The 57,671-nt window shown below is 68.3% G+C and carries 46 protein-coding genes and 1 pseudogene (1 of these 47 running past the window's edge); 14 read left to right on the top strand and 33 right to left on the bottom strand.

Going from position 1 to position 57,671, the window contains the following annotated elements; translation table 11 throughout:
• The 5 genes from gcvT to KY49_RS22900 form a co-directional block, all read left to right on the top strand.
• A protein-coding gene (gcvT, locus tag KY49_RS22920) for a glycine cleavage system aminomethyltransferase GcvT (RefSeq protein WP_042586736.1) crosses the window boundary here: on the top strand, nt 1-140 show its 3' portion. Its footprint begins 979 nt before the window's first position; only the last 140 of its 1,119 coding nucleotides appear in the window; its start codon lies beyond the left edge, outside the window; its stop codon occupies nt 138-140.
• A gap of 104 nt (nt 141-244) precedes the next feature.
• A complete protein-coding gene (gene gcvH, locus KY49_RS22915) occupies nt 245-625 on the top strand; it encodes a glycine cleavage system protein GcvH (RefSeq protein WP_042586735.1) in 381 nt (126 codons plus the stop codon).
• Between the two features lie 72 nt (nt 626-697).
• Nucleotides 698-3,625: an aminomethyl-transferring glycine dehydrogenase gene (gene gcvP / locus KY49_RS22910; protein WP_042586734.1), complete on the top strand. Its 2,928-nt coding sequence runs from the start codon at nt 698-700 to the stop codon at nt 3,623-3,625.
• A 149-nt stretch (nt 3,626-3,774) separates the two neighbouring features.
• Nucleotides 3,775-4,917 (top strand): alginate lyase family protein, encoded by a 1,143-nt coding sequence (locus KY49_RS22905; protein ID WP_042586931.1) that lies wholly within the window; start codon nt 3,775-3,777, stop codon nt 4,915-4,917.
• 28 nt (nt 4,918-4,945) lie between these two features.
• Complete coding sequence (locus KY49_RS22900; RefSeq protein ID WP_042586733.1) at nt 4,946-6,334, top strand: L-serine ammonia-lyase; 1,389 nt, start codon at nt 4,946-4,948, stop codon at nt 6,332-6,334.
• Between the two features lie 33 nt (nt 6,335-6,367).
• Here the strand turns inward: KY49_RS22900 and vapB are convergent, their stop codons facing one another.
• On the bottom strand, nt 6,368-6,604 hold the full coding sequence (vapB, locus tag KY49_RS22895; protein WP_042586732.1) for a type II toxin-antitoxin system VapB family antitoxin: 237 nt from the start codon (nt 6,602-6,604) through the stop codon (nt 6,368-6,370).
• 151 nt (nt 6,605-6,755) lie between these two features.
• On the opposite strand from vapB, the gene KY49_RS22890 reads away from it, so the two are divergent.
• Both KY49_RS22890 and KY49_RS22885 read left to right on the top strand, forming a co-directional pair.
• Nucleotides 6,756-8,459, top strand: coding sequence for a thiamine pyrophosphate-binding protein (locus KY49_RS22890; protein WP_042586731.1), 1,704 nt, complete (start codon nt 6,756-6,758; stop codon nt 8,457-8,459).
• A 16-nt stretch (nt 8,460-8,475) separates the two neighbouring features.
• Nucleotides 8,476-9,525, top strand: coding sequence for an ADP-heptose--LPS heptosyltransferase (locus KY49_RS22885; RefSeq protein ID WP_042586730.1), 1,050 nt, complete (start codon nt 8,476-8,478; stop codon nt 9,523-9,525).
• Between the two features lie 46 nt (nt 9,526-9,571).
• Here KY49_RS22885 and KY49_RS22880 read toward each other — a convergent pair whose 3' ends face one another.
• The 5 genes and pseudogenes from KY49_RS22880 to KY49_RS22860 all read right to left on the bottom strand — a co-directional run bounded on the left by KY49_RS22880 (nt 9,572) and on the right by KY49_RS22860 (nt 15,015).
• Nucleotides 9,572-10,603, bottom strand: a complete 1,032-nt coding sequence (locus tag KY49_RS22880; RefSeq protein WP_042586729.1) for a helix-turn-helix domain-containing protein — start codon at nt 10,601-10,603, stop codon at nt 9,572-9,574.
• Nucleotides 10,604-10,744: 141 nt separating this feature from the next.
• Nucleotides 10,745-10,960, bottom strand: a pseudogene (locus KY49_RS22875) (hypothetical protein); the annotation flags it as partial.
• An 84-nt stretch (nt 10,961-11,044) separates the two neighbouring features.
• Nucleotides 11,045-12,571: an acetaldehyde dehydrogenase ExaC gene (gene exaC, locus KY49_RS22870; protein WP_042586728.1), complete on the bottom strand. Its 1,527-nt coding sequence runs from the start codon at nt 12,569-12,571 to the stop codon at nt 11,045-11,047.
• Nucleotides 12,572-12,785: 214 nt separating this feature from the next.
• On the bottom strand, nt 12,786-13,253 hold the full coding sequence (locus KY49_RS22865) for a hypothetical protein (protein ID WP_042586727.1): 468 nt from the start codon (nt 13,251-13,253) through the stop codon (nt 12,786-12,788).
• 211 nt (nt 13,254-13,464) lie between these two features.
• Complete coding sequence (locus KY49_RS22860; protein WP_042586726.1) at nt 13,465-15,015, bottom strand: MFS transporter; 1,551 nt, start codon at nt 15,013-15,015, stop codon at nt 13,465-13,467.
• A gap of 148 nt (nt 15,016-15,163) precedes the next feature.
• Between KY49_RS22860 and KY49_RS22855 the strand changes: the two genes are divergently transcribed.
• A complete protein-coding gene (locus KY49_RS22855; RefSeq protein ID WP_042586725.1) occupies nt 15,164-16,048 on the top strand; it encodes a LysR family transcriptional regulator in 885 nt (294 codons plus the stop codon).
• A 10-nt stretch (nt 16,049-16,058) separates the two neighbouring features.
• Here the strand turns inward: KY49_RS22855 and eutC are convergent, their stop codons facing one another.
• The 4 genes from eutC to KY49_RS22835 all read right to left on the bottom strand — a co-directional run bounded on the left by eutC (nt 16,059) and on the right by KY49_RS22835 (nt 21,404).
• On the bottom strand, nt 16,059-16,850 hold the full coding sequence (eutC, locus tag KY49_RS22850) for an ethanolamine ammonia-lyase subunit EutC (protein WP_042586724.1): 792 nt from the start codon (nt 16,848-16,850) through the stop codon (nt 16,059-16,061).
• Entirely contained in the window at nt 16,847-18,244 is a 1,398-nt protein-coding gene (locus KY49_RS22845; protein ID WP_010093071.1) for an ethanolamine ammonia-lyase subunit EutB, read from the bottom strand. Before KY49_RS22845 ends, eutC begins: the two co-directional genes overlap by 4 nt.
• 80 nt (nt 18,245-18,324) lie before the next feature.
• Nucleotides 18,325-19,737, bottom strand: coding sequence for an ethanolamine permease (eat, locus tag KY49_RS22840; protein ID WP_042586723.1), 1,413 nt, complete (start codon nt 19,735-19,737; stop codon nt 18,325-18,327).
• Nucleotides 19,738-19,943: 206 nt separating this feature from the next.
• Nucleotides 19,944-21,404 (bottom strand): mechanosensitive ion channel, encoded by a 1,461-nt coding sequence (locus KY49_RS22835; protein ID WP_042586722.1) that lies wholly within the window; start codon nt 21,402-21,404, stop codon nt 19,944-19,946.
• 284 nt (nt 21,405-21,688) lie between these two features.
• On the opposite strand from KY49_RS22835, the gene KY49_RS22830 reads away from it, so the two are divergent.
• On the top strand, nt 21,689-22,555 hold the full coding sequence (locus tag KY49_RS22830; RefSeq protein WP_042586721.1) for an AraC family transcriptional regulator: 867 nt from the start codon (nt 21,689-21,691) through the stop codon (nt 22,553-22,555).
• 20 nt (nt 22,556-22,575) lie between these two features.
• Here the strand turns inward: KY49_RS22830 and KY49_RS22825 are convergent, their stop codons facing one another.
• The 3 genes from KY49_RS22825 to KY49_RS22815 are packed head-to-tail and all read right to left on the bottom strand — an operon-like array spanning nt 22,576 to nt 26,179.
• A complete protein-coding gene (locus KY49_RS22825; protein ID WP_042584131.1) occupies nt 22,576-23,385 on the bottom strand; it encodes an IS5 family transposase in 810 nt (269 codons plus the stop codon).
• Between the two features lie 42 nt (nt 23,386-23,427).
• The gene (locus tag KY49_RS22820; RefSeq protein ID WP_042586720.1) at nt 23,428-23,730 is read right to left on the bottom strand and encodes a zinc ribbon domain-containing protein; all 303 of its coding nucleotides are present in this window, start codon (nt 23,728-23,730) and stop codon (nt 23,428-23,430) included.
• A 31-nt stretch (nt 23,731-23,761) separates the two neighbouring features.
• Entirely contained in the window at nt 23,762-26,179 is a 2,418-nt protein-coding gene (locus tag KY49_RS22815) for a heavy metal translocating P-type ATPase (RefSeq protein WP_042586719.1), read from the bottom strand.
• A gap of 81 nt (nt 26,180-26,260) precedes the next feature.
• Between KY49_RS22815 and cadR the strand changes: the two genes are divergently transcribed.
• Together cadR and KY49_RS22805 are read left to right on the top strand one after the other, a co-directional pair.
• Nucleotides 26,261-26,692, top strand: coding sequence for a Cd(II)/Pb(II)-responsive transcriptional regulator (gene cadR / locus KY49_RS22810; protein ID WP_042586718.1), 432 nt, complete (start codon nt 26,261-26,263; stop codon nt 26,690-26,692).
• A 75-nt stretch (nt 26,693-26,767) separates the two neighbouring features.
• On the top strand, nt 26,768-27,334 hold the full coding sequence (locus KY49_RS22805) for a PadR family transcriptional regulator (RefSeq protein ID WP_042586717.1): 567 nt from the start codon (nt 26,768-26,770) through the stop codon (nt 27,332-27,334).
• A gap of 40 nt (nt 27,335-27,374) precedes the next feature.
• Here the strand turns inward: KY49_RS22805 and KY49_RS22800 are convergent, their stop codons facing one another.
• The 4 genes from KY49_RS22800 to KY49_RS22785 form a co-directional block, all read right to left on the bottom strand.
• Nucleotides 27,375-28,775 carry an FAD-binding oxidoreductase gene (locus KY49_RS22800; RefSeq protein ID WP_042586716.1) on the bottom strand — a complete coding sequence of 467 codons (1,401 nt, stop codon included), beginning with the start codon at nt 28,773-28,775 and terminating at the stop codon, nt 27,375-27,377.
• A gap of 13 nt (nt 28,776-28,788) precedes the next feature.
• A complete protein-coding gene (locus KY49_RS22795) occupies nt 28,789-29,571 on the bottom strand; it encodes an ABC transporter substrate-binding protein (RefSeq protein ID WP_042586715.1) in 783 nt (260 codons plus the stop codon).
• Between the two features lie 28 nt (nt 29,572-29,599).
• A complete protein-coding gene (locus tag KY49_RS22790) occupies nt 29,600-30,754 on the bottom strand; it encodes a pyridoxal phosphate-dependent aminotransferase (protein ID WP_042586714.1) in 1,155 nt (384 codons plus the stop codon).
• 202 nt (nt 30,755-30,956) lie between these two features.
• Nucleotides 30,957-31,637, bottom strand: a complete 681-nt coding sequence (locus KY49_RS22785; RefSeq protein ID WP_042586713.1) for a TetR/AcrR family transcriptional regulator — start codon at nt 31,635-31,637, stop codon at nt 30,957-30,959.
• 54 nt (nt 31,638-31,691) lie between these two features.
• Here KY49_RS22785 and KY49_RS22780 point away from each other — a divergent pair, with 54 nt between their 5' ends.
• Both KY49_RS22780 and KY49_RS22775 read left to right on the top strand, forming a co-directional pair.
• Nucleotides 31,692-33,344: an isovaleryl-CoA dehydrogenase gene (locus KY49_RS22780; protein ID WP_042586712.1), complete on the top strand. Its 1,653-nt coding sequence runs from the start codon at nt 31,692-31,694 to the stop codon at nt 33,342-33,344.
• Between the two features lie 59 nt (nt 33,345-33,403).
• Complete coding sequence (locus KY49_RS22775; RefSeq protein WP_042586711.1) at nt 33,404-34,912, top strand: class I adenylate-forming enzyme family protein; 1,509 nt, start codon at nt 33,404-33,406, stop codon at nt 34,910-34,912.
• A gap of 105 nt (nt 34,913-35,017) precedes the next feature.
• On the opposite strand, the gene KY49_RS22770 is transcribed toward KY49_RS22775, so the two are convergent.
• From KY49_RS22770 to hemE, 4 genes are all read right to left on the bottom strand, one after another.
• Complete coding sequence (locus KY49_RS22770; protein ID WP_042586710.1) at nt 35,018-36,157, bottom strand: branched-chain amino acid ABC transporter substrate-binding protein; 1,140 nt, start codon at nt 36,155-36,157, stop codon at nt 35,018-35,020.
• A gap of 85 nt (nt 36,158-36,242) precedes the next feature.
• Nucleotides 36,243-40,175 carry a trifunctional transcriptional regulator/proline dehydrogenase/L-glutamate gamma-semialdehyde dehydrogenase gene (gene putA, locus KY49_RS22765; RefSeq protein ID WP_042586709.1) on the bottom strand — a complete coding sequence of 1,311 codons (3,933 nt, stop codon included), beginning with the start codon at nt 40,173-40,175 and terminating at the stop codon, nt 36,243-36,245.
• Between the two features lie 263 nt (nt 40,176-40,438).
• Entirely contained in the window at nt 40,439-42,715 is a 2,277-nt protein-coding gene (locus KY49_RS22760) for a primosomal protein N' (protein ID WP_042586708.1), read from the bottom strand.
• A 445-nt stretch (nt 42,716-43,160) separates the two neighbouring features.
• The gene (gene hemE / locus KY49_RS22755; protein WP_331456561.1) at nt 43,161-44,255 is read right to left on the bottom strand and encodes a uroporphyrinogen decarboxylase; all 1,095 of its coding nucleotides are present in this window, start codon (nt 44,253-44,255) and stop codon (nt 43,161-43,163) included.
• 153 nt (nt 44,256-44,408) lie between these two features.
• Between hemE and KY49_RS22750 the strand changes: the two genes are divergently transcribed.
• Nucleotides 44,409-45,206: a transporter substrate-binding domain-containing protein gene (locus KY49_RS22750; RefSeq protein ID WP_042586707.1), complete on the top strand. Its 798-nt coding sequence runs from the start codon at nt 44,409-44,411 to the stop codon at nt 45,204-45,206.
• A gap of 625 nt (nt 45,207-45,831) precedes the next feature.
• On the opposite strand, the gene KY49_RS22745 is transcribed toward KY49_RS22750, so the two are convergent.
• The 12 genes from KY49_RS22745 to KY49_RS22690 all read right to left on the bottom strand — a co-directional run bounded on the left by KY49_RS22745 (nt 45,832) and on the right by KY49_RS22690 (nt 57,658).
• Complete coding sequence (locus KY49_RS22745; protein ID WP_042586706.1) at nt 45,832-47,559, bottom strand: AMP-binding protein; 1,728 nt, start codon at nt 47,557-47,559, stop codon at nt 45,832-45,834.
• Nucleotides 47,560-47,738: 179 nt separating this feature from the next.
• Nucleotides 47,739-48,164 (bottom strand): F0F1 ATP synthase subunit epsilon, encoded by a 426-nt coding sequence (locus KY49_RS22740; protein WP_042586705.1) that lies wholly within the window; start codon nt 48,162-48,164, stop codon nt 47,739-47,741.
• Between the two features lie 104 nt (nt 48,165-48,268).
• The gene (gene atpD / locus KY49_RS22735) at nt 48,269-49,663 is read right to left on the bottom strand and encodes a F0F1 ATP synthase subunit beta (protein ID WP_029226648.1); all 1,395 of its coding nucleotides are present in this window, start codon (nt 49,661-49,663) and stop codon (nt 48,269-48,271) included.
• 71 nt (nt 49,664-49,734) lie between these two features.
• Nucleotides 49,735-50,610, bottom strand: coding sequence for a F0F1 ATP synthase subunit gamma (gene atpG, locus KY49_RS22730; RefSeq protein ID WP_010093096.1), 876 nt, complete (start codon nt 50,608-50,610; stop codon nt 49,735-49,737).
• A 70-nt stretch (nt 50,611-50,680) separates the two neighbouring features.
• Nucleotides 50,681-52,222, bottom strand: coding sequence for a F0F1 ATP synthase subunit alpha (gene atpA / locus KY49_RS22725; protein ID WP_042586704.1), 1,542 nt, complete (start codon nt 52,220-52,222; stop codon nt 50,681-50,683).
• A 44-nt stretch (nt 52,223-52,266) separates the two neighbouring features.
• Entirely contained in the window at nt 52,267-52,806 is a 540-nt protein-coding gene (locus KY49_RS22720; RefSeq protein ID WP_042586703.1) for a F0F1 ATP synthase subunit delta, read from the bottom strand.
• A 2-nt stretch (nt 52,807-52,808) separates the two neighbouring features.
• Complete coding sequence (locus KY49_RS22715; protein ID WP_010093101.1) at nt 52,809-53,279, bottom strand: F0F1 ATP synthase subunit B; 471 nt, start codon at nt 53,277-53,279, stop codon at nt 52,809-52,811.
• A 129-nt stretch (nt 53,280-53,408) separates the two neighbouring features.
• A complete protein-coding gene (gene atpE, locus KY49_RS22710) occupies nt 53,409-53,678 on the bottom strand; it encodes a F0F1 ATP synthase subunit C (protein WP_004195828.1) in 270 nt (89 codons plus the stop codon).
• 75 nt (nt 53,679-53,753) lie between these two features.
• Nucleotides 53,754-54,605, bottom strand: a complete 852-nt coding sequence (gene atpB, locus KY49_RS22705; RefSeq protein WP_042586702.1) for a F0F1 ATP synthase subunit A — start codon at nt 54,603-54,605, stop codon at nt 53,754-53,756.
• A gap of 109 nt (nt 54,606-54,714) precedes the next feature.
• On the bottom strand, nt 54,715-55,242 hold the full coding sequence (locus tag KY49_RS22700; protein WP_042586701.1) for an ATP synthase subunit I: 528 nt from the start codon (nt 55,240-55,242) through the stop codon (nt 54,715-54,717).
• 378 nt (nt 55,243-55,620) lie between these two features.
• Nucleotides 55,621-56,751, bottom strand: coding sequence for an SLC13 family permease (locus KY49_RS22695; RefSeq protein ID WP_042586700.1), 1,131 nt, complete (start codon nt 56,749-56,751; stop codon nt 55,621-55,623).
• A 13-nt stretch (nt 56,752-56,764) separates the two neighbouring features.
• A complete protein-coding gene (locus KY49_RS22690; protein WP_042586928.1) occupies nt 56,765-57,658 on the bottom strand; it encodes a ParB/RepB/Spo0J family partition protein in 894 nt (297 codons plus the stop codon).
• Nucleotides 57,659-57,671 lie beyond the last annotated feature (13 nt).

Raw genomic sequence — 57,671 nt, 5'->3', positions numbered from 1 at the left:
AGGAGTCGATCGCCTTTGCGCGCGTGCCCGCGGCCGTGCAGATCGGCGACACCGTGCAGGTGCAGATTCGCGACAAGCAACTTCCCGCGCGCGTGGTAAAACTGCCGTTCGTGCGCAACGGCAAGGTCCTCGCTGCGTAACGACCCGGAGGGCCGGGCGGCATGGCGCCCGGCGACCCGCACCCGGCGCGTCCGCGCGACGCGCCCGAACGACGAATCACACCCTTTCTATTCAGGAGCATCCGATGAGCAACGTCCCGGCCGAACTGAAGTACACCGACGAACACGAGTGGGTCCGCGCCGAAGCCGACGGCACGCTGACGATCGGCATCACCGATCACGCGCAGAGCACGCTCGGCGACATCGTCTTCCTCGAACTGCCGCAAGTCGGCAAGCAGGTGAAGGCAGGCGACGCCATCGGCGTCGTCGAGTCGGTGAAAGCCGCGTCGGACATCTACTCGCCCGTGTCGGGCGAGGTGGTCGCGATCAACGCGGAAGCCGTCGACTCGCCGGAAGAGGTGAACAGCGACGCGTACGACACGTGGCTCTTCAAGATCAAGCTCGCCGACGGCGCATCGACCGACAACCTGCTCGACGCAGCCGCCTACGCGAAGCTGGTCGGCTAACCCAACCATTCACGAATCGCGCGGCGCGCCGGCCCGGCAGCACGGGCCGCGCGCCGCGACCGCAGGATTGCCATGAAGCTCGAACACCCGGACCGCCTGATGAACCGCACGCCCCTCTCGCTCGCCGCGCTCGAAACGCACGACGCGTTCGCCGAACGCCATATCGGCCCCGACGCCGCCAGCCAGCAGGCAATGCTCGACACGCTCGGCTTCGCGACCCGCGCCGCCCTGATCGACGCCGTGATTCCCGCGTCGATCCGCCGTGCCGAAACGCTGCCGCTCGGCCCGTTCGCGCAACCGAAGAGCGAAGCCGAAGCGCTCGCCGCGCTGCGCGCGCTCGCGGACAAGAACCAGGTGTTCCGCTCGTACATCGGCCAGGGCTACTACGACACGCACACCCCGGCGGTGATCCTGCGCAACGTGCTCGAAAACCCGGCGTGGTACACGGCCTACACGCCGTACCAGCCTGAAATTTCCCAGGGCCGCCTCGAGGCGCTCCTGAACTACCAGCAGATGGTCGCCGACCTCACGGGCCTCGCGATCTCGAACGCGTCGCTGCTCGACGAGGCGACCGCCGCGGCCGAGGCGATGACGCTGCTGCAGCGCGTCGGCAAGCCTCGGTCGAACGTGTTCTACGTCGCAGACGACGTGCTGCCGCAGACGCTCGAAGTGATCCGCACCCGCGCGCTGCCGGTCGGCATCGAGGTCAAGACCGGCCCCGCCGCCGACGCCGCGCAGTCGAACGCGTTCGGCGTGCTGCTGCAATATCCGGGCGTCAACGGCGACGTGCGCGACTACCGCGCGCTCACCGAAGCCATCCACGCGGCCGGCGGCCACGTGGTCGTCGCGGCCGACCTGCTCGCGCTCACCGTACTGACGCCGCCCGGCGACTGGGGCGCGGACGTCGCGGTCGGCAGCGCGCAGCGCTTCGGCGTGCCGATGGGCTTCGGCGGCCCGCACGCCGCCTACATGGCCGTGCGCGACGAATTCAAGCGCCAGATGCCGGGCCGCCTCGTCGGCGTGACCGTCGACGCACAGGGCAAGCCCGCTCTGCGCCTCGCGCTGCAGACGCGCGAACAGCACATCCGCCGCGAGAAGGCGACGTCGAACGTGTGCACCGCGCAGGCGCTGCTCGCGATCATGGCGAGCATGTACGCGGTCTATCACGGCCCGCACGGCCTGAAGACGATCGCGCTGCGCGTGAACCGCATCGCGGCGCTCGTCGCCGCCGGCGTGAAGCAGCTCGGCTTCGCGACCGTCAACGACACCTTCTTCGACACGCTGACGATCGACACCGGCGCGCGCACCGCGCAGGTCCACGAACTGGCGAACGCGAAGCGCATCAACCTGCGCCGCGTGAGCGCCACGCAGGTCGGCGTGTCGGTCGACGAGACGACGACCCGCGGCGACCTCGCCGACCTGCTCGCGGTGTTCGCGCAGGCAGCCGGCGGCACCGCGCCGGACGTCGACGCGCTGGACGCGGGCCTCGCCGGCGTCGCCGCGCTGCCGGCCGGCCTCGAACGCACGAGCGCGTACCTGACGCACCCGGTGTTCAACCGCCACCATTCGGAGACGGAAATGCTGCGCTACCTGCGCAGCCTGTCGGACAAGGATCTCGCGCTCGACCGCTCGATGATCCCGCTCGGCTCGTGCACGATGAAGCTGAACGCGACGTCGGAGATGCTGCCCGTCACGTGGCCCGAATTCGGCCAGATCCACCCGTTCGCGCCGGCCGAGCAGACCGTCGGCTATCGCGAGATGATCGACCAGCTCGAGCAGATGCTGGTTGCCGCGACCGGCTACGCGGCCGTGTCGCTGCAGCCGAACGCGGGCTCGCAGGGCGAGTACGCGGGCCTGCTGATCATCCACGCGTACCACGCGTCGCGCGGCGAGAGCCACCGCGACGTCTGCCTGATCCCGGCGTCCGCGCACGGCACCAACCCGGCGTCCGCGCACATGGCCGGCATGAAGGTCGTGGTCGTTGCCTGCGACGCGCAGGGCAACGTCGACATCGCGGATCTCAAGGCGAAGGCCGACGAGCATGCGAAAGACCTCGCGGCGATCATGATCACGTATCCGTCGACGCACGGCGTGTTCGAGCAGAACGTGCGCGAGATCTGCGAGATCGTGCACGCGCACGGCGGCCAGGTGTACGTCGACGGCGCGAACATGAACGCGATGGTCGGCCTGACCGCGCCGGGCCAGTTCGGCGGCGACGTGTCGCACCTGAACCTGCACAAGACCTTCTGCATCCCGCACGGCGGCGGCGGCCCGGGCGTCGGCCCGGTCGCGGTCGGCGCGCACCTCGCGAAGTTCCTGCCGAACCAGCGCTCGACCGGCTACGCGCGCGGCGAGGAAGGCATCGGCGCGGTGTCGGCCGCGCCGTACGGCTCGGCGTCGATCCTGCCGATCTCGTGGATGTACATCGCGATGATGGGCGCGAAGAACCTGACCGCCGCGACCGAAACCGCGATCCTCAACGCGAACTACATTGCGAAGCGTCTCGCGCCGCACTACCCGGTGCTGTATTCGGGCCCGGGCGGGCTGGTCGCGCACGAGTGCATTCTCGACCTGCGTCCGATCAAGGACTCGAGCGGCATCACCGTCGACGACGTCGCGAAGCGCCTGATGGACTACGGCTTCCACGCGCCGACGATGAGCTTCCCGGTGCCGGGCACGCTGATGGTCGAGCCGACCGAATCGGAATCGCAGGAGGAACTCGACCGCTTCATCGCCGCGATGATCGCGATCCGCGAGGAAATCCGCGCGGTCGAGGAAGGCCGCGCCGATCGCGAGGACAACCCGCTGCGCCACGCGCCGCACACGGCCGCCGTCGTCACCGCGAACGAATGGCCGCACGCGTACTCGCGCGAGCAGGCCGCGTATCCGGTCGCATCGCTCGGCACGAACAAGTACTGGCCGCCCGTCGGCCGCGCGGACAACGCCTATGGCGACCGCAACCTGTTCTGCGCGTGCGTGCCGATGTCGGAATACGCGTAACGCGCGCGTTCGTTCCGGTTCGTTCGATGCTGCGCCGCACGCAATCCCCGGGGTTGCGTGCGGCTTTTGCGTTGGACGCCGATCCGCCTGACGTTCGTCCCCCAATCCGGCTAACATCACACGCGATCCAGCCAATGAAGGAGTTCCGCATGGTGCGTCCGATGTTCCCGGGCCGCGAATCACGGCACATGTGGCGGCGCGTGCGCGCCCGCGCGTTCGTGCCGGCGCTCGTCGCGTCGCTGTCGCTCGCCGCCGCCGGTCTCGGCGCGTCGGGCGCGGCGCGCGCGGCGATGAACTTCTGCGCGGCGCCCGCGCTGCAGTCGAGCGAGACGACCCAGGCCGAGCCGGGCGTGCAGGCGCTGATCCGCGGCGTCGACGCGCATCTCGGCGAGCAGCCGAAGGCGCTGCCGCGCGTGCACACCGAAGGCACGCTGCCGCACGAAGGCCTCTACGACCAGAGCGTCGCCGCGCTGAAGGACATGGACCTGATGCGCGACGCCGCGCTCGCGTGGCGCGTGACCAACGATCCGCGCTACCTGCAGCTCGTCGACCGCTTCCTGTCCGCGTGGGTCGCCACCTACCAGCCGAGCTTCAACCCGATCGACGAGACTCGCTTCGACAGCCTGATCCTGGCGTACGACATGACCGCGAGCGCGCTGCCGGTGAAGACCCGCAACGCCGCGTCGGCGTTCATCGCGAAGCTCGGCGCCGGCTACGTCGCGCAGATCGACGCGCAGAAGCGCCCGCTCGCCGGCACCTGGCGCAACAACTGGCAGAGCCACCGGATCAAGCTGATCGCGCTGTCCGCGTTCACGCTCGGCGACCGCCGGATGATGAACGCCGCGCAGCGCCTGTTCGTCGAGCATCTCGCCGACAACATCGCCGCGGACGGCACGACCTACGACTTCACGGAGCGTGATGCGCTGCACTACGCGGTGTACGACCTGCAGCCGCTCGTGACCGCCGCGCTCGCCGCGCGCCGCTTCAACCGCAACTGGCTGCGCGAAAAGGGCGCGAACGGCGCGACGCTCGCGGCGGCGCTCGACTGGCTCGTGCCGTACGCGCGCGGCGAGAAAACGCATGAGGAATTCGTGCATTCGCCGGTCGCGTTCGACGCGAAGCGGCGCGAGGCCGGCCTTCCCGGCTACACGGGGCAGTGGGACCCGAAAAACGCCACCGAACTCTTTCATCTGGCTGCGCGGCTCGACGGGCGCTACGCCCGCGTCGCGCAGCAGCTCTCCCCGACGCCGCCCGCATGGCTAGCCGCGTGCTTGCCGCTGCAGGCGCGCTAGACTACTTACAGCAAGACAGGAAACATAAATGGCAGTCAGCGTGTTTGACCTCTTCAAGATCGGCATCGGCCCGTCCAGCTCGCACACGGTCGGCCCGATGCGCGCCGCGCTGATGTTCGTCCAGGGCCTCGAGCGCGACGGGCAGCTCGACGCGACCGCCAGCGTGAAGGTCGAGCTGTACGGCTCGCTCGGCGCGACCGGCAAGGGCCACGGCACCGACCGCGGCGTAATGCTCGGCCTGCTCGGCGACGCGCCCGACACCGTCGATCCCGACACGATCGCCGCCCGTCTCGAAGCCGTGCGCACGTCGAAGACGCTCGCGCTGCTCGGCAAGCACCCGATTCCGTTCGTGCTGAAGGAGCACATCGCGTTCTACCGCCAGGCGCTGCCCGAGCATCCGAACGGGATGAAGCTGCGCGCGACCGACGCGAACGGCGCGGTGCTGGTCGAGCGCACCTACCTGTCGGTCGGCGGCGGCTTCGTCGTGACGGCCGGCGCGCCGAACACCAAGGTGCTGAGCGCCGCCGAGCAGATGACGCATCCGTTCACCAACGCGGCGGAGCTGCTCGCGCTGACCGAGTCGACCGGCAAGTCGATCGCGCAGCTGATGTGGGAAAACGAGCGCGCGTGGCACACCGAGGAAGAGACCCGCGACGGCCTACTGAAGATCTGGAGCGTGATGCAGTCGTGCGTGTCGCGCGGCTGCGGGATCGGCAACCCGGACGCGGACGGCAACCTGCCCGGCCCGTTCCAGGTCAAGCGCCGCGCGCCGCAGCTGTACCGCACGCTGACGGGCAGCCCGGAGCGCGCGCTGCAGGACCCGCTGTCGATGATCGACTGGATCAACCTGTACGCGATCGCGGTCAACGAGGAAAACGCGGCCGGCGGGCGCGTCGTCACCGCGCCGACCAACGGCGCGGCCGGCATCATCCCCGCGGTGCTGCATTACTACACGCGCTTCACGCCGGGCGCGAACGAGCAGGGCGTGATCGACTTCCTGCTGACGGCCGCCGCGATCGGCATCCTGTACAAGCTGAACGCGTCGATCTCCGGCGCGGAAGTCGGCTGCCAGGGTGAAGTCGGGGTCGCCTGCTCGATGGCGGCGGGCGCGCTCGCCGCGGTGCTCGGCGGCACGCCGCGCCAGGTCGAGAACGCGGCCGAGATCGGCATGGAGCACAACCTCGGCCTCACCTGCGATCCGGTCGGCGGGATGGTTCAGATCCCGTGCATCGAGCGCAACGCGATGGCGTCGGTGAAGGCGGTCAACGCGGCGCGCATGGCGCTGCGCGGCGACGGCACGCACTACGTGTCGCTCGATTCGGTGATCAAGACGATGCGCGAAACCGGCGCGGACATGAAGACGAAGTACAAGGAGACGTCGCGCGGCGGGCTGGCGGTGAATATCGTCGAGTGCTGATGGCGGTGTGCGAGAGCAGGAGCGGGCACGGCCTCACCGGCCGTCGCGTTGGGTGTGCTCCTGCTCGCCGCGGCCGTCGGCCATGAAATCCGGCCCGAATTTCGCGAACTTCTCCGGCACGCCGGCCAACCGACGCCGCGCCGGTCGAATGCGGATTTCATCACCCACGCGCTCGATTTCAAGTTCGATGTCGCTGCGTTCGTAGGCCAGATCGGCTGGAATCTGCATGGCCTGCGAATTGCCGCTCTTGAACGGTCTGGTGATATGCATGCGTTCTCCGTCAGTCGGGAATGTGCGATGGCTACTCTCCAGAATCGGCTTTGTGGCGGGCGTTCGTCAATGCACCCGCGTTCCGTCACTTTTCACCCGCCCCCGAACCGGCGTAAGCTGTACGTCCCGCTACCCAGGGAGACGGCATCTCATGTCGCATTCCGAGGATCTCGAGCCGCGCGGCGTCAATGGCGCGCGCCTGCTTGTCGATGCGTTGCTCGCCAATCACGTCGAACGCGTGTTCTGCGTGCCGGGCGAGAGCTTTCTGGCCGTGCTCGATGCGCTCGCGGACCACACCGCGCGCCTCCAGACGGTCGTCTGCCGCCACGAGGCGGCCGCCGCGAACATGGCGGAGGCGGTCGGCAAGCTGACCGGCCGCCCCGGCGTCGCGTTCGTCACGCGCGGGCCCGGCGCGACGCACGCGTCGATCGGCGTGCACACCGCGTTCCAGGATTCGACGCCGATGATCCTGTTCATCGGCCAGTGCGCGCGCGAACACCTCGACCGCGAGGCCTTCCAGGAAATCGACTACCGCCGCATGTTCGGCCAGATGGCGAAATGGGTCGCGCAGATCGACGACCCGCGCCGCATCCCTGAATACCTGAGCCACGCGTTCCACGTCGCGATGTCGGGCCGGCCGGGCCCGGTCGTGCTCGCGCTGCCGGAGGACGTGCTGTCCGAGCCGTGCGCTTCGCAGCCGGCCGCGCCGCCCGCGAAGCGCGTCGCGGCCGCGCCGTCCGCCGCGCAGATGGACGAGCTGCGCGAGCGGCTCGCGCGCGCCGAGCGGCCGCTGGTCGTCGTCGGCGGCAGTGGCTGGACGACCGACGCGTGCGCGAACCTGCGCACCTTCGTCGAGCGCTGGCAATTGCCGGTCGCGTGCGCGTTCCGCTACCAGGACACCTTCGACAACGCGCATCCGAACTACGCGGGCGACGTCGGGCTCGGCATCAATCCCGCGCTCGCGCGACGCATCCGCGACGCGGACCTGCTGTTCGCGCTCGGGCCGCGCCTCGGCGAAGCGACGACCGGCGGCTACACGCTGCTCGACATCCCGAAGACCCGCCAGACGCTGATCCACGTCCACCAGGGCGCGGACGAGCTCGGCCGGGTCTATGCGGCCGACCTGCCGATCGTGTCCGGCATGCCGGAGATCGCCGCGCCGCTCGCCGCGCTCGACCCGCCGGCCGCGCCCGCGTGGGCCGGCAGCGCCGCCGACGCGCACCGCGCGTATCTCGACTGGCACGCGCCGCTGCCGATGCCCGGCGATGTCCAGCTCGGCGACGTGATGGTGCAGTTGCGCGAACGTCTGCCGCACGACGCGATCCTGACCAACGGCGCGGGCAACTACGCGATCTGGCTGCACCGGCACTTCGCGTACCGCCATTTCCGCTCGCAGGTCGCGCCGACCAGCGGCGCGATGGGCTACGGCGTGCCGGCCGCGCTCGCCGCGAAATCGCTGTATCCGGAGCGGCCGGTCGTCGCGCTCGCGGGCGACGGCTGCTTCATGATGGCCGGCAACGAGCTGGCGACCGCGATGCAGTACGGGCTGAACATCGTCGTGATCGTCGTCAACAACGGTCATTTCGGCACGATCCGCATGCATCAGGAGCGCAACTACCCAGGGCGGGTGCACGGCACCGGGCTCACGAACCCGGATTTCGCCGCGTATGCGCGCGCGTTCGGCGCGCACGGCGAGACGGTCGAGCGCACCGCCGACTTCGCGCCCGCGCTCGAACGCGCGCTTACCTGCGGCCTGCCCGCGCTGATCGAGATCCGCGTGCCGCAGGAAGCCTGCACGCCGGCGGCGACGCTCGAGCAGATCCGCGAGCAGGGGCGCCGCGCACGCGGCGCATGACGCGGGAGCGGGCGCCGTGCCGGCCGCAGCCGCCCTGTCACCCGACGAGGCGCGCGTCTGGCCGGGCACGCTGCTCGCGCCGGACGGCACGCTCGTCGCACCCTACGACCTCGAGCACGGCCACGGCCGCGCCGCCGGCCACGTGCCGGCCGCCGTCGCGCTGGGCCTGCTGCACGCGGCGACGCAGCCGTTCCGGCTCGACTACGACGGTGCGCCGCACGTGCACGTGATCAACGGCATGGGTGTCAAGCTCGGCGATTCGGTGATCGGCCTGACCGCGCTCGCCGCGCTGCGCGAAGCGCACCCCGGACTGCGCTTCACGCTGTACCGCCCTGCCCGCGCGCCACGCTACGTCGAGACGCTGTATGCGCTCGCGGCCGACGTCGTCGCGCCGTCGCGTGCGCTGCCGTGGCCGGCCGACGCGCTGCCGGCCGCCTCGCACTGCATCGATCTCGGCAATCACCTGTACTGGCCGGATTTCGCACGGCTGCCGATGATCGACTTCTTTCTCGCCGCGCTCGGCGCGGACCCGGCGGCGCTGCCCGCATCGGCCAAGCGCAACCGCTGGCTCGCACGCGTGCCGCTCCCCGCACTGCCCGATGCGTGGCGGCGGCCGTACGCGCTGTTCTGCCCGAGCGCGAGCACCGCGGTGCGCAGCGTGCCGCCGGCGTTGCGGGCCGCTTTCGTCGACCGGCTCGCGCGGCGCTACCGGCTGCCCGTGGTCGGGTTCGGGCCGGTCGCGCATCCCGCCTATGTCGACGCGAGCGGATTCGCGCACGACACCGCGGCATTCATCGCATGGATCAAGGGGGCGAGCGTGCTGTTCGCGTCGGACAGCGCTGCCGTGCACCTCGCGGACGGCTTCGACGTGCCGACGCTCGCGTGCTTCACGACGATCGCGCCGGCGCTGCGCGTGCGCGACTATCCGCATTGCATGCCGGTCGCGCTCGACCTGCCGGACGCGCTGCGCGGGCTGCACCGCAGCGAAGCGCCGGATGCCCTCGCGGCGGTCGAGGCCGCCTATCGCGCGGTCGATTGGGATGCGGTGGGCTGGCCGGTCATCTGACCCGCGGCGCCATCGCGCATTCGCCGCCCCCGCCGCTACCTCGCCATTACCCCGCCGCGACCATCGTCACGCTCTCGCGCAGCGTCTCCGACGGTCGCTTGCCGAACATCCGCCGGTAATCGGTCGCGAACTGGCTCAGGTGCCAGAAGCCCCACGCCTCGGCGACGTCCTGCACGGACCCCACCGCGCGGCCGCACAGGTCGCGCCGCGCGCCGTTCAGCCGCAGCGTGCGCAGATAGGTCGCGGGCGCCATCCCGAGCACGTCCTGGAAGCAGTACTGCAGCGTGCGGCGGCTCACGTGCAGCCGTTCGCACAGCTCGGGCACGCCGACCGGGCGCGAGCGGTGCGCGAGCACGTAGTCGCGCGCCTGCTCGACGATCCGGCGCCGCCGCGACAGCGCCGTGCCGGCCGCGCCGTCGGCGGGCAGCGCGCACACGTCGAACAGCGCCGCGAGCACCTCGGCCTGCAGGTCGTTGCGCAGCGGGTCCGACAGCGGCGCGGCGGCGGCCGCGTCGTCGAGCCGCGCGCCGAGCAGCGCGCACAGGCGCGTGAGCCGCGCCTCGCCGACCTGCATCACGCTCTGCGCGGGCAGCCGGTCGTCGAGCCCGCTGCGCTCGACCTGCTCCGCGTAGCGGCGCAGCACGTCGCCGCGCACGACGACGCCGTAGATCGAGAACTGCGCGGGCGTCAGCAATTCGAATTCGACGTTGCCGGGCCGGAACGCGAGCGCGCCGGCCTCGATCCGGTGCGCGTCGACGCGCGCCGCGCCGTCGCGCACGAGCGGGATGCCGAACCAGTACGCATCGCCGCGCACCTCGCACGCCTGGCGCAGCATGTGGCTCGTCGATTCGCGGAACAGCTTCATCGTGTCGAGCGGCAGCTCGGTCAGCGTGCCGACGAAGCGGCCCGCCGCGAGCTGGTCGTAGGTCTGCCGCCAGCCGATCAGGTTGCGCGCCTGCTCGTCGGCGTCGTGCGCGACGCTGACGACGGCCTGCCCGGCCGGCACGTCGCCGCCTTGCGCGCTGCGTTGCGTGTCCTCGGCCGTCGGCTCGGCGGCACGCTCCACTCGTTCACTCATCGTGTTTCTCCTTCAACCGCCCGGAACTGCGCATGACACGCAAGTCCCGTGCCGAATCGCGTGCGATCCGGCTCAAGCCCGTCATTCAACGACGGCGCGCCCGGACGCGCAATTCGGGCTGACCGCGATGCCGCGCGACGCGCACCCGGCTGGTGCAGCCGCGCGGCCGCCGCACCCGGCGCCGACGAACATGAACGGTTGCGTCTCGATGAAATGCCGCGCGCCGACGCTCGGCCACGTCGGGACGACGTCGCGCATGCGCCCGGCCTCGTCGACGACGCCGAAGCGGCGATGCGCGTCGCGCTCGCCGTCGTGAAACACCGGATGCCGGGCAATCGGCAGAACCGGTTCCGCCATGTCGGCTCCTCGCGGAACGCGCCGGCGCGGGCTGACGCGCGCCGGCGCGCGAACGCGAACGGCGCGCGCCCGCACGAGCGGCGATCAGAAGAACCCGAGCGCCTCGGCCTGGTAGCTGACCAGCAGGCACTTCGTCTGCTGGTAGTTCGACAGCGCCATCTTGTGCGTCTCGCGGCCGATGCCCGACTGCTTGTAGCCGCCGAACGCCGCATGCGCGGGGTACAGGTGGTAGCAGTTGGTCCACACGCGGCCGGCCTCGATCTCGCGGCCCATCCGGTACGCGCGCGTGCCGTTGCGCGTCCACACGCCCGCGCCGAGGCCGTAGAACGTGTCGTTCGCGAGCTCGATCGCTTCCTGCTCGTCCTTGAACGTCATCACCGACGCGACCGGCCCGAAGATCTCTTCCTGGAACACGCGCATCTTGTTGTTGCCGAACAGCATCGTCGGCTTCACGTAGTAGCCCGTGCCGAGGTCGGCCGCCGGCGCCGTGCGCTCGCCGCCCGTCAGGCATTGCGCGCCTTCGCCGCGGCCGATGTCGATGTACGACAGGATCTTGTCGAGCTGCTGCTGCGACGCCTGCGCGCCGATCATCGTCTGCAGGTCGAGCGGATGGCCGGCCTTGATGCGCTCGACGCGCGCGACCGCCTTCTCGATGAAGCGCTCGTAGATCGACTCCTGGATCAGCACGCGCGACGGGCACGTGCACACCTCGCCCTGGTTCAGCGCGAACATCGCGAGCCCTTCGAGCGCCTTGTCGAGGAACGCGTCGTCCTGGTCGAGCACGTCGGCGAAGAAGATGTTCGGACTCTTGCCGCCCAGCTCGACCGTCGACGGGATCAGGTTGTCGGCGGCGGCGCGCAGGATGTGCTTGCCGACCGGCGTCGAGCCCGTGAACGCGATCTTCGCGATGCGCTTGCTCGTCGCGAGCGCTTCGCCGGCCTCCTTGCCGAAGCCGTTCACGATGTTGATCACGCCGGGCGGGAACAGGTCGCCGATCAGCTCCATCAGCACGAGCACCGACGCGGGCGTCTGCTCGGCCGGCTTCATCACGATGCAGCAGCCCGCCGCGAGCGCCGGTGCGAGCTTCCACGCGGCCATCAGCAGCGGGAAGTTCCACGGGATGATCTGGCCGATGACGCCGACCGGCTCATGGAAGTGGTACGCGACCGTGTTGTCGTCGATCTCGGAGATGCCGCCTTCCTGCGCGCGGATGCAGCCCGCGAAATAGCGGAAGTGGTCGACGGCGAGCGGCAGGTCGGCGGCCATCGTCTCGCGCAGCGGCTTGCCGTTGTCGATCGTTTCCGCGACGGCGAGCAGCTTCAGGTTCTTTTCCATCCGGTCGGCCGCGGCGAGCAGCAGGTTCGCGCGCTCGGTCACCGACGTCTTGCCCCACTTGCGGCGCGCGGCATGGGCCGCGTCGAGCGCGATCTCGATGTCGTCGGCGCCGGAGCGCGGAATGCGGCAGAACGGCTGGCCGTTGATCGGCGACACGTTCTCGAAGTATTCGCCCTTGACCGGAGGCACCCACTTGCCGCCGATGTAGTTGTCGTATTGCTGACGGTACGGGTATTCGACGTCGAGGCCCAGTTGTTTCAGGTCGAACGGGTTCATCAGATGTCTCCTGTTCATCTTGCTTTGTGCAATTGCGGCGCCGGTTGCGCGCGTTCACTACACAGCAACATGCATGCCATCGTGCACGGCCCCGCCCGCGCGCGCGCCGCGCGCCCGCCATCCCGGCGGGTTGTGCAGATTCGGAGCACCTTCAGCGGTTCGCACGCGCCACACTGTGCCAATTGCGGACAGCGGCGTGCGGGCAAATGGCGCATCAGCCTCGCTTGTATCGCAAGGCTTCCCTGCTCAACGTGCCGAGCGACGCGCCGAATCGGTTGGCGGGTTGTCCATTGTTGACGGCCGAGTAGTCGCGCAAGCCTTCCTTTGCCCCCTTGAGTCCCCAACGTTCGACCGACGTGTTCGGGGCCAACACGGGATTAGGGGTGGTCGCCATCCTGTCCTGAATGCCGAGCGCGAAATAGACCCGCTTCTTCGCCCCGTACAGCACCGGCGTTGCCTTGACCAACGGATCGCCCGTCGCCCCCGCCAGGAACCGGGCATACATGTAGTGCTCGGCGGCGGCAAGATTGATGTCTTTCGGGAGTTGTGTACGACGGAGCAACTGCAACGATCGAAATGCGCGGCGCACCTGTTCCACGATGTCCCCCTCGCCTCCGCTCTCACACGACATCGCAAATTTGATGGTGTGTAGAACGACTTTGTCACTGACTTGCTCACTCATCCCGATTCTCCTGTGGCTTTCTACGGCGCTTCGAGACGCCGCGTATCGCCTTCACCGAAAGATCGATGTGTACGTGGCGCGGTCGTCTTACAGTTTCGGAACGGAAGCCGAAAAATCAAGCGAAAGTTGTGAATGCGACGATGCGCAACGGTTGAGCGACGCGCCGCCGGTGCCGGCACGACGCGCCGGCTCGCGAGCAGCGGCCCGTCGGTCAGGCCCGCCGCGCGCATGCCTCGCCGGACTCCACGCCACGCCGCCCACCCAGAAACACGAACACGACCGCCGCGCACAGCAGCGTGACGACGGCCAGCCCGATCAGCAGATGGTTGAACGCCTGCAGGTAGCTGTGCCGCAGCAGCGCGCGGCCGGCCTCAGGCCATGCGGCCGCCGCGCCGCCGAGGTCGCCGGTCGCGAGCCGGGCGGACGCGCGGACGATCGCATCGGGCGTCGCCCCCGCCACGGACACCCCTGCGCCCGCGCGCAGTCCCGCCTGCGCAAGCGTCGCGAGCACCGCGCCGGCGATCGCGAGCGCGATGCCCTCGCCCGCCACCCGCGTCGTGCTGAAGATGCCGGTCGCCATCCCGGCGCGCTCCTTCGGCACGACGCTCACCGACAGCCCGTCCATCAGCCCCCACGGCATGCCGGCGCCGACGCCGATCGCGAGCATCGGCGCGATCGCCGCCGGCCCTGCGCCGTGGCGCAATGCGACGCCCAGCCACACGAGCCCCGCCGCCGCGATCACGAGCCCGACGCCGGAAATCACGCCGGCCGACAGCCGGCGCGCGAGCGTCGCCGCGACGAGCGGCACGACCAGCATCGGCGCGGAGATCGCGAGCATCAGCCAGCCGGCGTCGATCTCGCTGAAGCCGTCGATGCCGATGAAGCGCAGCGGCAGCACGACCAGCAGCACGATATAGCAGCAGCACGTCGACACCGGCAGCACCTGCACGCCGACGAAGCGCGGGATGCGGAACAGCGACAGGTCGAGCATCGGCCGCGCGACGCGGGTCTCGATCGCGACGAACGCCGCCGCGAAGAGCGCCGCGCCGGCCAGCAGCCCGATGACGAGCGGGCTCGTCCAGCCGCGCTCCGGCGCCTCGATCACGCCGAACGTGAGCAGCGTGAGCGCGGCGGTAAACGCGGCGGTGCCGGGCCAGTCGAGCCCCGTCGCGTGCGGGTCGCGCGACTCGCGCATGCGCGGCAGCCCGAACGCGAGCGACAGCGCGCCGGCCGCCGCGCCCGTCACGAAGATCGCGCGCCAGCCGTAGCGCTCGATCAGGCAGCCGGCCAGCACCGGGCCGAATGCGAGGCCGACGCCGAACGTCGTGCCGAGCAGGCTGAACGCGCGCGTGCGCGCCGGGCCGTCGAACTCCTGCGCAAGCGCGGCGGTGCCGCCCGCGAGCGCCGCGGCGGCAGCCAGGCCTTGCGCTGCGCGCAGCAGGTCGAGCACGACGATCGACGGCGCGAACGCGAGCGCGACCGAGAACAGCGTGAACGCGGCGACGCCGATCGCGAACACGCGCTTGCGGCCGAACTGGTCGGCGAGCGCGCCGGCGGCCATCAGGAAGCTGCCGAACGCGAGCATGAACGCGTTCGTGATCCAGTTCAGCGCGACCGGCCCGCCGTGCAGGTCGCGGCCGATCGCGGGCGTCGCGACCGCGCCGCCGGAAAAGCTCAGCGGCAGCGCGACCGCGGCCGCGCATACCGCGGCCAGCACGAGCGTGCGGCGGTACGCCGACGCGGCGGAAAACGTGTGGTCCATCTCTCGCTCCTCGAAAACCCGGCGCACCCGCGCCGTCGAAGCGACACACGATAATTCGGATTCAATCGCCGAAAAACCACGCCGAACTCCGGATATAGCGGACTAGAATTCCTGAATTTCAACGCTCTGGCCCCTATCCGGAACCTCGATGAACAACCTGAACGGCATCGTCGCTTTCGTGCGCACCGCGGAAACGCTGAGCTTCGTCGCGGCCGGCCGCGCGCTCGGCATTTCGGCGTCGGCGGTCGGCAAGACGATCGCGAAGCTCGAGCAGTCGCTCGGCGTGCGCCTGTTCCACCGCACCACGCGCCGCGTCACGCTGACCGACGAGGGCCGGCACTTCTTCGAGCGCTGCCAGCGCATCCTCGAGGACTTCCGCGACGCGGAGGCGACCGTGACCGCGTCCGCGCAGCGGCCGCGCGGCAAGCTGCGCGTGAGCCTGCCCGTGATCGGCTACCGGTTCCTGCTGCCGGTGCTGCCGGAATTCCGGCGGCACTATCCGGACGTCGAATTGGACCTCGATTTCAACGACAGGATGGTGGACGTCGTCGAAGGCGGGTTCGACGCGGTGATCAGGAGCGGGGCGCTGTCGGATTCGAGCCTGATGTCGCGGCGGCTCGGCCCGTTCGGGTTCGTGCTGTGCGCGACGCCCGCGTATCTCGCGCAGGCGGGCACGCCGCGCGTGCCGCGCGACCTGGAGGCGCACGATTGCGTGCGCTACTGCTTTCCGACCACGGGCAAGCTGCAGGACTGGGCGCTCGCGGCCGACGACGGCACGCCGCTGAAGCTGCGCACCGCGATGACCTGCAACAACATGGAGGCGCTGCGCGGCGCGGTGCTCGCGGGCCTCGGCATCGGCTACATGCCCGACTTCCTCGCGCGCGACGCGCTGGCGCACGGCGCGCTCGTCACCGTGCTCGACGACTACCGGATCGCGCCGGGGCAATTCTCGATCGTGTGGCCGTCGAGCCGGCAACTGTCGCCGAAGCTGCGCGTGTTCGTCGACTTTCTGTGTGAGCGGCTGTTCAGGTAGCGGCGCGCGGTCACACCGCGCCGATCCGCTCGGCTTCCGCCTGCGGCAGCAGCGCGTCGCTGTCGTCCTTCAGCCCGACGCCCGTGAGCCGGAGCCTGCGCGCCTGCGTCAGCAGGTAGTGCAGCTTGTGCGCGGCCGCGTCGTACGGCAGCCCTTCCGGCCGCACGTTCGAGATGCAGTTGCGCAGCGCGTCGTGGCAGCCGACCTTCGGCGCATAGGTGAGATAGACGCCGAGGCTGTCCGGCGAACTCAGCCCCGGCCGCTCGCCGATCAGCATCGCGACGAGCGTCGCGCGCAGCAGCTCGCCGATCTCGTCGCCGAGCGCGACGCGCGCCTGCCGCGCGACGACCACCGGCCCGATCCGCCAGCCGTCCGCGTCGAGCCGCGGCCGCACCGCCTCCAGCAGCGGCAGCGCCTGCTTCGCGGCCGCGAACGCGGACAGCCCGTCGCCGACCACGAACACCACGTCGGGCGCATCGTCCAGCGCCGCGCCGTAGCCGGCGAGCAGCCCGCGGCTGTCGTCGGACAGCTTGCGGCCGAGGTCGGGCCGGCGCAGGTAGTGCTGGCGGTCCGGCGCCGCGCTCTGCACGCCGAGCGTCGGCAGCCCGGCATCCTCGATCTCGCGCCGCAGCGTGTCGGCGTCGAGCGGCTGGTGCACCGCGTCGCGCGCCTGCGCGTGCGACAGGTTGAACGCGAGCAGCGGCGCGGTCGGCAGGCTGTTGCCCGCGCGGCCGAGCGCGATCCGCGCGTTCGTGAACGACTTCAGCTGCCCCCACGGGTTCTTTTCGACGGCGTCGCTCATGCTGAAAGCCCCATCCAGTCGTTCGCGCCCGCGAGCAGCGGCACGCGGGCCGACGCGGCGCGCAACGCGCCGTGCGCGTCGGCGATCTCCATCGTCTCCAGCCATTCCTCGAACTCGGGCGCGCGGCGCAGGCCGAGCACCTCGCGCACGTACAGCTGGTCGTGGAACGACGTGCTCTGGTAGTTCAGCATCACGTCGTCCGCGCCCGGAATCCCCATGATGAAGTTGATGCCGGCCGCACCGAGCAGCGTCAGCAGCGTGTCCATGTCGTCCTGGTCCGCTTCCGCGTGGTTCGTGTAGCAGATGTCGCAGCCCATCGGCACGCCGAGCAGCTTGCCGCAGAAATGATCCTCGAGCCCCGCGCGGATGATCTGCTTGCCGTCGTACAGGTATTCGGGCCCGATGAAGCCGACCACCGTGTTCACGAGGAACGGCTCGAACTTGCGCGCGACCGCGTATGCGCGCACCTCGCAGGTCTGCTGGTCGACGCCGTGGTGCGCGTTCGCGGACAGCGCGCTGCCCTGCCCCGTCTCGAAGTACATGAGATTGTTGCCGACCGTGCCGCGCTGGAGCGACAGCGCCGCGTCGCGCGCCTCGCCGAGCAGCGCGAGCGAGATGCCGAAGCTCGCGTTCGCCTTCTCGGTGCCCGCGATCGACTGGAACACCAGATCGACCGGCGCGCCCTTCTCGATCGCCGCGATCGTGTTGGTCACGTGCGTGAGCACGCACGACTGGGTCGGCACGCGGTAGCGCTCGCGGAAGCCGTCGATCATCGCGAGCAGCTTCACGATCGCGGCGAGGCTGTCGGTGGCCGGGTTGATGCCGATCATCGCGTCGCCGCAGCCGTACATCAGCCCGTCGAGCATCGATGCGGCGATCCCCTTCACGTCGTCGGTCGGGTGGTTCGGCTGCAGGCGCACCGACATCCGGCCCGGCAGCCCGACCGTGTTGCGAAAGCGCGTGACGACGCGGCGCTTCCTCGCCGCCGCGATCAGGTCCTGGTTGCGCATCAGCTTCGACACGGCCGCGACCATCTCCGGCGTGAGGCCCGGCGCGATCCGTTCGAGCGCCGCGCCGTCGGCCGCCGGCGACAGCAGCCAGTTGCGGAAGTCGCCGACCGTCAGGTGCGAGATTTCCGCGAACGCGGCCGCATCGTGATCGTCGACGATCAGGCGCGTGACCTCGTCGTCTTCGTAGGGAATCAGCGCTTCGCTCAGGAACGCCTTGAGCGGCACGCCCGCGAGCGCGATCTTCGCGGCGACGCGCTCCTCCTCGCTCGCCGCCGCGACGCCGGCGAGCTGGTCGCCGGAACGCAGCGGGCTCGCCTTCGCGAGCAGCGTCTTCAGGTCCGCGAAGCGGTAGGTGCGCGAACCGATCGTCTCCGTGTAGGACATTGTGCGAGTCTCCTTGCCAAAAGCCGACGGCGCGCCCTTGCCGCGGGCGCGCCGGATGCCGTGTCAACGGCCCATCACCTTCATTCCTCCAGCAGCGCGTCGCCCGGCGCGCTCGCGCGCTGCGCGCGGGTCGCGAGGAAGTACGCGTAGCCGAGCGCGAGGAACGCGACGAACACCATCGCGACGAGCCCGTTGAAATACACCATCGTCGCGAGACAGATCAGCGCGGCGACGATCGCGAACGCCGGGAACAACGGATACAGCGGCGCGCGGAACGGCCGCGCCATGCCCGGCTGCGTGCGGCGCAGCTTGAACAGCGCGGCCATGCTGACGATATACATCACGATCGCGCCGAACACCGACATCGTGACGATGTTCGCGGTCAGCGTCTGGCCGCCGAACTGGATCAGCTCGTCGCTGTAGATCGCCGCGATGCCGACCACGCCGCCCGCGAGGATCGCGCGATGCGGGGTCTTGAAGCGCGGGTGCACCTTGCCGAGCCACTCCGGCAGGTAGCCTTCGCGGGCCAGCGCGAAGATCTGGCGCGAGTAGCCGAGGATGATCCCGTGGAACGATGCGACGAGGCCGAACAGGCCGAGCCACACGAGCATGTGCATCCAGCCGCTGTTCTCGCCGACGATGTATTTCATCGCCTGCGGCAGCGGGTCGTTGATGTTCGCGAGCTTGGTCCAGTCGCCCGCGCCGCCCGCGAACACCATCACGCCGATCGCGAGAATGACGAGCGTCAGGATGCCGGCCACGTACGCGATCGGGATCGAGCGCTTCGGGTTCTTCGCTTCCTCGGCCGCCATCGCGACGCCTTCGATCGCGAGGAAGAACCAGATCGCGAACGGGATCGCCGCGAACATCCCGTGGAACGAGCCGACGCTGAAGTGATCGGCGCCCGCCCAGCCGCCCTTCATGAAGTTGCTCCACGCGAAGCCCGGCGACACGACGCCCATGAACACCAGCAGCTCGAAGATCGCGAGCAGCGTGACGACGAGCTCGAAGGTCGCGGCGATCTGCACGCCGACGATGTTCAGCGCCATGAACACGAGATACGCGCCCATCGCCGCATGCTTCGGTTCGAGCCCCGGAAACTGCACGTGCAGGTACGCGCCGATCGCGAGCGCGATCGCGGGCGGCGCGAACACGAATTCGACGAGCGTCGCCGCGCCCGCCAGGTAGCCGCCCGTCGGGCCGAACGCGCGGCGCGCATACGCGAACGGGCCGCCCGCATGCGGAATCGACGTGGTCAGCTCGGTGAAGCTGAAGATGAAGGTGGTGTACATCGCCGCGACGAACAGCGCGGTGACCACGAAGCCCAGCGTGCCCGCGCTCGCCCAGCCGTAACTCCAGCCGAAATACTCGCCGGAAATCACGAGGCCGACTGCGATGCCCCACAGCTGCCAGGTCCCGAGCGTCTGCTGCAGCGCGGGCTGGCCGGACGACTTGCCGCCGGCGGCGGGCCGGCCATTCGACTCTGCTTTCATCGGTTTCTCCTCAAGGGCGCCAGACCGCGTGTCCGTCCGGCGGCGCGCCGCGAGGGCGCGTCCGCCGGGCTGGTCTGCACGACTGAGAATCGATGCTAGTGAGTCATTAATCGACGTGTTATCGAAATTCGGCAAAGGTCCGCGCGGTCGTTTCCGTAAGCAAAACGTCAGCGCGGCCCATCGCTCGTTCGTTGCTCATTTGCCGCTTACTCGCCGCCGCGCTGGTTGAACCAGCGATCGAGCAGCTTGCCGGCCGCGTCGCGTCCGCCGAGGCCGAACGACAGCGCGACCGCCACCGCGATCGCGCCGAGCACGAGGCCGAACGCGAGCTGCACGATCTCGTTCGCGATGCCCATCGCGCGCAGCCCCATCGCGAACACGAGGCCGAGGATCGCGAACTGCGCGATGCGCGCGAACAGCACGCTGTGCTGCGTGTCCGCCTGCTGGATCACGCGGCGCGCGAGGCCCGCGAGCCAGAAGCCGATCACGAGGATCACGCCGCCCATCAGCACGTGCCCGCCGAACTCGATGAACAGCGTGACCACGTCGCGCACCTGCGAGAAGCCGAGCCGGTTCGACGCCTCGACCGCGGCGAACAGCATCGCGAAGAACACGATCAGCCGCGCGGCCAGCACCGACGGCTGCAGCATGCCCGAGAACACCGGCTCGACGCCGAGCACCTTCGGCAGGCCGTCGACGCCCGCCGCGACCAGCAGCTTTTGCGCGAGCGCGGCGACGAAGCGCGCGAAGTAGAACGTGACGAGCACGATCACGAGTGCCGCGACGATGTCCGGCACCGCGGCGAGGAACTGGTTCAGCATGTTGGTCGCGGGGCCGGAGATCACGTCGATCTTCAGCGCGTCGAGCGCGGAGATCAGCGTCGGCACGAACACGAACACGTAGACGACCGTGCCGACGAAGCTCGACACGCGCACCGGCGTCGGGCTGTCGAGGCGCTCGGTGAGCTTGTCCGCGCCCGCCGCGATCAGCAGGTTCGTGACGAGCCCGCGCAGCACGCGCGCGACGATCCAGCCGACGACGCCGATCACGGCCGCCGCGAACAGGTTCGGCACGATCGCGAGCAGCTTGTCGACCATCCCCTGCACCGGCGACAGCAGGCCCGACAGCGCGAACGCGGACAGGATCGCCGGCAGGAACATCAGGATCACGAGCCAGAACAGCACGTCGCCGAGATAACCGCTCATCGGCTGCATGCCGGCGCTTTCGGTCAGCTTTTCGTCGACCTTGCACGCTTTCAGCGCGCGGTTCGCGAGGCTGCGCAACAGCGACGCGATCAGCCACGCGATCAGCGCGAGCGCCGCGCCGCCGATCAGGTTCGGCAGGTAGTCGACGATGTGGGTGACGAGCAGCGAGAACGGATTGGACACCGCGTACAGGTTGAGCACGTTGAAGATGCCCACCGCGGTGACGAGCAGTATGAGCCAGAACAGGCCGCCGGCGACGATGCGCTCGACGTACGCGCCCTGGCCGGTGCTTTCGGCGATCCGCTGGTCGACCTTCAGCGCACCGAGCAGCCGCAGCGTGCCGGCCCGCGCCGCGACGGCGATCAGCCAGCCGATCACCAGGATGCCGATCGCGCCGGCGATCTTGGGCAGGTATCCCCCTAGCGTGGTCTGCAGCGTTGTGATGAAGCTGGATGCATCCATTTCTTCTCTCCCGAAAACGTGGCGTTGCGATTGAACATCGACGAACTACCTGCGTACTTCGAAATGACGCGCGATCCTGCCCTTGCAACTTAACCCAGAAAAATGACGCTTTCCTCCGATTTCACCGTCTTTAACTTTAGTCATAGATCGATGAGGACGAGACCCCATTTCAAAAAAGAAATGGGGCGGATTCAATCCCGCATGGCTCCCGCGCGCCGCAACTCAGCAAGATTTGTCAACGCGCGCCGTGCTACCTTGACGTCGGTCCTGTTCCGGGTACGCCAATGAAAGCAGAATCGCCTTGCTGGGTCCGCTATGCGACGCGTCTTGCGCGCGTGCACGACTACATCCGCACGCACCTCGACGACACGCTCGACCTGAACCGGCTCGCCGAGATCGCGTGCCTGTCGCCGTACCACTGGCATCGCGTCTATCGCGCGCTGTACGGCGAGTCGATCCTGGCGACGGTGCGGCGGATGCGGATCACGCGCGCATCCGAGGATCTGGCCTGCACCGCGCTGCCGATCGAGCAGGTCGCGCGGCGCGCAGGCTACGGCTCGACCTCCGCGTTCGCGCGCGCGTTTCGCGATGCGTACGGCGTGCCGCCCGCGCAGCACCGGCGCGCCGGCGTGCATCGCCCGATCTATCCATTACTGAGAGGAGAAGAAGACATGTTCAAGCATGAAGTCTCGATCCGCCGCCTGCCGGCGCTGCAGGGCTACGCGGTCGGCCACACGGGGTCGTACATGAAGGTCAGCGACGCGTTCGCGCGAATCGGCGGCTGGGTCGCGCAACACGGGCTCATCGGGCCCGGCGCGAAGATGATCGGGATTTACTACGACGATCCGGACACCACGCCCGAAGCGCAGCTGCGCGCGAAAGCGTGCTTCGTGCCGGCCGACGGCGCGCCGGACGTCGAGCCGGCGGCGCCTGTGGAGCGCGTGACCGTGCCGGGCGGCGAGTACGCGGTGCTGCTGCACACCGGGCCCTATGCGGACCTGAAGACCGCGTACCAGTGGCTGTACGGCGACTGGCTGCGCCATTCCGGCCGCGAAGCCGCCGACGCGCCGCCGTTCGAGCTGTACCTGAACACGCCGATGGATGCGGCGCCGGCCGACCTGCGCACGGAAATCCATCTGCCGCTGCGCTGACGGGCGAACGCTAGAGCCTGTTATGAACCTATATGAATGAGGTCGATGATTTTGGGCAGCATTAGACAGGCGAAGGCGAGGAAATGGAATCCGGCCAGCGTGTGAGGTAAGCGTTCATAGTCGCGCGCGAGGCGTCGAAAGCGCGCGGCCCATGCGAAGCTGCGCTCGACCACCCAGCGTCTGGGCAGCAACACGAAACCGCGTTTGGCCTCGGTGTGCTTGACCACCTCCAACTCAATGCCGTGGCTTTGTGCTGCCTGACGAGCCGCTTCGCCGGTATAGCCCTGATCCACGTACGCAAGCGCCACGCTCTGGCCGGTCAATTCTTGTACCGCATGCGCCAATTGCTCGACCTGTTCGCGATCCTGCTCATTGGCCGGTGTCACATGCAGTGCCAGCAACTGACCCAGAGTATCGACCGCCAGATGCACTTTCGAACCCTTGCGGCGCTTCGCGCCGTCGTAGCCGGCGCGTGCACCGGATTCCGGTGTCGATTGCAATGTGCGGCTGTCCAGGATCATGGCACTGGGTTGCGCTTTGCGTCCATCGCACACGCGCAACAGTTCTCGCAGATCATGCACGATCGCCTCGAAACAGCCCGCTCGCATCCAGCGCTGCGTCTGTTGATAGACCGCTTCCCACGGGGGCAGGTCATTAGGCAACATGCGCCACGGCGCGCCGCTTCTGATCAGCCAGCGCAGCGCATTGAAGACCTCGCGAAGCTCGTGGCGGCGTTGTTCACTGTCTTCTCGCACCAGCGCCAGATACGGCACTACGAACGACCATTCTTCGTCGCTTACATCGCTCGGATAAGGCTTGCGGGTTTTCATCCCGACATATTGCCTTATCAGCGGCAAAGTTCATAACATCCTCTAGGCCGTTTGCGTGCCGCACGCCGGGCAGAAGCGTGCGCCGGCGGCGAGCGCCGCGTGGCATCGACGGCACGCGGCGCTTTGCTGCGCCGCGCCGCATTGCATGCAGAAACGCGCCTGCGCGTCGTTCAGCGCGCCGCATCCCGCGCAAGCTAGCTGGCGCAGCGGCGCGCCGCCGGCGGCCGGCGTCTGCCAGCCCCAGCCGTGCGGGTCGCGGCCGCGTTCGTGGTGCCCACTGCCGTGCCCGCCGCCATGATGGCCACGCTGCGCGCGGCCGCCCGTGATCCATTTCAGGAAACCCATCGTCCGCTCCTTGGCACCGTAGGTGCGCCTGTCAGGCAGCCTTGCTGCGCGATAGCAGCCGCAAGCCGTTGCCGACGACGATCAGGCTCGCGCCCGCGTCGGCGAACACCGCCATCCACATCGTGCCGAGCCCCGCGACGGTCAGGCCGAGGAACACGAGCTTCACGCCGAGCGCGAAACCGATGTTCTGCACCAGCACGCGATGCGTCGCGCGCGACAGCCGCACGAACGCGGGAATCTTGCGCAGGTCGTCGTCCATCAGCGCGACGTCGGCGGTCTCGATCGCGGCATCGGTGCCCATCGCGCCCATCGCGAAGCCGATGTCGGCGCGCGCGAGCGCCGGCGCGTCGTTGATCCCGTCGCCGACCATCCCGACCGCGCCCGCACCGCTCGTGGCGAGCTCCTCGACTGCCACGAGCTTGTCCTCGGGCAGCTGGTTGCCGCGCGCGTCGTCGATTCCGGCCTGCCGTGCGATCGCCTGCGCGGTGTGCGGGTTGTCGCCCGTCAGCATCGCGGTGCGGATGCCGAGCGCATGCAGCTCGGCGATCGCCGCGCGGCTCGTGTCCTTGATCGTGTCGGCCACCGCGAACACGCCGAGCACGCGGGTCTCGTCGATCAGCATCACGACGCTCTTGCCCTCGCGCTCCAGCGCGTCGAGCTGCGCTTCCAGCGACGGCGAGCAGCGCGCCAGCTCCTCGACGAGCCGGTGGTTGCCGAGCCAGTAGCGCGCGCCGTCGATCGCGCCGCGCACGCCGCGCCCGACGAGCGCTTCGAAGTCCTGCACGTCGGCGAACGGCGCGGCGCCTTCCGCACGGGCCGCCGCCGCGATCGCCTGCGACACCGGGTGATCCGAACGCACGGCGAGGCTCGCGGCGAGGTGCCGCACGCGCGCGGCGTCGACGTCGGCCGCGCGCAGCACGAAATCGGTCCGCACCGGCTTGCCGTGCGTGATCGTGCCGGTCTTGTCGAGCGCGAGCCACGCGAGCTTGCGCCCCTCTTCCAGGTAGACGCCGCCCTTCACGAGAATCCCGCGCCGCGCGGCGGCGGCGAGGCCCGACACGATCGTCACCGGCGTCGAGATCACGAGCGCGCACGGGCACGCGATCACCAGCAGCACCAGCGCGCGGTAGATCCATTCGTGCCATGCGCCGCCCGCGACGAGCGGCGGCGCCACGGCAACCAGCAGCGCGATCGCGAACACGATCGGCGTGTAGACGCGCGCGAACTGGTCGACGAAGCGCTGCGTCGGCGCCTTCGCGCCCTGCGCCTCCTCGACCGCGTGGATGATGCGCGCGAGCGTCGTGTTCGACGCGACCGCGGTCACCCGGTATTCGAACGAGCCGGATTCGTTGATCGTGCCGGCGAACACGGTATCGCCGGCCGTCTTCTCGACGGGCAGGCTCTCGCCGGTGATCGGCGCCTGGTTCACGGTCGAGCGGCCGTCGACGACTTCGCCGTCCAGGCCGATCCGCTCGCCCGGCTTCACGCGCACGATCGCGCCGAGCGCGACCTGCGCGGCCTCGACGGTGCGCCACGAACCGTCGGCGTCGCGCACCGTCGCCGTATCCGGCGCGAGCCGCATCAGCCCCTGGATCGCATTGCGCGCGCGGTCGAGCGACTTCGCCTCGATCAGTTCGGCGATCGTGAACAGCACCATCACCATCGCGGCTTCCGGCCATTGGCCGATCGCCATCGCGCCCGTCACCGCGATGCTCATCAGCGCGTTGATGTTCAGGTTGCCGTTGCGCAGCGCGATCCAGCCCTTCTTGTAGGTGGTGATCCCGCACGCGAGCACCGCGCCGAGCGCGAGCACCGCCGCGAGCCACGACGGCAGGCCGGCCCAGCTCGCGGCCTCCGACGCGATCGCGGCGACGCCGGCCAGCGCGAGCGGCCACCACGGCTTCGCCGGCTCGGCGCGCGCGCGCGACGGCGGCGCATCGGCGGACGCGGCCTCGGGCGTCATGCCGAGCGTGCGGATCGCGCCGGCGATCGCCGCCTGCGCGCCGGGCGCGTGCTCGACCGTCAGCATCCGCTGCATCAGGTTGAATTCGAGCGCCGACACCTCGCGCATCCCGCCGAGCTTCTTGCGGATCAGCGTCTCCTCGGTCGGGCAGTCCATCTGCATGATCCGGAACGCGGAACGCACGTCGCCGGACGCCGTGGCCTGCGACACGGGCAGCGGCGCAAGCGTCAGCGCGGCGGGCGCGCAGCAGCCGCCGGCCGCGTGGTCGTGGTCGTGCGCTTCGCCGTCGCTGTGCACCGCACCCTCACCGTGCTCATGCGCATGACCGTGGTCATGGCCGCACGCGTGCGACTTCTTCTTCGCCGACGTATCCGCTTGCGCACTGGCGACACCCGCCGCGCACGCGTCGCGCGCATCGGCGCAGCATGCGCCGGCCTCGCCGGCCGTGCGGGTTCGTTCGTCGTGGGTACGCAGGGCGTCGGTCATCGCAACCTCCTCAATAGCTTGGCGGTGTAGAGTTAACACCTTGAAGCCACTACAAGGTCAACCCTTCGGCAGGAGAAAAGTATGAAGATAGGCGAACTGGCCAAGGCGGCGCGTTGCACGCCCGAGACGATCCGCTTCTACGAGAAGGAGGGACTGATGCCCGATGCGGAGCGCACCCACGCGAACTACCGCAACTACACGGAAACCCATGTCGAACGGCTGCGCTTCATCCGCAACTGCCGCGCGCTCGACATGGCGCACGACGAGATCCGCGCGCTGCTGCACCTCACCGATACGCCCGGCGATCGCTGCGATTCGATCAACGCGCTGCTCGACGAACACATCGGGCACGTCGACGCGCGGCTGGCCGAACTGACGCATCTGCGCGACCAACTGACCGAATTGCGCCGCCAGTGCGTGGGCGAGCACTCGGTCGAGGACTGCGGGATCGTGCATGGTCTCGCGACGATGGAGACGGTCGCGCCGGCCGCGAAACGCACGCACCTCGGCTGAAACCCTTGTCGAATATGATAGTCACGCATAAACTAGTCATAATTTGACTAGATATAGCAAGACTATTTATTCCTCATGAGCCGTCCATCGCCGCTGGCGCTCGCGATCCTCGCGACGCTCACCGAAGGCCCGCTGCATCCGTACGGGATGCTGCAGCAACTCAAATCGCGCGGCCACGACGAAGTCGTGAACGTGCGGCAGCGCACGAGCCTGTACCAGACGATCGACCGCCTGCTGCGCGACGGCCTGATCGCCGTGCACGACACCGAGCGCGACGGCGCGTTTCCCGAACGCACGCGCTACGAACTCACCGATGCCGGGCGCGCCGCCGGGGAGGCGTGGCTGCGCGCGCAGCTTGCGGAGCCCGCGCGCGAGTTTCCGGCGTTCGGCACCGGGCTCGCGTTCCTGCCGCTGCTCGACGCCGACGACGCCCGTCAGCAGCTCGAGCGCCGCATCGCCGCGCTCGAAGCCGAACGCGCGCGCCTCGAAGCGCTGCGCAATGCCGCGCAGGCCGACCAGGTGCCGCGCCTGTTCCTGCTGCAGAACGAGCATGCGCTCGTGCTGCTCGACGCCGAGCTCGGCTGGGTGCGCAGCGTCGTCGACCACCTGCGGATCGGCGCGCTGCGCTGGGTCGACGGCTGATCGAACCCGGGCCGGCTGCCGGCCTGCCTCGCGCCGCGCGTCAAAGCACCTTGCCGGGATTCAGGATGTGATGGGGATCGAGCGCGTCCTTCAGCCGGCGCATCAGGCCGATTTCCGCGTCGCTGCGCGTGCAGCCGAGATACGGGCGCTTCAGCACGCCGATCCCGTGCTCGGCGGAAATCGAGCCGCCCATCGCCTGCACGACTGCATAGACGGTCCGATCCAGTTCGTCGCCGGTCGCGGCGCCGTGCGCCGCGAGCGACACGCCGATATGCACGTTGCCGTCGCCGACGTGCCCGAAGAACAGGCACACGGCCGCCGGCCAGCGCGCGCGCAGCGCCGCCTCGCAACGCTCGGCAAACGCGCCGAGCTCGCCCGTCGGCAGGCTCACGTCGAAGTTGACGAGATTCGGCAGCGCATCGATCGCGAGCCCTTCGCGCAGCGTCCACATGTCGCGCGCCTGCCGCTCCGACGTCGCGAGCGCCGCGTCGTCGACGAGCCCCGCGTCGAAGCAGTCGGCGAGGCATGTCTCCAGCGCGTGTCGCGCATCACCGCCCGGCGCGCTCGTCGCGCATTCGATCAGCACCGCGAAGCCGTCGTCGGCCGCGAACGGCGCGACGACCCCGGGCGTGTGTTCGGCGACATACCGGTAGAACGCCGGCCACATCGCCTCGAAGCTGACCACCTCGGGCAGCGCGCGCACGCGGTTCCACAGCCCGACCACCGCGTCGTAGCCGGCAACCCGGCACAGCGCGGTCGCGGGCGCCGCCAGTTGCGGATGCAGCCGCAGCACCGCGCGCGTGATCACGCCGAGCGTGCCTTCGCTGCCGATGAACAGCTGCTTCAGGTCGTAGCCGGCGTTGTTCTTCAGCATCCGGTTCATCGACGACACGACGGCGCCGTCCGCGAGCACCGCCTCGAGCCCGAGCACCTGCTCGCGCATCATCCCGTAGCGGATCGCACGCGTGCCGCCCGCGTTGGTCGCGAGCGCGCCGCCGATCTGGCACGACCCGCGCGCGCCCAGATCGACGCCGAACGTGAAGCCCGCCGCTTCGGCCGCCTCCTGCACGGTCTGCAGCGGCGTGCCGGCGCGCACCGTGATCGTGCCCGCCGCGGCGTCGAGCGACTCGACGCCCGCGAACCGCTCCATCGACAGCACCACTTCGCCGCCGAGCGCCACCGCGCCGCGCGCCAGCCCGGTCAGTCCGCCCTGCGGCACGACCGGCTGCCCGAGCCGCGTGCACAACGCGAGCGCGCGCGACACGTCGTCGACGCTGCGTGCTCGCACCAGCGCGCGCGGCCGCACGCCGGGCGGCTCGTTGTACGCGGTGAAAAAGCGCGGCTCGATGTCGGCCGACGGCGTCACGCATGCCGCGCCGAGTTCCGCGACGAGCGCGGCGACGATCGCATCGCCGCCGGCCGCCTGATCGCTGCTGGGCATCGCGTCGCAATCCTTACTTTGTCGAGATGTCGATGTCGCCGAAGTACTTCCGGCCCAGCGTCTTGACCGTGCCGTCGGCCTTCAGCTTGTCGATCGCGGCGTTCAGCTTCGCCTTCAGCGCGTCGTCGCCCTTGCGCAGGCCGAACGCGATGCCGTTGCCGAGAATCCGGTCGTCGCGCACCGGCTGCCCGGCGAACGAGAAGTCCTTGCCGTCCGGGCGCGACAGGAAGCCGCGCTGGCCGGACGGCGCGAGCACCAGCGTCGCGTCGAGGCGGCCCGCCACGAGATCCGCGTACGCCTGGTTCTGGTCCTGGTACGCGACCACCGACACGCCCGCCGGCTCCCAGTGCGCCTTCGCATAGGTTTCCTGGATCGACGCCTGCAGCACGCCGACCCGCTTGCCCTTCAGCGATTCCGGCGTCGGCTGCAGGCCGCTGCCGTTGCGCGCGATCAGCTGCGTCGGCACGCGGTAGATGATCGTCGTGAAGTCGATCGCCTGGCGCCGCTGCTCGGTCGCATTCATCGCCGAGTTGATCGCGTCGAACTTGCGGCCCTGCAGCGCGGGAATCAGCCCGTCGAACGACGTCTCGACCCATTTGCACGACAGCTTCGCGGTCTGGCACACCGCATTGCCGACGTCGATGTCGAAGCCCTGCAGGTCGCCGTTCGGCGCCTTCGATTCGAACGGCGGATATTGGGCCTCGAGGCCGAAGCGCAGCGTCTGCTGCCCGTCGGCGCACGCCGCGCCGGAGCCGAACGCGCAGGCGAGCGCGAGCCAGAGTTTCAAGTGTTTCATCAGGTTTTCCTCGTCGACCGGAGTGATGTCATATGCCGCGCAACCGGCGCGCGCCTTCGATCAGCGTCGCGTCGTCCTTCGAAAAGCTGAGCCGGATCACGCCGGCGTCGGTGCCGTCGGTGTAGAACGCCGACAGCGGAATCGTCGCGACGCGCGCATCGCGGATCAGGCGCAGCACGAAATCGCTGTCCCGCTCGTCGGAGAAATGCCGGAACCGCGCGAGCATGAAGAACGAGCCTTCGCTCGGCAGCAGCTCGAAGCGCGAATCGGCCAGCTCGCGCGCGAGCAGGTCGCGCTTGGCCTGGTAGAACGCCGACAGGCCGAGATAGCTGTCGGGCTGCGCGAGCATCTCCGCGAATGCAATCTGCATCGGCGTGTCGGCCGAGAACACCATGAACTGGTGCACCTTGCGGATCTCGTCCATCAGCCCGGCCGGCGCGAGACAGTAGCCGACCCGCCAGCCGGTCACGTGGAACGACTTGCCGAACGACGACACGATCACGCTGCGCTCGGCCAGCTCGCGATGCCGCGCCATGCTCTGGTGCAGCGCGCCGTCGAACACGACGTGCTCGTAGACCTCGTCGGACAGGATCACGATGTCGGTGCCGCGCGTGAGCTGCGCAAGGCGCGCGACGTCCGCTTCCGAGAACACCGTCGCGGTCGGGTTGTGCGGCGTGTTGACGATGATCATCCGCGTGCGCGGCGTGATCGCCGCGGCCACCTCGTTCCAGTCGACGCGGAAGTGCTCGGGCGACAGCTTGATCGCGACCGGCGTCGCGCCCTGCATCCGCACGATCGGCGCATAGCTGTCGAACGAAGGCTCGAAGTAGATCACCTCGTCGCCCGGATGCACGAGCGCGCTGATCGTCGCGTACAGCCCCTCGCTCGCGCTCGCGATCACCGTGACCTCGGTGGCCGGGTCGTAGCGGGTGCCGTAGAGCGCCTCGGTCTTCTCGGCCAGCCGCTCGCGCAGCGGCGCGACGCCGGCCATCGGCGCGTACTGGTTGTGCCCGTCGCGCATCGCGCGCGCGACGCCTTCCACGAGCGCCGGATCGGGCGCGAAATTCGGTGCGCCCTGCGACAGGTTCAGCGCATCGTGCTGCGCGGCGAGCTGGCCGATCACGGTGAAGATCGTCGTCCCGACGTCGGGCAGCTTCGAACGGGGCGCGGTGGCGCTTCGCATGACTCCTCCTGGTTGTATCGCTGCCGGACGCGGCGGGCGCGTCCGGATCGTTCAACCGATTTAGCCGCAGCCAATATCGCGCGGCAATCGAAAGATAGTCATGGCAGCCATGCATTCAGGTCATGACTCGCATCGCGCCAGGTTCAATTTTTAGAGGATTGGGGGTTCCCGTCATGCAATGAAGGCATTTCGCGGGCAGGCGTCAACCGCCCGACGCCCCCGGCACGGCGGCGAGATATGCCTGCAGCGCCGCGTGCAGTTCGTCGCGCAGCGCGGTGGCGCCGGGCGCGGGCCCGCGCGTCAGCAGCGACTGCGACACCCACCCGTAGCACAGCGAATGCGCGAGCCGCGCGACTTCGCCGAGCCGTTCTGCCGGCGGCGGATCGGCCGCGTGCGCCAGCGCGTCGCGCCAAAGTTCGACGTAGCCGTCGTAATGACGCCGGTACGCGGCAAGCGGCGACACCTGCCGCTCGAGCGCGAACAGCGCGCTCCACAGCGCGGCGTCCGCGTTCACGATATCGAGCTGCAGCGCGACGAACGCGGCGGCAACTTCGGCGCGCGGCCGGCCGCGCAATGCCTGCGCCGCGACGCGCAACTGGTCGGCCATCGCCTGCACGCGCCGGTGGATGCACAGCGCCGCGAGGCTCTGCTTGTTGGCGAAATACTCGTAGAAGGTGCCGACGCTCACGCCCGCCACCGCCGCGATCTCGCGGATCGTCGCCTTCGCATACCCGCGTTCGAGCAAAAGCTGAACGAACGCCTGCTGCAGCGCGTCGGAGCTCGCCTGCGCGCGCGGCTGGCGCGGCCGGCGGCGCAGCGCGGGCCGGGGTTGCGCCGCCGGCGTGCCGGGCGGCGCCGGAACCTGAACATGTCGCGGCGGCATATTTGCTACTCTGGAATCAGGACAAGACGAAGCCCCGGATGAGGAGACACATCGATGACAGGCCCGACGCACGCAGTCTCGAACCAGTTCGACGAACTCGTCGACTATAACCTCTTCACGACCGACGCCGCGCTGCGCGAGGCGCTCGCGCGCGCCGGCGCAGGCTGGGCCGAGCCGCAGCTCGACGCGTACGGCGCGCGGCTCGGCAGCGCCGACACCGCTCAGCTCGCCGACGACGCGAACCGCTATCCGCCGGAATTGCACGCATTCGACCGGCGCGGCCGGCGCATCGACCGCGTCGAGTTCCATCCGGCCTGGCACACGCTGCTCGGCCTGTATCGCGCCGAAGGCTTCGTGTCGCTCGCGTTCCGCGACACGCGGCCCGGCCGCTGGGCGGCGAGCGCGGCCGGCTTCTACCTGCACGGCCAGATCGAGGCCGGCACGCTGTGCCCGGCGACGATGACGCAGGCCGCGATCCCCGTGCTGCAGAAGGAGCCCGCGCTGTGGGAGATGCTGCGCGACAAGCTCTACAGCGACGTCTACGACCCGCGCGACGTGCCGGTCGCGGACAAGCGCTCGATCTGGATCGGCATGGGCATGACCGAGAAACAGGGCGGCTCCGACGTGCGCGCGAACACGACGCTCGCGACGCCGGCCGGCGCGGGCGGCCGCGGCGGCGAATACCGGCTGCGCGGCCACAAGTGGTTCTTCTCCGCGCCGATGTGCGACGCGCACCTCGTCGTCGCGCGCACCGACGCCGGCGGCCCGTCGTGCTTCTACGTGCCGCGCTGGCGGCCCGACGGCACGAAGAACGCGGTCGAGATCCAGCGCCTGAAGGACAAGGTCGGCAACCGCAGCAATTCGAGCAGCGAGATCGAGCTCGACGATGCGTGGGGCATCATGCTCGGCGACGAAGGCCGCGGCATCCCGACCATCATCGAGATGGCAACCTATACGCGCCTGAACTGCGTGCTCGGCAGCGCGGCGATGCTGCGCCAGGGCGTCGTGCAGGCGATCGCGTATACGCGGCAGCGCCATGCGTTCGGCCGCGCGCTCGCCGAGCAGCCGCTGATGCGCACGGTGCTCGCCGATCTCGCGCTCGAAAGCGAGGCCGCGCTCGCGCTGGCGATGCGGCTCGCCGCCGCGTTCGAACGCGACGACACGCCGGGGGAGCGCGCATGGAAGCGGATCGTCACGCCCGCCGCGAAGTTCTGGGTCTGCAAGCGCGCGGTCGAGCTGACCGGCGAAGTGATGGAAGTGTTCGGCGGCAACGGCTACGTCGACGACGGCCCGATCGCGCGGCTGTTCCGCGAAGCGCCCGTCAACTCGATCTGGGAAGGCTCCGGCAACGTGATGTGCCTCGACGTGCTGCGCGCGGTGTCGCGCGAGCCGGATGCGGCCACGGCACTCTTCGACGAGCTGCGCGAACTGGGCGGCGACGAGCCGCGCATCCGCGCCGCGCTCGACGCGCTGCGCGCGATGCTGGCCGCGCCGCCCGATACGCTCGAAGCGTCCGGCCGCCTGTTCGCGCAGCGTCTCGTGCTCGCCGCGCAGGCGTGCCTGCTGCGGCGCGACGCACCGGCGGCGGTGGCCGACGCGTTCGTCGCGACGCGGCTCGCCGAGCCGGCGTGGGGCCGCGTCGCGGGCGGCTTCGATCCGCGCGGCGTCGACGTTGCCGCGCTGCTGCAGCGCGCGTATCCCGCGTGACGGACGCGCCGCGCAGTTCGCAATGCGCAGTTCGCAATGGATTGGCTCCGGAGACTTCGATGAACCTCGTCGCCGCCCTCGATCGCGCCGCGCGCGCCACGCCGGATAAACCGTTCCTGCGCCACGACGGCGCGACGATCACCTACGCGCAGGCGCGCGACCGCTCGCACCGCGCGGCGGCCGTGCTCAGCGCGCTCGGCGTCGCGGCGGGCGACCGCGTGGCGGCAATCTGCTTCAACACGCCCGCGTTCGTCGACCTGCTGTTCGGCGCGTGGCGGCTCGGCGCGGCGTTCGTGCCCGTCAATCACAAGCTGCAGGCGGCCGAGATCGACTACGTGCTCGCGCATAGCGGCAGCAAGGCGATCCTGTTCGACGCATCGCTCGCGCCCGTGCTCGAACGCGTCGCGCACCCCGCGCAGCGCCTCGTGACGGAAGGCGCGCCGGCCGGCCTGCCGTGCTTCGACACGATGCTCGCGGCAGCGGACGGCGTCGCCGGCATCGAGCCCGCCGACGGCGATCTCGCGCAGATCCTCTACACGTCCGGCACGACCGGCCGCCCGAAGGGCTGCATGCACAGCCATCGCACGGTGACGCTCGCGGCGATGCAGGCCGCGCTCGCGCTGTCGATCACGCGCGACGAACGCACGCTGATGGCGATGCCGATCTGGCATTCGTCGCCGCTCAACAACTGGTTCGGCGGCACGCTGATGGCGGGCGGCACCGTCGTGCTGCTGCGCGAGTACCATCCGCTGCGCTTCCTGCAGACGGTCGAGCGCGAGCGCGTGACGCTCTATTTCGGCGCACCGGTGTCGTACACGCTGCCGCTCGACCAGGTCGAAGGCTTCGCCGCGTTCGACCTGACGAGCGTGCGCGCATGGATCTACGGCGGCGGGCCGATCGGCGCCGCGCAGGCCGAGCGGCTCGCGCAAGCATACCGGGGCGGCGCGTTCTTCCAGGTGTACGGCATGACCGAGACGGGGCCGGCCGGCACCTCGCTGTACCCGGACGAACAGGTCGCGAAGGCCGGCTCGATCGGCCATCACGGCGGCCCCGGCGTCGACCTGCGCGTCGTGCGCACGGACGGCGCCGACGCGCAGCCCGGCGAGGCCGGCGAGATCTGGCTGAAGACCGACAGCATGATGCTCGGCTATCTCGACGATCCGGCCGCGACGCGCGCCGCGTTCGCGCCCAACGGCTGGTATCGCACCGGCGACGTCGCGCGAATCGATCAGGATGGCTACCTGTTCCTCGTCGACCGGCTGAAGGACATGATCGTCACGGGCGGCGAGAACGTCTATTCGAAGGAAGTGGAGGACGTGCTGGGCGCGCATCCGGACGTGATCGACGCAGCCGTCGTCGGCATCCCGCATCCGGAATGGGGCGAGACGGTGGTCGCGCACGTCGTCGTGCGCGCCGGCGCGGCGCGCGACGAGCACACGCTGCGCGCGTTCTGCGCGGAACGCCTCGCCGCGTACAAGGTGCCGCGCGAGGTCGTGTTCGCGGATGCGCTGCCGCGCACGCCGACGGGCAAGCTGCAGAAGTTCCTGCTGCGCCGGCGGGACGGTTGAACGCGCGCCGTCAGGTCGAGAAAAAAGCCACCGGACCTTCCGGTCCGGTGGCTTTCGCTTTGCCGCACGAGCGGCGGCATCCGCCGCCGCCCGCCGACGTGACGCTTACTTGCCGCCGATGCTCTTCAGCGGCTTCCACTCGCCCTTCTCGACCTTGTACATCGTGATGCCGCCGTTCTTCAGGTCGCCCTTCGCGTCGTACGCGAGGTGGGTCGACGTGACGCCGGCCATGTCGGTCTTCGCGAGCAGCGGCAGGTACTTCGCCGGATCGGTCGAGTTCGCCTTCTTCATCGCGTTGAACAGCGCCATCGCGCCGTCGTACGAGTACGGCGAATAGGTCTGCACGTCCTCGCCGAAGCGCTTCTTGTACTTGTCGGCGTACGACTTGCCGCCAGGCATCTCGTCGAGCGGCAGGCCCGCGAGCGAAGCGATCGTGCCGTCGGCCGCGTCACCCGCGATCTTCAGGAACGTCGGCGTCTTCACCATTTCGCCGCCCATCAGCGGCGCCTTGAAGCCCAGCGCCTTCATCTGCTTGACCATCGGCGCCGCCTGCGAATCCGCGCCGCCGTAGTAGACGATGTCCGGCTGCGCCGCCTTCAGCTTCGTCAGGATCGCCTTGAAGTCGACCGCCTTGTCGTTCGTGAATTCGCGCAGCACGATCGTCGCGCCGGCGGCCTTCGCCGCCTTCTCGAACTGGTCGGCGAGACCCTGGCCGTAAGCGGTGCGGTCGTCGACGATCGCGATCTTCTTCAGGCCGAGATCCTTCGCGACGAACGTGCCCGCCACCGAGCCCTGCTGCGTGTCGGACGTCATCATGCGGAAGGTCGTCTTGTAACCCTGCTGCGTGTATTCCGGCGCGGTCGCCATCGCGATCTGCGGAATGCCCGCGTTCGCGTAGATGCGCGATGCCGGAATCGTCGTGCCCGAGTTGAAGTGGCCGAGCATGCCCTTGATGCCGTCGTCGACGAGCTTCTGCGCGACCGTCGTGCCCGTGCGCGGGTCAGCCTGGTCGTCCTGCGTGTCGAGCACGAACTTCACCGGCTTGCCGCCGATCACCGGCTTGGTCGCGTTGAAATCCTCGATCGCGAGCACGATGCCGTTCTGCATATCCTTGCCGTAATGCGCCTGCGCACCCGTCATCGGCCCTGCGTAGCCGACCTTCACGTCATCCGCATGCGCAGTCCCCGCCAGCGACATGAACGCAACGAACGTCGCGCCTGCCAGCTTTTTCATCGTGTGTTGCATAGCTTCTCCTAGGTACCAGGTATAAATGGAGCGGCTTCGGGATCGCCTTGCCGCTTCCTTTTCTTGATCCGAACGGCAAGGATGTTCAGCCGATCGTCATCAAATTCGCATTGCCGCCCGCCGCCGCGGTGTTTACGCTGACCGAGCGCTCCGTCAGCAGGCGCTCAAGCGCGTAGTCTTCCGCGTCGCCGTTCTCGAACGCGCCCGCCGACACGCCCTGCACCGACACGATCGGGCCCGGCCGCTGCGCGACTTCCTTCACCAGCGTCTGCAGCTCGTCGCTGTCGCCTTCGAACAGCACCGCGTCGAACGCCGCATCGGCCTGCTTGCGCACGCCGGCATGCGCCTTCAGCGCCGCCGGCAGCGCGGCGAAGAGCGCCTCGCCCGCCGCGCCCGCGAAGAGCGCACGGTTGCCTGTCGCGAGCACCGCCGCGAACTGCGCGCGCGCGCCGCTCGGCGTCGCCGCGACGCACAGCACCGTGCCGCGCGGGCCAAGTGTATACGTGTTGCGCTCGCCCGTCGGGCCGGTCAGCACCGCGGTCGCGCCCGCCGGCACCTGTGCGAGGTAGCCGTCGCAACGCGCCGCCAGCGTCGGCTCGCGCTGCTCGATCAGCCAGTCGCGCAGCGCCGTCAGCGTGGACGCCGGGTTCTCGCGCGGCTCGCCTTCGGCGGCAGCGTCGGCCACCAGCATCTCCGCGAGCGAGCGCGGCAGCCCGGACGGACGCGTCGCGAGCAGGCGCTGCAGGTACAGCGCGCCGCCCGCCTTCGGGCCCGTGCCCGACAGCCCTTCGCCGCCGAACGGCTGCACGCCGACCACCGCGCCGATCACGTTGCGGTTCACGTAGATGTTGCCGACGTGCGCGCGCTCGATCACGTGCGCGATCGTCTCGTCGATCCGCGTGTGGATGCCGAGCGTCAGGCCATAGCCGGTCGCGCGGATCTGCTCGAGCAGCTTGTCCAGCGCGCTGCGGCGATAGCGCACGACGTGCAGCACCGGGCCGAACACCTCGCGCTTGAGCTCGTCGATGCTGCCGATCTCGATCAGCGTCGGCGGCACGAACGTGCCGTGCGCGCAGGCTTCCGGCATCGGCATCTGCGTGACCCCGTGGCCCTTGTCCTTCATCGCCGCGACGTGCGCGTCGATCGTCTGCTTCGCTTCGGCGTCGATCACCGGGCCGACGTCGGTCGACAGGCGGTCCGGGTTGCCGAGCGCGAGCTCCTGCATCGCGCCTTTCAGCATCGTCAGCGTGCGGTCCGCGACATCGTCCTGCAAACACAGAACGCGCAGCGCCGAACACCGTTGACCGGCGGAATCGAACGACGACTGCATCACGTCCGCGACGACCTGCTCGGCGAGCGCCGACGAATCGACGATCATCGCGTTCTGGCCGCCCGTCTCGGCGATCAGCGGGATCGGCTTCCCGTCCGGATCGAGGCGCGCCGACAGCGTCTTGTTGATCAGGCGCGCGACTTCGGTCGAGCCGGTGAACATCACCGCGCGGGTGCGCGCGTCGGCGACGAGCGCCGCGCCGACCGTCTCGCCGGTGCCCGGCAGCAGTTGCACCGCGCCGGCCGGCACGCCGGCCTCGCGCAGGATGCGCACCGCTTGCGCGGCGATCAGCGGGGTCTGCTCGGCCGGCTTCGCGAGCACCGTGTTGCCGGCCGCGAGCGCCGCGGCCACCTGACCCATGAAGATCGCGAGCGGGAAGTTCCACGGGCTGATGCAGACCACGGGGCCGAGCGGGCGATGCGTGTCGTTCGAGAATTCGTCGCGAATCTGCGCGGCGTAGTAGCGCAGGAAATCGACCGCTTCACGGATTTCCGCGATCGCGTTCGGCAGCGACTTGCCCGCTTCGCGCACGATCAGGCCCATCAGCGTGTGCATCTGCGCTTCGAGCAGGTCGGCCGCGCGTGCAAGGCAGTCGGCGCGTGCGTCGACCGGGGTCGCCTGCCAGATCGGCGCGGCGGCCACCGCATGCGCGAGCGCGGCGCTCACGTGCTCGGCGCTCGCTTCGCTGACCGCGCCGACGACGTCGCGCTGGTCGGCCGGGTTGCGCACGTCGCGGGCCGGCGCGTCGGCGATCGCGTCGTCGGCGAGCATCGGCGCGGCGCGCCACGGATGGTGCGCGCTCGCGAGCAGCGCGGACGACAGCGACGCGAGGCGGTGCTCGTTCGACAGGTCGAGGCCCATCGAGTTGGGGCGCTCGTCGCCGTACAGGTTGCGCGGCAGCGGAATCTTCGCGTGCGGCGCGCCGAGCGGCACGACCTTCAGCGCTTCCTCGACCGGATCGGCGACCAGCTCCTTCACCGACACGGTCTTGTCGGCGATGCGGTTCACGAACGACGTGTTCGCGCCGTTCTCCAGCAGGCGGCGCACGAGGTACGCGAGCAGCGTCTCGTGCGTGCCGACCGGCGCGTACACGCGGCACGGGCGGTTCAGCTTGTCGCGGCCGGTGACTTCCTCGTACAGCGGCTCGCCCATCCCGTGCAGGCACTGGAATTCGTACTGGCCCGGGTAGTAGTTCTGGCCCGCGAGCTGGTAGATCGCCGCCAGCGTGTACGCGTTGTGCGTCGCGAACTGCGGATAGACCGCGTCCGGCGCCGCGAGCAGCTTCTTCGCGCACGCGAGGTACGACACGTCGGTGTAGATCTTGCGCGTGTAGACCGGATAGCCTTCGAGGCCGTCGACCTGCGCGCGCTTGATCTCGGTATCCCAGTACGCGCCCTTCACGAGGCGGATCATCAGGCGGTGACGGCTGCGGCGCGCGAGATCGATCAGGTAGTCGATCACGAACGGGCAGCGCTTCTGGTAGCCCTGCACGACGAAGCCGATGCCGTTCCAGCCGGCCAGCTCCGGATCGAAGCACAGCGCCTCGAGCAGGTCGAGCGACAGCTCGAGGCGGTCCGCTTCCTCCGCGTCGATGTTCAGGCCGATGTCGTAGCGGCGCGCGAGCAGCGCGAGCGCGCGCACGCGCGGCAGCAGCTCGGTCATCGTGCGCTCCTGCTGCGAGCGCGAGTAGCGCGCATGCAGCGCCGACAGCTTGATCGAGATGCCCGGGCCTTCGTAGATGCCGCGGCCGCCGGCCGCCTTGCCGATCGCGTGGATCGCCTGCTCGTACGACGCGTAGTAGCGCTGCGCGTCCTCTTCGGTCGTCGCCGCTTCGCCGAGCATGTCGTACGAGTAGCGGAAGCCGCGCGCTTCGTACTTGCGGCTGTTCGCGAGCGCCTCGGAGATCGTCTCGCCGGTCACGAACTGCTCGCCCATCAGGCGCATCGCCATGTCGACGCCCTTGCGGATCAGCGGCTCGCCGCCCTTGCCGATCAGGCGCGTGAGCGCCGACGACAGGCCCGCTTCGCTGTTCGTCGTGACGAGCTTGCCGGTGATCATCAGCCCCCAGGTCGCCGCGTTGACGAACAGCGACGGCGCGTGGCCGACGTGCGAGCGCCAGTCGCCCTTGCTGATCTTGTCGCGGATCAGCGCATCGCGGGTCGCGCGGTCGGGAATGCGCAGCAGCGCTTCCGCGAGACACATCAGCGCAACGCCTTCCTGGCTCGACAGCGAGAACTCGTGGATCAGCCCTTCGACGCCGCCGCCCGAGCTCTTCTCGCGCAGCGCCTCGACGAGCTGCGTCGCGAGCGCCTGCACGTCCGCCTGCAGGTTCGCGGGCAGCCGCGCCTGGCCGATCAGGAACGGCACGCATTCCGGCTCGGGGCGGCGGTACGCGGCGGTGATCGCCGCGCGCAGCACCGATTGCGGCTGCACGTTCTGCGCAAACTCGAGGAACGGATGCGGCGAGTTGTCGTCGTCGCCTTCGCCGGCGTGGCTGTCGGCCAGCTCGGTCACGCCGCTGTGGCCGGCCAGCTCCGGCGGCAGCTGGCCGTGCTCGATGCGTTCGAGATACGCGAAGATCGCCTGCTTGATCAGCCAGTGGGGAGTGCGTTCGAGCCGCGTCGCCGCGTCTTTCAGGCGCGAGCGGAGCAGATCGTCGACTTTGACGCCAAGGGTGGTGCTTGCCATGATGGGTTCGTGCGCCGGACGAAAGCCGGCCAGTGACGTGAGAGGATGCGCGAAATCCTACGGCACACAATAAAAAGGTGCAACCAGATTGCAAGCAGGGTTGCACCTCAAACTTATTCAATATAATCAGTGGCTTATGCTGTCGCAACCTAGGGGTTGCCCGCGCCGCGGGGATCGGGATTTTCCCTGATCCGCGGCGTGCGGACGCGCGCCGGTCACGCAAGCCCCCTGCCGCGCGCATGAAAGCAGGTTGCGCCGGCCCGTCAGATATCCAGCGGGTCGACCTCGACGCTCCACCTCAGCACGCCCTTCAGCGCGCGCAGCTCGAATTGCCACGCGCGCAGCGCGTGCTGCAGCGCCGCCCGCGACGCGCTTTCGAGCAGCAGCTGCGCGCGATGCACGTTCGCGACCTTGACGATCGTCATCGGCACCGCGTCGTAGACGGTCACGCGGTCCGCGCCGGGCAGCCCCGGCAGCGCCGCCGCGGCCCGCTGCAGGAATTCGAGCGCCGCGTCGAGCGTGCGCCCTTCGGCGCGCAGCAGCGCCTGGTAGACGAACGGCGGCAGATGCGCGTCGCGGCGCTCGCCGAGCGTCGAATTCGCGAAGCCGACGTAATCGTGCCGCGCGAGCGCGTGGTACAGCGCGTGGCGCGGATAGCGCGTCTGCACGAGCACGTCGCCCGGCAGCCCGGCGCGGCCCGCGCGGCCGCTCACCTGCATCAGCTGCGCGAACAGCCGTTCGCTCGCGCGGAAATCGTGCGAGAACAGCGCGGTGTCGGCGTTGAGCACGCCGACGAGCGACACGCGCTGGAAATCGTGCCCTTTCGCGATCATCTGCGTGCCGACCAGGATGTCGACCTCGCCCGCGTGCACGTCCGAGAACAGCGCCTGCGCGCTGCCCTTGCGGCGCGTGCTGTCCGCGTCGATCCGCAGCACGCGCGCGCCGGGCACCGCCTCGACGAGCGCTTCCTCGATGCGCTGCGTGCCGCGGCCGAGCGGCGCGATGTCGACGTTGCCGCATTCGGGACACGAGCGCGGAATGCGCGCCTCCCAGCCGCAGTGGTGGCAGCGCAGCGCATGCTCGGGCTTGTGCAGCACGACGTACGCGCTGCAGCGCGGGCAGCCGGCCACCCAGCCGCACGCGTCGCACGCGAGCTGCGGCGCGTAGCCGCGCCGGTTCAGGAACACGAGGCTCTGCTCGCCGCGTTCGAGCCGCGCCTTCAGCGCCGCGACGAGCGGCCCGGACAGCCCGCCCATCGACGCTCGCCCGCGCCGCCGCTCCTCTTCGAGGTCGATCAGCCGCACGCTCGGCAGCACCGCGTCGGCCACCGCGCGCCGCGACAGCGTGAGTTTCGTATAGCGCCCCTGCTCGGCCTGCCACCAGCTTTCGAGCGACGGCGTCGCGGAGCCGAGCACGACCGGGATGCCGAGCTGCTTCGCGCGCCACACCGCGAGGTCGCGCGCCGAATAGCGCAGCCCTTCCTGCTGCTTGTAGGCCGGCTCGTGCTCCTCGTCGACGACGATCAGCGCGAGCGCCGGCAGCGACGCGAGCACCGCGAGGCGCGTGCCGAGCACGATCCGCGCGCGGCCCGTGTGCGCGGCCAGCCAGTTGCGCGCGCGCTCGCCTTCGGCGAGGCCGCTGTGCAGCGTGACGATCGCGTCGGACGCGAGCGTGCCGGCAAAGCGCGCGCGAAACGCCGCTTCGAACTGCGGCGTCAGGTTGATTTCGGGGACGAGCACGAGCGCCTGCGCATCGGGCCGCGCGTCCAGCAGCGACGCGAGCGCGTGCAGGTAGACCTCGGTCTTGCCGCTGCCGGTCACGCCGTGCAGCAGGAACGGCGCAAACCCCTGCGCGGCGCGGATCGCGTCGAGCGCCTCGTCCTGCTGGTCGGTCAGCGGCGGCGGCACGGTTCGCCCACCGCCTTGTCCACCCATTGTCGACAGGTTATCCACAGGCTTGGGCACAGGGTTGTCCGTCCAGCCGATTTCGTCAACATCGACCCAGCCTTGCGCGGCCCAGTCGTCGAGCGTCGCCGCCGCCTTCGGATGCAGCGCACGGGCGTCGGGCAGGCTCAGCGACTCGGCGTCGGCGAGCGCCCCGGCCAGCCGCCGCAGCGCCGCCGCGCGCGCGGGCAACGCATCCGGCAGCGCGGCGCGGCCGGCTTCCGACAGCCGGTATCGGATCTCCGGCGCCAGCAGCCGGCCCCAGCGTCCGGCGTCGCGCAGCGCCTGCGGCAGCGCCGGCAGCGCGACCTCGCCGCGGCCGCGCTGGTAGTAGTCGGCGGCGAACGCGACGAGCGCGAGCCAATCGGCGGACAGCGGCGGCAGGTCCGCGCAGATCGCGTCGACCGCACGCAGCCGCGACGGCGGCACGTCGGTGTGAGTCGTCACTTCGCACACGAGCCCGACCGCCTGCCGCTTGCCGAACGGCACCTGCACGAGGGTGCCGGGCCCGGGCGCCGGCCGTGCGTCGCAGCGGTAATCGAACAGGGTCGCGAGCGGATGGTCGAGCGCCACCCGCAGATAGGTGCCGTCGGTCACGCGCCTCCCGTGAGCGTGCGAGCGATCCGGGTTCCGCCCCTCAATACGGGGGCGGCGGCGGCAAACTTAAAGTAAAACTTCAGATTCGTCGCTAAGTTTTGGATTCGCATTAGGAATCGCCGTATACCCTGACCAGCCTGTGGATAACTTTGTTGAGAACTTGCCTTTCATCGCGCCCGGAGCGCGTCGGGCCGAGCCTGCCGCTGCTTTTGCCGGTTCGGAACCGGGGCCCGCGAAGCCTTATTCCATAAGGCTGCTATTCAAATTCTCAGACCATAGCGGGGCAAATTGACCGATACGGGGTTCTACCGCGCTGCAACGTGGAAAATGTGTATAAGTCAAGTCTTGACAAGCCGCCGATCACCCGCCCGGGCGGGGTTGCGCCCTGTTTAGTTCAGGGCGCGAAACGCGGCCGCTCCGCACCGCAGCACGGCCGCGCCTGCAATCAGCGCGCGGCTCCGCTACGAATCGCGCGGCTGTGGTTGTGCACCTCGTCAACCAGTTCGGCGACGTGCTCGGGCGGCGTGAACTGCGAGATGCCGTGCCCGAGGTTGAACACGTGGCCCGGATGGTTGCCGTAGCTGTCGAGCACCGCGCGCGCCTGCTCGCGGATCGCGGCCGGCGGCGCAAACAGGATCGTCGGATCGAGGTTGCCCTGCAGCGCGACGCGCCCCGCGACACGTTCGCGCGCGACGCCGAAGTTGACGGTCCAGTCGAGCCCGACCGCGTCGACGCCCGTCGCCGCGATTTCCTCGAGCCACAGCCCGCCGCCCTTCGTGAAGGTGATCACCGGCACGCGCTCGCCGTCGTGCTCGCGCTTGAGCTGCGACACGACGCGGCGGATGTAGTCGAGCGAGAAGCGCTGATACGCGCCGTCGGCGAGCGCGCCGCCCCATGTGTCGAAAATCATCACCGCCTGCGCGCCCGCTTCGATCTGTGCGTTCAGGTATGCGGCGACCGCCTGCGCGTTGACGTCGAGAATCCGGTGCATCAGGTCCGGCCGCGAATACGCCATCGACTTCACGGTGCGGAAGTCGTCCGAGCCGCCGCCTTCGACCATGTAGCACGCAAGCGTCCACGGGCTGCCCGAGAAGCCGATCAGCGGCACCCGCTGGCGGCCCTGGCCGTCGGTGAGCGCGCGGCGGATCTCGCGCACCGCGTCCGTCACGTAGCCGAGCGTCGCGCCGATGTCCGGCACCGCGAGCTTCGCGACGTCCGCCTCGGTGCGCACCGGATGCGCGAACTTCGGCCCTTCGCCGACCTGGAAGTCGAGACCGAGACCCATCGCGTCGGGAATCGTCAGGATGTCCGAGAACAGGATCGCGGCGTCCAGCGGAAAGCGCTCGAGCGGCTGCAGCGTCACTTCGGTCGCGTAGTCGCGGTTCTTCGCGAGGCCGAGGAAGCTGCCCGCGCGCGCGCGCGTCGCGTTGTACTCCGGCAGGTAGCGGCCTGCCTGACGCATCAGCCAGATCGGCGTGTAGTCGGTCGGCTCGCGCAGGAGCGCACGCAGGAAGGTGTCGTTGAGCAGGGTATGAGCCACGGTGGAGGCGCCGATGCGGAAGAGGCAAAAGCGCATTTTACCGGACCGGGGCCATCCCGCCGCGTGCGCGGCGCCGATGGCGGCCATATGACGCGCGCGATGGCTCCGTTATGATCGGACACCCATATCGAAACGAACGAAGGAGGAGACCCGATGAAGCAGCTCGCCAAGATTGCCGCCGTCGCCGCGCTGGCATGTGCCGCCACCACGCACGCGCAGACGGCTCCGGGCGGCGGCACGGCAGGCGCCGGCTCGCGGCTCGACGACGTGCTCGCGCGCGGCACGCTGCGTGTCTGCACGACGGGCGACTACAAGCCGTATTCGTATTACCGCGCCGACGGCAGGTTCGAAGGCATCGACATCGACATGGCCGACGCGCTCGCGAAATCGCTCGGCGTGAAGGCCGACTACGTGAAGACGAGCTGGCCGAACCTGACCGCGGATTTCGTGGCGAAGTGCGACATCGCGGTCGGCGGCGTATCGACGACGCTCGAGCGCCAGAAGCGCGCGTTCTTCACGCAGCCGTACATGACCGACGGCAAGACCCCGATCGTGCGCTGCGCGGACGCCGACAAATACCAGACCGTCGCGCAGATCGACCGCCCCGAGACCCGCGTGATCGTGAACCCGGGCGGCACCAACGAGCGTTTTGCCAAGCAGCACTTCACGCACGCGAACGTCACCGTGTACCCGGACAACGTGACGATCTTCAAGCAGATCCTCGTCGGCAAGGCCGACGTGATGGTGACCGACGCGTCCGAGACGCTGCTGCAGCAAAAACTGAATCCGGGCCTGTGCTCGGTGCATCCGGACCAGCCGTTCCAGTTCGGCGAAAAGGCGTACATGGTGCCGCGCGGCGACGTCGTGTTCCAGCAGTACGTCGATCAATGGCTGCACCTGGCGCTCGCGAACGGCGAGTTCCGGGCGATCTCGGACAAGTGGCTGAAGTGACGCCGGCCGGGGCCGCGCCTCGGGCGGTCGGCGCGTGACGCGATGGCGCAGGCGTGCGGTTTGGCCGACCGGCCGACTGGCGCGCCCCTCGATCACGTTTCAAAATCTTTCTGACGATTGAATCGTCAGACATCGAATCCTCTGCGCATTGCACTTTTTCGCGTGCAATTGTGGACTTCGTCGAGCCTGTCGCGCACGAAAATCGCATTACGCGCACGCGATGAAAACACTTTCGATAATATTGGTAAAAATGACCTCCATGAAATCCCTTAAAACAGCAAAAAATCCCGGAAAGCCTTATCCGGCGGGCGTTACAACCTGAAACACTTTGTTACCGCGAGGGGACATCAATTCGCCCACAATGCCTTTCAACGGTTTCAACACGGATGCGGTCTCGTGTGCCAAGTGTGAGCGGACGCAAAGCACGGCGAGCCCGTCGGTTATATGCCGAAGCCCTTCCGGGGGGCATCCTTGTTGGAGTCGTTTCCGGTCTCCGGACCGGACGCGTTCCATCTTTGGTCTCCTCGCGCTAACCCCGTAGCGTGTGGTTTTTAGCGGGCTAATAAGCCCGCTTTTTTTCGTCCATCGAAAACGTGGCGGCCCGCCGGGCGCCACGTTTCCCGCGTCACGCGGTCTTCTGCACGTCGAGTTTCAGCTCGTCGATCATGCGCTGACGCATCACGAACTTCTGCACCTTCCCCGTCACCGTCATCGGCAGCTCGTCGACGAAGCGGATGTAGCGCGGAATCTTGTAGTGTGCGATCTGCCCCTGGCAGAACGCGCGCACGTCATCCTCGGTCAGCTGCTCGCCCGCGCGCAGCACGATCCACGCGCACACTTCCTCCCCGTACTTCGCGTCGGGCACGCCGAACACCTGCGCGCTCTGGATCTTCGGATGACGAAACAGGAATTCCTCGATCTCGCGCGGATAAATGTTCTCGCCGCCGCGGATCAGCATGTCCTTCAGCCGGCCGACGATGTTGCAGTAGCCGTCAGCGTCGAGCGTCGCGAGATCGCCGGTGTGCATCCAGCCGTCGATCAGCACGTCGCGCGTCTTCTCGTCGTCGTCCCAGTAGCCGCGCATCACCGAATAGCCCTTCGTGCACAGCTCGCCCGTCGCGCCGACCGGCACGATGCCGCCGCTCGGATCGACGATCTTCACTTCCAGATGAGGCTGGATGCGGCCGACGGTCGTCGTGCGCATCTCGAGCGGGTCGTCGGTCGAGCTCTGGAACGACACGGGGCTCGTCTCCGTCATCCCGTACGCGATCGTGATTTCCGACAGGTGCATCTGCGACACGACGCGCTTCATTGTCTCGATCGGGCACGGCGAGCCGGCCATGATGCCGGTGCGCAGCGACGACAGGTCGTAGTTCGCGAAGTCCGGATGGTCCAGCTCCGCGATGAACATCGTCGGCACGCCGTGCAGCGCGGTGCAGCGTTCGTCGGCAACCGCGGCGAGCGTCGCGGCCGGGTCGAACGCCTCGCCGGGGAACACCATCGCGGCGCCGGTCGACACGCACGCGAGCACGGCCAGCACCATCCCGAAGCAGTGGTAAAGCGGCACCGGAATGCACAGCGCATCCTGCTCACTGAAGCGCATCGCCTGCGCGATCGAGCGCGCGTTGTTGACGACGTTGCGGTGCGAGAGCGTCGCGCCCTTCGGGCTGCCGGTCGTGCCGCTCGTGAACTGGATATTGATCGGATCGATCGACGCGAGCGTCGCGCCGAGCGCGTCGAGCGCTTCCCGGTCGAGCGCCGCGCGGCCGCGCGCCATCACGTCGGCAAAGCGGAACATGCCGGCGGGCGCGACCTCGCCCATCGACACGATCGTACGCAGGCTCGGCACGCGCACCGCGTGCAGGTCGCCCGGCGCGCAGCACGCGAGTTCCGGCGCGATCGCCTGCAGCATGTCGACATAGCCGGACGACTTGAAGCGCTCGGCGGCGATCACCGCCTTGCAGCCGACCTTGTTCAGCGCGTATTCGATTTCCGCGAGCCGGTAGGCGGGATTGAGGTTGACGAGGATCGCGCCGATGCGCGCGGTCGCGAACTGGGTCAGCAGCCATTCGCTGCGGTTCGGCGACCAGATGCCGACGCGGTCGCCCCGCGTGATGCCGAGCGCGGCGAGGCCCGTGGCCAGCACGTCGACTTCGTCGGCGAATTCGCGCCAGCTCCAGCGTATGCGCTGCTCGCGGAACACCACGGCCGGCCGGTCGGGAAAGCGTCCGGCGGTATCCCGCAGGAACTGCCCGATCGTCGCTTCGGAAAGCGGCACGTCGGTCGCGCCGCGCACGTACGACAATCCGTTCTCGGGCGCGATCAGCGCCCGCACGCCTGGGTCTGCAGCCATGATGTCTCCGTCTTTTGTCGGTCTGATGCAGCGGACGATAGCGCGCTCCGCTGACGACACTCTGACATCGATTCTCGGCGTCCGGGCGAAATAGCACGCTCGGACGAAACCCTGACGAAACCGGGGCGAAAAAAAAAGCAGCCCGGAGGCTGCTTTCTTTTGCACGACGCACGGCTGGCTTAGTGCCGGCTGCGCATCTTCGCCAGACGCTGGATCGCTTCGAGCTGCGCCATGGCGGTCGCGAGCTCGGACTGCGCCTTCGCGAGGTCGATGTCCGACTTCGCGTTCTGCAGCGTTTCCTCGGCGCGCTTGCGCGCTTCCTCGGCCTTCGCCGAGTCGAGATCCTTGCCGCGGATCGCGGTATCGGCGAGCACCGTCACGGCGCCCGGCTGCACTTCGAGAATGCCGCCCGCGACGAACACGAACTCGTCGTTGCCGCTTTCGGTTTCGATGCGCACCGCACCCGGACGAATCCGCGTGATCAGCGGCGTGTGACCCGGCAGGATGCCCAGCTCACCCGCTTCGCCCGGCAGCGCGACGAACTTCGCCTCGCCCGAGAAGATCTGCTCTTCCGCGCTGACGACGTCTACTTTGATGGTTGCCATATCGACTCCTGGTTGAGCGTGTTACGTGGGCGCCCGTCCGCGAAAAGCCACCTGCACGGCAGCCATCGCGGACGCACGGGCGCCCGCTGCGTTACACCCGACCTTTACTGGATCTTCTTGGCCTTCTCGAAGGCTTCGTCGATCGTGCCGACCATGTAGAACGCCTGCTCCGGCAGGTGATCGCACTCGCCGTCGACGATCATCTTGAAGCCGCGGATCGTTTCCTTCAGCGGCACGTACTTGCCCGGCGAGCCCGTGAACACTTCAGCGACGTGGAACGGCTGCGACAGGAAACGCTGGATCTTACGCGCACGTGCGACCGACAGCTTGTCTTCCGGCGACAGTTCGTCCATGCCCAGAATCGCGATGATGTCGCGCAGTTCCTTGTAGCGCTGCAGCGTCTGCTGAACGCGGCGGGTGATCGTGTAGTGCTCTTCGCCGATCACGTTCGGGTCGATCTGGCGCGACGTCGAGTCGAGCGGGTCGACCGCCGGGTAGATGCCCAGCGAAGCGATGTCACGCGACAGAACGACGGTTGCGTCCAGGTGGCCGAAGGTCGTAGCCGGCGACGGGTCGGTCAAGTCGTCCGCAGGGACGTACACGGCCTGGACCGACGTAATCGAGCCCTTCTTGGTCGACGTGATGCGTTCCTGCAGCTTGCCCATTTCTTCAGCCAGCGTCGGCTGATAGCCCACTGCCGACGGCATACGGCCGAGCAGTGCCGACACTTCGGTACCGGCCAGCGTGAAACGGTAGATGTTGTCGACGAAGAACAGCACGTCGAGGCCTTCGTCACGGAAGTGCTCGGCCATCGTCAGGCCGGTCAGCGCGACGCGCAGACGGTTGCCCGGCGGCTCGTTCATCTGGCCGTACACCAGCGCGACCTTGTCGAGAACGTTCGAGTCCTTCATTTCGTGGTAGAAGTCGTTCCCTTCACGGGTACGCTCGCCCACGCCCGCGAACACGGAGTAACCGCCGTGCTCCTTCGCGATGTTGTTGATGAGCTCCATCATGTTGACGGTCTTGCCCACGCCCGCACCGCCGAACAGACCGACCTTGCCGCCCTTTGCGAACGGGCAGATCAGGTCGATGACCTTGATGCCCGTTTCGAGCAGTTCGGTCGACGGCGACAGTTCGTCGAACGCCGGCGCCTTCTGGTGGATCGAGCGGGTGTGTTCGCTCTCGATCGGGCCAGCCTCGTCGATCGGGCGGCCGAGCACGTCCATGATCCGGCCGAGGGTCGGCTTGCCGACCGGCACCGAGATCGGCTTGTTCGTGTTCTTCACCGTCAGACCGCGGCGCAGGCCGTCGGATGCACCCAGACAGATGGTGCGGACCACGCCGTCGCCCAGCTGCTGCTGGACTTCGAGCGTCAGTTCCGAGCCTTCCAGAATGAGCGCGTCGTAAATCTTCGGCATGCTTTCGCGCGGGAATTCCACGTCGATAACGGCGCCGATGCACTGTACGATCTTGCCTTCTACCAAAGCAGCAGTACTCATCGCTTTTCCTTTAAATACCTGATTCTTTACTCGCGCAAAGGCGCAGTTTCGGGTGGTCTGGCGGCTCGCGCTTAAACAGCTGCGGCGCCGCCGACGATCTCCGACAGTTCCTTCGTGATCGCGGCCTGACGGCTCTTGTTGTACACCAGCTGCAGCTCGCTGATCACGGTCTTCGCGTTGTCCGACGCAGCCTTCATCGCGACCATCCGCGCCGATTGCTCCGACGCCATGTTTTCCGCGACGGCCTGGTACACCAGCGCCTCGACGTAGCGCACCAGCAGCTCGTCGACGACAGCCTGCGCATCCGGCTCGTAGATGTAGTCCCACGACGTGGCCGGCGTGCCGTCATTCGCCTCGAAGTGCTCCGACGACAGCGGCAGCAGCTGCTCGATCACCGCTTCCTGCTTCATCGTGTTGACGAAGCGCGTGTACGCGAGATAAACCGCCGACAGCTTGCCTTCCGAGTACAGGTCGAGCTGCGTCTTCACCGCGCCGATCAGCTTGTCGAGGTGCGGGGTGTCGCCGAGGTGCACGACCTGCGACATCACCTTCGCGCCGAAGCGGTTCAGGAACCCGAGGCCCTTGCCGCCGATCGCGGTGGCTTCGACCTTCTGGCCCTTCTCTTCCAGCTCCTTGAACTTCTGCACCGTCGCGCGCAGCACGTTGGTGTTCAGACCGCCGCACAGACCCTTGTCCGTCGTGACGAGGATGATGCCGGCCGTCTTCGCGCCTTCGTTCGCCACCATGAACGGGTGGCGGTACTCCGGGTTCGCGCGGCTCATGTGCGCGGCGATGGCGCGGACCTTGTCCGCATACGGACGAGCGGCGCGCATGCGTTCCTGCGCGCGGCGCATCTTCGATGCGGCCACCATCTCCATCGCCTTCGTGATCTTGCGCGTGTTCTGCACGCTCTTGATCTTGCCGCGAATTTCCTTCATTCCAGCCATAGCTTGCTCCTTGACCGAAGCGGCGCGGGCGCGTCAAGCGGCCCGCGCGGCTTCAGTGTTCACGCGCGGATCAATAGGCACCCGACTTCTTGAAGGATTCGATCGCCGCGCGCAGCGCGCCTTCGTCGTCCTTCGAGAGGTCCTTGGTGTCTTCGATGCGCTTGATGAGGTCAGCGTGGCTGGTCTTCAGGAATTCGCGCAGGCCCTTCTCGAACGGCAGCACTTGCTTGACGTCGAGGTCGTCGAAGTAGCCGTTGTTCGCGGCGTACAGCGACACGGCCAGTTCCCACACCTGAAGCGGCTGGTACTGCGGCTGCTTCAGCAGTTCCGTCACGCGGCGGCCGCGCTCGAGCTGCTTGCGGGTCGCTTCGTCGAGGTCCGACGCGAACTGCGCGAACGCTGCGAGCTCACGGTACTGCGCGAGGTCGGTACGGATACCGCCCGACAGCTTCTTCACGACCTTCGTCTGCGCGGCGCCACCGACTCGCGACACCGACACGCCGGCGTTGATTGCCGGACGGATGCCCGCGTTGAACAGGTCGGTTTCCAGGAAGATCTGGCCGTCGGTGATCGAGATCACGTTCGTCGGAACGAACGCGGTCACGTCGCCCGCTTGCGTTTCGATGACCGGCAGTGCCGTCAGCGAGCCGCTCTTGCCCTTCACTTCGCCGTTCGTGAACTTCTCGACGTACTCTTCCGACACGCGAGCCGCGCGCTCGAGCAGACGCGAGTGCAGATAGAACACGTCGCCCGGGTATGCTTCACGGCCCGGCGGGCGGCGCAGCAGCAGCGAGATCTGACGGTATGCCCAAGCCTGCTTGGTCAAGTCGTCGTAAATGATCAGCGCGTCCTGGCCGCGATCGCGGAAGTATTCGCCCATCGTGCAGCCCGCGTACGGCGCGAGGTACTGCATGGCGGCGGAATCCGATGCCGAAGCGGCGACGACGATCGTGTATTCGAGCGCGCCGGTTTCTTCGAGCTTGCGCACCACGTTCATGATCGACGAAGCCTTCTGGCCGATCGCGACGTAGATACAGATCAGGTCCTTGCCCTTCTGGTTGATGATCGTGTCGAGCGCCACCGCGGTCTTGCCGCACTGACGGTCGCCGATGATCAGCTCACGCTGGCCACGGCCGATCGGCACCATCGAGTCGATCGACTTCAGGCCGGTCTGCACCGGCTGCGACACCGACTTGCGCCAGATCACGCCCGGGGCGATCTTTTCGATTGCGTCGGTCAGCTTCGCGTTGACCGGGCCCTTGCCGTCGATCGGGTTGCCGAGCGCGTCGACCACGCGGCCGACGAGTTCCGGGCCAACCGGGACTTCGAGAATGCGGCCCGTCGTCTTGACGATGTCGCCTTCCGAGATGTGTTCGTATTCGCCGAGAATCACCGCGCCGACCGAGTCGCGCTCGAGGTTCAGCGCGAGGCCGAACGTGTTGCCCGGGAACTCGAGCATTTCGCCCTGCATCACGTCCGACAGGCCGTGGATGCGCACGATACCGTCGGTCACGGAGATCACGGTGCCCTGGTTGCGAACGTCTGCGCTCGCTTCAAGGCCCTGGATCCGGCTCTTGATCAGCTCGCTGATCTCAGAGGGATTGAGTTGCATTATTCGCTCCTGATAGTCAATTCTGTTGCGTGCCGGCGTGGCGCTCAGGCGGTCAAGGCAGCCTGCATCGAAGCAAGGCGCGCGCGAACCGAAGAGTCGAGCACTTCGTCGCCGACCGTCACGCGCACGCCGCCGATCAGCGACGAATCGACTTCGACCGTCGGCTTCAGCTTGCGCTTGAACTTGCGCTCGAGGCTCGCGACGAGACCTTCGAGGTCCGTACCGTTCAGCGGGAATGCGCTGACGATCGTTGCGTCGGCGGCGCCTTCGCGCTCGTTCTTGAGCGCGTCGAACTGCACGGCGATTTCCGGCAGCAGCGCGATGCGATGATTGTCGACCAGCATCTGCACGAAGTTCTTCGCCTCGGCGGACGTCGCGAGCGGCGACTTCGCCGCGGCAAGCAGCAGCTCGGCCACTTGCGCGCGGGTCACCTTCGGATTCGACGCCACGGAGAGCACTTCGGGCAGATGCGCAACCTGGGCCAGCTCTTGCACGAGCGTGGACCAGGCGGCGATGTCACCCCCCTCGGCCACGCGGAACAGCGCTTCTGCGTAAGGGCGGGCGATGGTTGCAAGTTCGGCCATGATCAGAGCTCGGCTTTCAGTTGATTCAGCAGTTGGGCGTGGGCCGTTTGATCGACTTCGCGCTTCAGGATCTGCTCGGCGCCCTTCACGGCCAGCGTGGCGACTTCGCCACGCAGCGCTTCGCGCGCCTTCACGATTTGCTGTTCTGCTTCCGCTTTCGCCTGGGCGACGATGCGGGCGGCTTCAGCCTGGGCATTGGCCTTGATTTCCTCGGCGACCGCCTGGGCACGCTTTTCGGCGTCGGCGATGCGCTGCTGGCCGTCATTGCGGGCCTGCGCGAGTTCCTGGTCCACGCGCTTGTGCGCTGCGTCGAGTTCCGCCTTGCCCTTTTCCGCGGCGGCGAGGCCGTCGGCGATCTTCTTCGCGCGCTCGTCGAGGGCGTTGATCAACGGCGGCCACACGAATTTCATCGTGAACCACGCGAGGACCAGGAACACGACCATTTGCGCAAACAGAGTTGCGTTGAGATTCACGGTGTTTCCTTATCTGCTATTCCGGAAAAATGAAACGGTAAGGCGCTCATCGAGTTGCATTCGATCAGCGCCCCAAGTCTCCGTTCCGCCCTGCGCCGGCTCACGCCGGGCGCATATTTCCGAGGAACCTTAGCCTGCGAGCTTCGACAGGAGCGGGTTCGCGAACGCGAACAGCATTGCGACACCAACACCGATCAGGAACGCCGCGTCGATCAGACCAGCCAGCAGGAACATCTTCGTTTGCAGCGGGTTGATGAGTTCCGGCTGACGTGCGCATGCTTCGATGTACTTGCCACCCATCAGCGCGATACCGATACAGGCGCCGATCGCACCCAGGCCGATGATGATGCCGATACCGATGGCGGTCAGACCCTGGATGTTGGCGATGAAAGCTTGCATGATCACTCCTTTGTGAAAAGACTTGGAACTGAGATTTAAAAAACTAAAACGAAGACTCTTTTTTGCACGCCGCGCTTAGTGCTTGTCGTGCGCCTGGCCGAGATACACCAGCGTCAGCATCATGAAAATGAATGCCTGCAACAGAACAATCAGGATGTGGAAGATTGCCCAGACGCTGCCCGCGATCACGTGACCAATGAAGCCGAGGAACGTTGCGTCACCGCCGAAGCTCCACATGCTGCCGAGCAGGGCGATCAGCAGGAACACCAGCTCACCCGCGTACATGTTGCCGAACAACCGCATGCCGAGCGAGACGGTCTTCGCGACGAATTCGACGATGTTGAGCGCGAGGTTCGGGATCCACAGCGCCGGGTGCGCGCCGAACGGCGCCGACAGCAGTTCATGCACGAAGCCGCCCGCGCCCTTGATCTTGATGCTGTAGTAGATCATCAGGACGAACACGCCGAGCGCGATGCCGAGGGTGCCGTTCAGGTCGGCCGTCGGAACGATGCGATGGTGGGAAATGATGCCCGACAGGCCCAGCAGGCCGATCACGCGGCCCGGCAGGTCGACGGGGAGGAAGTCGAGGGCGTTCATCAGCGCGACCCACACGAACACGGTCAGTGCGAGCGGAGCGATGAAGGTGCGGTTGCCGTGGACGATCGCCTTCGACTGGTCTTCGACCATCTCGACGAGCATCTCGATCGCGCATTGGAAGCGGCCTGGCACGCCGGACGTCGCCTTGCGGGCAGCCAGCCGCAGCACGAGGATGGTGACGACGCCACACACGATCGACCAGAACAGCGTGTCGAGATTCCAGACATGAATGTCGAAAATCGACGTCTGATGCGAGGTGGAGAAATTCTGCAAGTGGTGCGCAATGTACTCGGACGGATCCGGACCGCGCGTGCCTTCGCTAGCTGCCATATCGTTAATGCCACCCAAATTGTCGAAAATCGTTTGCCCGATTCCGCAATACGCTATTGCGGGAACGGGCCGGCGCGTTTTCATGTCGAAACCGCGCGCTGCTTGTTCCTTACCGCCAGGCCAGTGCGATCCAGTACGTCTTCAGCACGACGAGGTACGTGACGAGGAGCGGCACCCAGTGCACGCCGGGATAGCCGAACGCCACTGCGGCGAACATCCCGATCGTCACACCGAGCTTGAGGGCTTCGCCTGCCACCCAGCTCATCACGGTGGCCGAGCCACCTGCCTTCAGTCGTGCCACGAACAACGCACTCGGCACCCAGCCGATCGCTCCGCCCAGAAACGCGGATTGCGCAGCGGCGCCCGGCGACTTCGAAAACAGCCACCACGCCAGCGTTGCAACCAGGGACAAGGCCACTTGCGCGATCACCACCTTGTAGGGGGTCATGCGCGAGGGCCGACTCACGTTCGGGCCGAACAGCTTCTCGGCTTCTGCCCGCGTGAGCGGAACGATGTTGTCGTCTTGCAGCTCGGCATCCCAGTCGTCGCCGGGAGATTCGCGCCGCTCGCCGGCCGCTGAAGCGGTGCGTTGCGCGCGGTGATCATCGTGCCTACCTTTCGGCGCCTGACCCGCCATCGCAGTCTTCCGCAAAATCCCTGAATCCGGCCCCAAGCTTTCCGAAAGCTTTCAGGGGCGCCTAGCTAACAAATCCGGGCGATTGTAAGCGATAGTTGCAGGTGATTCAAGGCTTTAGACGCGACAAAAACCTGCGTAAAACGACGCCTCATGATGTGAAAAACGCGCGAATCCACGAGGTACGATGACAGTTGTAAGGACAATTGTTTGCACGGTATTTCGTGTGCGAAGAAAGTCGCGAACCGGACGGGCCGGCGATGGTGTATCGCGCGGCTGATGGGCCGCTGTGGATGAATCGTTGTGGATGTGACGTCGCGGATGAGTCGCTGTGGGCGCCCCGCTTTCGATGCATCGCTGCGTAGGAACGTACTGTGCGACTCAGCCGTGAACGAGCAGCCATCCGCCGAGCACAGCGCTTGCGATCGCAAACGGAATCGACACGAGGTGAAACGGCAGCCACATGCGCGGCTCCTTCGCGAGCCGCACCGCGATCAGGTTCGCGAGCGAGCCGATCGCGACGCCGAAGCCGCCGACGGATACCCCGAACGCAAGCGCGCGCCAGTCCCGCGTGAACTCCGACAGCAGGATCGCGGCAGGCACGTTGCTGATCCCCTGCGACAACATCGCGCCCGCCGCGAACACGCGCAGCGGCGTATCGAGACGCGCATGCGCGATCGCGTCATGTATCGTCGGCAGCGCAGCCGCGGTGCGCAGCACGACGAACATCAGCACGAAGATCAGCAACAGCAGCCAGTCGATCCTCAACACCGCGTCGCGCCGCACGACCGCCAGCACGATGGCAACGGCGATCAGGCCGTGCAGCGCATGATGCGCATCGGCAAGCAGCACGAACGCGGCGAACAGGGCCGCCGCGACGAGTGCCTGCATGCGCTGCACCGGCAACGCGACGACATCGGCGGACAGGTCGAGCGGCTTCGCACGAAACGCACAAGCCGTCACCGCGAGCAGCAGGATCATCAACGCAATCGCAAGCGGCCCGAGCGTGAGCACGAAGCGGCTGAACGACACGCCGCTCAACTGCCACAGGAACAGGTTCTGCGGATTGCCGAGCGGCGTCGCGACCGACCCCGCGTTGACGGCCAGCGCAACGACGATCACGAGCCGCCGGAACGGCAGCGGCGTCAATGCGCGCAGCGACACCATCAACGGCACGACGACGAACAGCGCGACGTCGTTGGTGAGCCACATCGCGAGCGCGGCGGAGAACCCGACGAGCAGCATCGCGAGCGCGCGCTCGGAATGCACGTGATGCACGATGCGATGCGCCAGCCACATCAGGCACCCGGACAACTCGAGCGCCTTCGTCAGCATCAGCAGGCCGGCAAGCGTCGCGACCGTCTGCCAGTCGACGCGATCGACCAGCACTCCGAATGGTTGCGGGCGCATCCATTGCAGCAGGATGAAGCCGGCGACCAGCACGGCCAGCACCGGCTCCTGCGAGAGCCAGCCGAGCCACCGGCGCGGCGCCCACGCGCCCGCGCTGTCCATCGGCGACACCCCGTTACTCTTCCGCCGTCACGTTGCCGCGCAAGCGCGCGAGGATGCCCTCGAGCGCATCGAGGTTGCCGAAATCGATCATCACCTGCCCTCGCCCGCGCCGGCCGAGCTTGATCTTCACCGTCGACGCCAGCAGGTCGGACAACTCCTCTTCGAGACGGCGCGTGTCGCGGCCGCCGTCGTCCTTCGCGCGTGCCTTCACGGCCGGCGCTTCCTTCGTCGTCTGCGTGACGAGCTTCTCGGTTTCGCGCACCGACATGCGCTTGTTCACGACCTGGTGCGCAAGCGTGATCTGCGTTGCCGCATCGACCGCCAGCAGCGCGCGCGCATGGCCCATGTCGAGATCGCCGGCGAGCAGCATCGTCTGCACCGGCGCCGCGAGATTCAGCAGGCGCAGCAGGTTCGACACCGCGCTGCGTGAACGGCCGACCGACTCGGCGGCCTGCTCGTGCGTGAAATGGAATTCGTCGAGCAGGCGCTGGATGCCGTGCGCCTCTTCCAGCGGATTCAGGTCTTCGCGCTGGATGTTCTCGATCAGCGCCATCGCGGCGGCGGCTTGATCGGACACATCCTTCACGAGCACCGGCACCTCTTCGAGGCCGGCGAGACGCGCGGCGCGGAAACGCCGCTCGCCCGCGATGATCTCGTATTTGTCTGACGAAATGGGGCGAACCAGGATCGGCTGCATCACGCCTTGCGCGCGGATGCTCGCCGCCAGTTCCTGCAAGCTGCCCTCGTCCATTCGCGTCCGCGGCTGGTACTTGCCGGCCTGCAGCTTCGCAAGCGCGAGCGTGTTCGGCGCGCCCTCGATCTTCACCGCTTCGGTGATGTCGGCACTGCCGCCGAGCAGCGCTTCGAGGCCACGACCCAACCCTTTCTTCTTCGGCACCGCGTTCATGTCTTTCTTCCTC

Origin of the sequence: Burkholderia sp. MSHR3999 (genome assembly GCF_000833595.1) — a bacterium.
Classification (GTDB): Bacteria; Pseudomonadota; Gammaproteobacteria; order Burkholderiales; family Burkholderiaceae; genus Burkholderia; species Burkholderia ubonensis.
This window is presented reverse-complemented; position numbering and strand designations above follow the sequence as displayed.

Coding starts and splice junctions, on each gene's coding strand:
- KY49_RS22780 (WP_042586712.1), top strand. CDS start 31,692: ATGACAGGCCCGACGCACGCAGTCTCGAACCAGTTCGACGAACTCGTC.
- KY49_RS22770 (WP_042586710.1), bottom strand. CDS start 36,157: ATGCAACACACGATGAAAAAGCTGGCAGGCGCGACGTTCGTTGCGTTC.
- KY49_RS22820 (WP_042586720.1), bottom strand. CDS start 23,730: ATGGGTTTCCTGAAATGGATCACGGGCGGCCGCGCGCAGCGTGGCCAT.
- KY49_RS22690 (WP_042586928.1), bottom strand. CDS start 57,658: ATGAACGCGGTGCCGAAGAAGAAAGGGTTGGGTCGTGGCCTCGAAGCG.
- KY49_RS22825 (WP_042584131.1), bottom strand. CDS start 23,385: ATGAAAACCCGCAAGCCTTATCCGAGCGATGTAAGCGACGAAGAATGG.
- cadR (WP_042586718.1), top strand. CDS start 26,261: ATGAAGATAGGCGAACTGGCCAAGGCGGCGCGTTGCACGCCCGAGACG.
- KY49_RS22785 (WP_042586713.1), bottom strand. CDS start 31,637: ATGCCGCCGCGACATGTTCAGGTTCCGGCGCCGCCCGGCACGCCGGCG.
- exaC (WP_042586728.1), bottom strand. CDS start 12,571: ATGAACCCGTTCGACCTGAAACAACTGGGCCTCGACGTCGAATACCCG.
- KY49_RS22800 (WP_042586716.1), bottom strand. CDS start 28,775: ATGCCCAGCAGCGATCAGGCGGCCGGCGGCGATGCGATCGTCGCCGCG.
- KY49_RS22860 (WP_042586726.1), bottom strand. CDS start 15,015: ATGGACCACACGTTTTCCGCCGCGTCGGCGTACCGCCGCACGCTCGTG.
- KY49_RS22790 (WP_042586714.1), bottom strand. CDS start 30,754: ATGCGAAGCGCCACCGCGCCCCGTTCGAAGCTGCCCGACGTCGGGACG.
- atpA (WP_042586704.1), bottom strand. CDS start 52,222: ATGCAACTCAATCCCTCTGAGATCAGCGAGCTGATCAAGAGCCGGATC.
- atpG (WP_010093096.1), bottom strand. CDS start 50,610: ATGGCTGGAATGAAGGAAATTCGCGGCAAGATCAAGAGCGTGCAGAAC.
- KY49_RS22900 (WP_042586733.1), top strand. CDS start 4,946: ATGGCAGTCAGCGTGTTTGACCTCTTCAAGATCGGCATCGGCCCGTCC.
- KY49_RS22845 (WP_010093071.1), bottom strand. CDS start 18,244: ATGTCCTACACGGAGACGATCGGTTCGCGCACCTACCGCTTCGCGGAC.
- KY49_RS22745 (WP_042586706.1), bottom strand. CDS start 47,559: ATGGCTGCAGACCCAGGCGTGCGGGCGCTGATCGCGCCCGAGAACGGA.
- KY49_RS22815 (WP_042586719.1), bottom strand. CDS start 26,179: ATGACCGACGCCCTGCGTACCCACGACGAACGAACCCGCACGGCCGGC.
- KY49_RS22805 (WP_042586717.1), top strand. CDS start 26,768: ATGAGCCGTCCATCGCCGCTGGCGCTCGCGATCCTCGCGACGCTCACC.
- KY49_RS22740 (WP_042586705.1), bottom strand. CDS start 48,164: ATGGCAACCATCAAAGTAGACGTCGTCAGCGCGGAAGAGCAGATCTTC.
- vapB (WP_042586732.1), bottom strand. CDS start 6,604: ATGCATATCACCAGACCGTTCAAGAGCGGCAATTCGCAGGCCATGCAG.
- atpD (WP_029226648.1), bottom strand. CDS start 49,663: ATGAGTACTGCTGCTTTGGTAGAAGGCAAGATCGTACAGTGCATCGGC.
- KY49_RS22835 (WP_042586722.1), bottom strand. CDS start 21,404: ATGGATGCATCCAGCTTCATCACAACGCTGCAGACCACGCTAGGGGGA.
- KY49_RS22720 (WP_042586703.1), bottom strand. CDS start 52,806: ATGGCCGAACTTGCAACCATCGCCCGCCCTTACGCAGAAGCGCTGTTC.
- KY49_RS22905 (WP_042586931.1), top strand. CDS start 3,775: ATGGTGCGTCCGATGTTCCCGGGCCGCGAATCACGGCACATGTGGCGG.
- putA (WP_042586709.1), bottom strand. CDS start 40,175: ATGGCAAGCACCACCCTTGGCGTCAAAGTCGACGATCTGCTCCGCTCG.
- KY49_RS22695 (WP_042586700.1), bottom strand. CDS start 56,751: ATGGACAGCGCGGGCGCGTGGGCGCCGCGCCGGTGGCTCGGCTGGCTC.
- KY49_RS22890 (WP_042586731.1), top strand. CDS start 6,756: ATGTCGCATTCCGAGGATCTCGAGCCGCGCGGCGTCAATGGCGCGCGC.
- KY49_RS22700 (WP_042586701.1), bottom strand. CDS start 55,242: ATGGCGGGTCAGGCGCCGAAAGGTAGGCACGATGATCACCGCGCGCAA.
- KY49_RS22855 (WP_042586725.1), top strand. CDS start 15,164: ATGAACAACCTGAACGGCATCGTCGCTTTCGTGCGCACCGCGGAAACG.
- KY49_RS22795 (WP_042586715.1), bottom strand. CDS start 29,571: ATGAAACACTTGAAACTCTGGCTCGCGCTCGCCTGCGCGTTCGGCTCC.
- atpB (WP_042586702.1), bottom strand. CDS start 54,605: ATGGCAGCTAGCGAAGGCACGCGCGGTCCGGATCCGTCCGAGTACATT.
- eutC (WP_042586724.1), bottom strand. CDS start 16,850: ATGAGCGACGCCGTCGAAAAGAACCCGTGGGGGCAGCTGAAGTCGTTC.
- gcvP (WP_042586734.1), top strand. CDS start 698: ATGAAGCTCGAACACCCGGACCGCCTGATGAACCGCACGCCCCTCTCG.
- KY49_RS22750 (WP_042586707.1), top strand. CDS start 44,409: ATGAAGCAGCTCGCCAAGATTGCCGCCGTCGCCGCGCTGGCATGTGCC.
- KY49_RS22775 (WP_042586711.1), top strand. CDS start 33,404: ATGAACCTCGTCGCCGCCCTCGATCGCGCCGCGCGCGCCACGCCGGAT.
- KY49_RS22865 (WP_042586727.1), bottom strand. CDS start 13,253: ATGAGTGAGCAAGTCAGTGACAAAGTCGTTCTACACACCATCAAATTT.
- KY49_RS22830 (WP_042586721.1), top strand. CDS start 21,689: ATGAAAGCAGAATCGCCTTGCTGGGTCCGCTATGCGACGCGTCTTGCG.
- gcvH (WP_042586735.1), top strand. CDS start 245: ATGAGCAACGTCCCGGCCGAACTGAAGTACACCGACGAACACGAGTGG.
- eat (WP_042586723.1), bottom strand. CDS start 19,737: ATGAAAGCAGAGTCGAATGGCCGGCCCGCCGCCGGCGGCAAGTCGTCC.
- atpE (WP_004195828.1), bottom strand. CDS start 53,678: ATGCAAGCTTTCATCGCCAACATCCAGGGTCTGACCGCCATCGGTATC.
- KY49_RS22880 (WP_042586729.1), bottom strand. CDS start 10,603: ATGAGTGAACGAGTGGAGCGTGCCGCCGAGCCGACGGCCGAGGACACG.